We start from the raw sequence: 55735 nt of genomic DNA, 5'->3' as shown, positions 1-55735 counted from the left end.
CATGCAGACCCCGGCGAACTTCCCTCGCTCCTGACCGCCGTGCGCCGCGGCCTCCGCGACGGGGGCGGTCTGCTCCTCGGCTTCTTCGACGGTGCCGACGGCGTCGCCTTCCCGCATGCGGTCACGACCGCGTACTTCTGGTCGATCGAGGGGATGTCGGCCCTGCTGGAACGTGCGGGTTTCGCCGTCGTGGACAGCGACGCCCGGGTGCAGGAAGGGCGCCGCCCGCACGCGTCGATCAGCGCCGTCGCGGTCTGATCGACGTCTCGTGCATCTTCAGCGATAGTGGAACCGGGATGCCCCGACGGGGCAATACATAGTGTGGACAACGACAGCGAAATCATCTCCCGGTCGATCGCCGAGCCGGAGCTGTTCGCGCAGATCTTCGAGCGTCACGCGGCGGCGGTGGGCGGCTACACGCGCCGTCGTGTCGGCTTGGATGCCGTCGACGATGTGCTGAGCGAGACGTTCCTCGTGGCGTTCCGCAGGCGCGCGACGTTCGACGCCGAGGCGGACTCGGCCCGGCCCTGGCTGATGGGGATCGCGACCCGCGTGATGCACCGGCATCGGCGGACCGAGGAGCGGGCGTGGCGCGCGAGCACGTCGGAGCGGGCACGGTCGGTCGATTCGCATGAGGAGCGCTCGGACGCCCTGCTCGACGCCTCCGCCGCGGTGCACGCTCTCGGCCCGCGGATCGCCGCGCTCTCGCCGAAGGAGCGCGACGTGCTGCTGCTGTATGCCTGGGGCGATCTCACCTACGAGCAGATCGCCGACGCCTTGCGGATCCCGATCGGGACCGTCCGGTCCAAGCTCAGCAGAGTACGACGAAAGCTCGCGCCTCCGGGATCGAAAGGGGCCGCACGAGTGACATGGATGGCGAAGGAGGAGACCAATGCGGTTGCTGGATGATGTGCGCGAGATCCGCTCGGAAGAGGCGAGCGTGGAGGCCGAAGACCTGAGCGTCGCCCGGGAGGTGCTGGCGATCGAGATCGAACGCGCGAAGCCGCGCCCCGCGCGGACGAAGCGTCGTCGGAGGGTCGGGCTGGGCGTCGGCCTCGGCATCGGCGGCCTCGGGGCTGCGGCACTGGGGACCTTCGCGGTCGTCTCGATCGTCGCCGGCAGCGTCGTGGCACCCGCCGGGGTCTCGTCGGCTTCGGCCGCGGAGCTGCTGGAGAGGGCCTCGGATGCCGCGCTCGCGCAGGTCGCCGCCGTCGACGCGCAGCTCGCGCCGGGGCAGTACCTGCGGGTGGAGACGACGATGGATCAGGTCACCACGGATGGGACCGCGCAGGATCGACCGGCGGAGAGCGGAGGGTTCCGGAGGCACACCGTCGAGGTCGTGTACGTGCCGGCGGACCGGACGCAGGACTGGATCGTGGAGACCCGGGCCGACGAGGTGACCGGGGTCTACGGCCCCGAGGGGCAGGAGTTCCTGGACAGCGTCCTGGCCGAGCCGCAACTCGACGAGGCCTCGGTTCGGGCCTACCCTGCGGGCATCCGGACCTACGGCGAGGAGACGCAGCCCATCGACATGTACCGCGACCGGTACGACGAGATGCCGCGCGACCCCGACGCCCTGCTGGCCTGGTTCGATTCGCAGGCGCCGGGCGGGTACGCGGGGCTGGCGATCCTGAACGCGCTGTACCAGAACCTGCCCCCGGCCGATCTGCGTGCGGCGCTGCTCGGAGCCCTCTCCCGGCTCCCGGAGATCAGTCTCGTCGCGGAGGACGGCGACCTCGCCACGATCCAGCGGACGAACGCCGACTCGGTTCAGCAGTTCGTCGTCGACACCCGGACCGGGATGCTCGTCTCGATCATCGATCCGGCGCGTCACCCGAACGGGATCGTGCCCGACGGCATCCCGGACAACATCCAGACGTTCACGACATCGATCGTGGACTCCGCTCCCACCCCCGCGCGTTGACGTCACCCCGGTGTCCGTCGGGTCTGAGAGGATGGCGCTACCAATCATCGAGATCAGTGGGGACCGGGGATGACGGACGAACTCGTGGAACAGGCGCGCTCCGGAGACGACGAGACACCAGCAGGCGAAGACTTCCCCTCGACGGCGCTGATCGAGTTCGAAGACGGTCTCGCCGTCCTGTTCGGTGATCGCGTTCCCGAAGGCGTCGACCTCATCCCGTTCACGTTCCTCGATGCGGCCACGCGCTCCGCCGTGTCGACGGCGGCGGGGAACGCGGTCGGCCTCGGCAACATCGCGGCCCAGGGTGTGAACGCCGCGATGCAGGCGCAGGGCCTCGTGCGGCTCGCTCCCCAGACGCTCGCGGCGCTGAAGACGGCGGCACCGATCGTCAAAGACGGGTGGAACCTCGGCACCCTGGCCAGCGGAGGCAAGTTCGCCGCGCAGGTGCGCTGGCTTCCGGCGACTGCGGCGACCACGGCATCCGTCGTCGCCGCGATGGGGCCCGCCATCACGCTGATGGTCATCCAGGTGCAGCTCAACCAGATCGCGAACGTCGCGAAGCACAACCTCGAACTGACGTCGAAGGTGCTGCAGGTCGTGCGGCAGGACCAGTGGTCCAGCGTGACCGGCTATCACAACACGCTTCTCCGGGAGCTCGGTCATGCCCGGCACATCGGGGAGGTGACCGACGCCGTCTTCACCGAGGTCCGCGGCTACCAGGGCGAGCTGTCGACCCAGTGGGACATCTTCGAGAAGGCGGTCCGCCAGCACGTCGCCGAGCTGGGCGGGAAGGTCGGACACAAGGAGCGCCAGCAGTACCTGACCGACAACGGACAGGCCATCATCGCCGACGTGCAGGCGCTGCTCCTCGCCCAGACGTCGTGGTTCGTCTACCAGGCGCTGCGGGCCGGGCATCTGCTCGAGAGCGCGCGGTCGAACCCGCAGGACGCGGAGCTGTTGAAGACCCTCGTCGCGAACGCGCAGACGCTCCACGAGCAGACGCTGGCCGAGACCGACTGGCTTCTCGACCAGCTCGCCCGCGAGTTCGCGATCATCGACGAGCTGCCCGGCAAGCGCACCTTCAAGATCGGCGGCACCGCGCGTGCGGCGAAGGATGCCACGCGGATGGTCCGACAGCTGCAGGGTGCCCTCGCGGAGATCCGCGGTCACGAGGCGCCGCGTGAACCCGAGCCGCTGGTGCTGCCGGCGATCACGGTGTTCGAGAAGGACATCCCCGACGAGCTGACGCGCATCCTGCCGTTGCGGCTCGGCGTGGGGGAGCGCGTGCTCGCCCTCGCCGATGCCTCCTGCGACCGCTGGAACGTCCCGCTCCTCGGAGCCGGGTGGGTGGCGGTCACCGATCGCCGCATCCTGGTGACCAAGCAGGACTCCCTCCGCCGCGTCGGGGCGATCGACATCGAGCTCGACGTCGACGACATCCGGTATGTGCGCCGCCCCGATCGCGCAGACAAGGCGCCCGTGGTCGATGTCGTGACGAAGGACGCCGACCTGACGCTGAGGTTCCCGGCGTGGTCGAAGAGCGGCGAAGCGCGCGAAGAGGCCGATCGGATGGCTGAGCTCGTCGCGAGCTTCATGCACCTGCCTGCGTCGGAGGTGCCCGCGGCTCCGGCCCTCGAGGTCGCGACTCCCACCCCAGGACTCACCGACGGTTCAGGCTCGCACCGCGACTGAGCAGACCTTCCCGCACCGCTCCGCGCCCCGCTTCCGCTCCCGCATCAGGAGCGCCGTTCGTCAACCCCGCGGTCACATGCCGACATCGAATATCCGTTGGTTATGGCTTCTATTGACAATGAATGCACGGGCTCCGCTCGTCCTAGCATCGGCCCAACCCGAACTTTCGACATTGCCTCCGTGCAGCGTCATCGAGTTCCCGCACTGCTTTCACACCCGGTCGAAAGGATGTCGCTCATGGTTCACTCGTCAAGGTCGTCGCGTCGGATGCTGGCGCTCGGCACCGCCGTCGTCGTCGCCGGCGCGCTCGCAGGCTGCACGTCCAGCGAAGTCTCGGGCGGCGGAGGCGGAGGCGCCGAGACCGAAGAGGGCGGCACGCTGCTGTACTCGGGCTTCGGAGGCAGCTACGAGGAGTCGATCCGCGCCGCCGTCTTCGACCCGTTCTCCGAGGAGACGGGGATCGAGATCCTCTACGACACCGACGGGTCGAACGTCGCCAAGCTCGCCGAGACCATCGCGGCGGGGGCCACCACCCCCGACCTCGTCGACACCGAGTCGCGCACCCTCGCGCAGTTCATGGCGGGGGATCTGCTCCAGCCGCTCGACATGGACGAGCTCGACGTCTCGGACGTCGCGAGCCAGGACACCATCAACGAGTACAGCGTGCCCTGGTACCAGTTCTCGCGGAACCTGTTCTGGAACGCGGACGCCTTCCCCGACGGCGGCCCCGAGACCTGGGCGGAGGTCTGGGACGTCGAGAAGTACCCCGGCACCCGCTCGTTCCCGACGTACCCCACCGGGGTGCTCGAGGTCGCGCTGCTGGCCGACGGCGTCGCGGTCGACGACCTCTATCCCCTCGACATCGATCGCGCTTTCGCGAAGCTCGAGGAGATCAAGCCGAACGCCCTCTTCGGCGGGCAGGAGGATGTCGCGATCGCTCAGGGCGAGGTCGTCGCCGGGCTCTACACGCTCGGTCGGATCCGCGACATCCAGTCCGGCGGCGCGAACATCGAGTACAGCTGGAACGGCGCCGTCGTCTCGGTGCAGTCGCTGACGATCCCCAAGAACGCCGCCAACCCCGACCAGGCGTACGAGGCCATCCAGTTCGCGCTGGAGCCCGACCAGCAGCGCGCGGTGCTCGACGCGCTCAAGTACACGCCGAGCGTCACCACGGTCCTCGACGAGCTCACGGCGGAGGAGCGCGCCGACCTCCCGGGGACGCCCGAGACCAACGAGGTCTCGTTCTACATCGACGGTGACTGGTACGCCGAGAACTGGGACGAGGTGTCGGCCCGCTGGCAGGAGTTCGTCAACTCCTGAGTCGTCCCGCTCACGGAACCGGACGGGTCCGGTGCGACGCTGCACCGGACCCGTCACCGTCAGAACCGGAAGGGAAGCACCCATGTCAGACGGGGCATCGCGGCAGAGCCGCGGTTGGGGTCTGTTCGCACTGCCCGCCGCCGCATTCGTGCTCGGCGTCTACATCCTCTCGCTCGCGCTGCTGATCATCCGCAGCTTCACCGAGCGCGACGGCGAGGTCGGCATCGGCGTCTACGTCGACATGCTCGCGAGCAGCGGCTTCCAGGGCGTCCTCGTCAACACGGTCGTCCTGGCGCTGATCGCCGCCGTCCTCTCGGTGGCCATCGGCTACCCGATCGCGTACACGATCGCGAGATCACGCGGCTTCCTCCGGGGCTTCCTCTTCATCTGCGTGCTCACGCCGTACCTGACGTCGATCCTCATCCGCACCTTCTCCTGGCAGGTGGTGCTCGGACAGCAGGGCCTCATCAATTCGCTCCTGACCTCGGTCGGCCTGCCGAAGGCCGACCTGATCTACAACTCCATCGCCACGACGATCGGCCTCGTGCACTCGCAGCTGCCCCTGGTCGTCCTGATCCTGGTGCCGGTCATCCAGCGCGTCGACCCGAGCAGGATGCTCGCCGCGCGCAGCCTCGGAGCCGGGCCCGCCGAGTCGTTCTTCCGGGTGTTCCTCCCCGCCACGCGTTCCGGCATCCAGGTGACCTTCATCCTCGCGCTGGTCTACAGCGCCGGCTCCTTCGCCGTCCCCGCCCTGCTCGGCGGGAACTCGGGACGCATGCTGGGCTCGTTCATCCACGGGGCGATCGAGGAGCAGGCGAACTACTCGGTCGCCGCCGCGGCATCCGTGGTGCTGGGACTCGTCGTCTTCCTCATCCTCCTGCTGTTCACGGCGCTCTCCCGGCAGAAGATCCAGAACGTCGTGGCCCCGCAGATCGCCGCGGCGCCGGCGGCCACCGCGATCGCGGACGGGTCGGAGACCGAGGCGCTCACGGTCGTCGCGCCCCCCGCGAAGAAGGTCAGGGCCACGACCTCGCTGCCCGCCAGGGCCGTGATGGTCTTCGCCCAGGCGCTGGACCGCACCCGACTCAGCTACCTCAAGGGCGTCGGCACGGGCGTCTCGATCCTCCTCGCGGTGCTGATCCTCATCCCGCAGCTCCTGGCGATCCCGATCTCGTTCTCGGGCGCGCGCGCACTCATCTTCCCGCCGCAGACGTGGTCGACGACCTGGTACGCCCGGTTCTTCGAGCCGACGTGGCTCGACCCGACCATCATCAGCTTCCGCGTCGGCATCATCACCGCGCTCGTGGCGACCGCGCTGGGCATGCTCGCCGCGATCGGGGTCAGCCGCACGGCGTCGAAGCTCCTCCGCGGCGGGATCACCCCGTTCCTGCTGATCCCGTTGATCTTCCCGGCCGTGGTCGCCGCCGGAGCGTTCTTCATCGCGTTCCTCAAGGTCGGCCTGATCGACACCCAGACGGGCATCATCCTCGCGCACGTGGCCATCACCCTGCCGCAGGCGTTCATCATCACGCTCGCGGGGATGCAGACCCTCGACCCCGACTACGAGCGGGCCGCCGCGAGTCTCGGCGCGGGTCGGGCGCGCATCGTGCGCCGGATCCTCATCCCGCTGCTGTCGGGGCAGATCCTCGCCTCGCTGTTCCTCACCTTCATCACCTCGTTCGACGAGTCGACGATCGCCATCTTCCTGTCGGGGGTGTCGACCAAGACGCTGCCGCGACGGATCTACGAGGCGCTGGCGGTGCAGACGGATCCGACGGTCGGGGTGGTGGCCGTGCTCTTCATGGCGCTGGTCGCCGTGATCGGGATCGCGTGGGTCATCACCCAGAGGGTGAGACGAAAGATCACACAGGGAAGGAATCAGACGTGAGCCACAAGCTGTCGCTGCGCGAAGTCACGAAGGACTACCACGGTGTCCGGGTGCTCTCGGTGCCGGAGCTGGATGTGCGCGAGGGGGAGTTCTTCTCGCTCCTCGGGCCGTCGGGATCCGGCAAGACCACGACCCTCAAGCTCATCGCCGGATTCGAGGCGCTGACCACCGGATCGATCGAGATCGACGGCCGCGATGTCGCTCCCGTCCCGGTCGAGAAACGCAACATCGGCGTGGTCTTCCAGAACTACGCCCTGTTCCCGCACATGACCGTGGCCCAGAACATCGCCTTCCCGCTGGAGACCCGACGGGTGCCCCGTCCGGAGATCGCCCGTCGCGTGGCGGAGGTGCTCGAGCTGGTCGACCTGGCGCCGCACCGCGACAAGAACGCGGCGCTGCTCTCCGGCGGCCAGCAGCAGCGGGTCGCGATCGGCAGGACCCTCGTCTTCGAGCCCTCGCTGCTGCTGATGGACGAGCCTCTCGGCGCCCTCGACCGCAAGCTGCGCCAGCGCCTGCAGGAGGAGCTGAGAGCGCTGCAGCGCAAGCTCGGCATCACCGTGGTCTACGTCACGCACGATCAGGACGAGGCGATGTCGATGAGCGACCGCATCGCGATCATGAACCACGGCGTCGTCGAGCAGCTCGGCGCGCCGCGAGGCCTCTACGACCGGCCGGAGACGCTGTTCGTCTCGAACTTCCTGGGCGACAACAACACCCTGCGCGCCCAGCGGTCCTCGGCGTCGTCCCTGCGTTTCTCGGACGGCATCGAGGTGCCCGCTCCCGAGTCGGCGCACCCCGCGGGCGCGGCGCTCTCGGTCACCCTGCGTCCGGAGCGGGTGGCGCTGGCCTCCCCGGTTTCGGGTCCGCAGGGCGCGAGCCGCCTCCGCGGAACCGTGACGGATGCCGTGGCCCTCGGCGCGATCACGTCGTACAGCGTGCGCGTCGACGGCATCGGCGACCTCAAGGCGAGTGTGCAGCACAGCGGCGGCGACTACTTCATCGGCGCTCCCGGGGACGAGGTCCTCGTGGGATGGGACGTGGAGGATCTCCACCTGTTCGCGGACTCGGGCGGTGTGCTCGACGCAGGGCTCGGGGATGACTGACTCGCGCTCCCTCCTTCTCGAACGGGAGCGCTACACGCCGTCCGAGCAGTTCCGACTGCCTCTGTCCTGGAGTCAGGCGAAGGCGGCGGAGCTCCGCGCCCGCATCGATCCGGACGGTCGCACCGGGGTGCTGCTGCTGGACCCCTGGAACATCGTGGCCTTCACCGGCCTCTGGGCGCTGACGACCGAACGGCTGCTGGCCGCCTACCTCCCCGCCGACGGCTCCGCGCCCGTGTGGTTCTACCCGTGGCTCGACCACGAGCTGGTGACCACCTGGTGGTACGGCGACGGGGAGTGCTACTTCGACGTGCCGGATGCCGCGGGCCAGTTCCCGCCGCGCGGCGTCGCGGTGGCCGGGGAGCCGGTCGACCGGTGGGAGTGGCTCTTCACGCATCTCGCCGCGCGCGGCCATGGTCTCTCGGCGGGGTCGGAGCCGTTCGTCGTCGACTCGGAGCTGTCCGAGGCGGCGCGGGCGGCGGCCTCCCGTGCGCTCGGCGGCGTACCCCGGTCGGCGGCATCGGCGGCACTCGCCCTGCGCATGGTGAAGGACGACGAGGAGCTCGCGGTCTGGGCCCGCGCCTACGAATACTTCGATGACGTGCACGTGCACGCGCGGGACCGGATCCTCGAACGCGACCCGCAGCTCACCGACTCGCGGCTGCGGCTCGACCTGGCCGGCTTCGCGCTCGACCGGATCATGGCGGACTACGGACCGGACCGCTCGATGCACGGTCCGGTCGGCATCAACGTCGACCTCGGGTGGGTGCGTGCCGGCGCGGTCACCGGGTTCCCGCATCCGAACCAGGTGCGGCACGCGATCATCGCCGACCAGCGCACGGTGCAGGTCTCGGGCATCGTCCAGGTCGGCGGATGCGGTGGCGAGCTCTATCGTCCCTATCTCCTCGTGCCCCCGACCGCGCACGAGGCGTACCTGTGGAGCACCGCGCGCGACAGCTGTCTCGTGCTCAAGGATGCTCTGCGTGCCGGCCGCACCGGCGGGGAGGTGGCGCAGGACGTGCATGCGTTCCAGCGGGAGCGCGGGGTGGAGCGGTTCGCGGCGACGCGGCCGTCGCACGGGCAGGGCATGGAGGGCCATCAGCCCCCGTACATCTCGCTCGGCGAGCGCACCGAGCTCCGTCCGGGGATGTGCCTGTCGGTGGAGCCGGGCCTCTACGATCCGGAGGGCGGTTTCGGCGTGAACTTCTCGGACACGTTCGTGGTGCAGGCGGAAGGGCCGGCCGTGCAGATGTCCCGGCTGCCGTGGTCCGAGGAATGGGCCTGGCTGTGAGCGCGCAGCCCTCCGACGACCTCCTCGCCGGGCTGGCGTGGATGCGGGGCGACCCGGAGCGCGCGCCCCTCGCCGACTGGCTGCGGGATCGGGCCGACGAGCTCGCCGCGTTCCGGGAGGCCCCGGAACCCCGGGGCCACCGCGCACGAGCCGCCGCCGCGCTGCGCCGCGCGGCGGCCGTGCCGCTGCACGGGGCGCCGCACGTGGTGCGCGGAGGCGTGCTGAGCCTGGATCGGCTTCCCGGAGCGTCGACGCGCACCATCTCCTGGCGGGCGCGGCACGATCGGCTCTGCCACACCGTGCACGCGGAACCCGAGGCCGCGATCGACTGGTTCCACCCCGCGCCCAGCGGCCGTCTGCTGGTCGTCGGCACGTCTTCGAGCGGGTCGGAGCGCTCGGTGGGTGCGATCGTCGATCTCTCCCGCGGCCGGCGACTCTCCGAGCGGTTGGAGGGGGTCCGCTCGGCGAGCGTGGCCTGGCTTCCCGACGAATCGGGTTTCCTCTACACCCGCTACCCCGGCGACCGGGACTACGGCCGCGAGATCTGGCGGCATCGGCTCGGAACCGCGCAGAGCGAGGACGAGCGGGTGTGGGGACAGGATGCCGATGCGACCGCGTGGCCCGACGTCGAGCTCTCGCCCGACGGCACGCATGCGCTCGTGCACGTGTCGATCGGATGGACGCGCACGGACGTGCACCTGCTCGACCTTCAGTCCGGAAGGACGATCACGCTGGTCGAAGGACGGGATTCCCTCACCCGGTTCCACTTCTCGCCCGGCGGGGCGATCGCCGGCGTGACCGGAGTCGACGCCCCGTACGGACGGGTCGTCCGTGTCGACCTCGCCGCGCCGGCATCCGAGGACTGGATCGAGGTCCTCGCCGAATCCGACGTCGTGCTGGACGACTGCTCGGTCGGCGACCGGACCGTCTTCGTGGTGGGGGAGAAGGACATGTCCGGCGTGGTCGGCGTCGTCACCCTGGACCCCGAAGGCGCGGCTCGCGACGTCGAGTGGGCACCTCTGCCGATCGGTCAGATCGCCTCGGCCGTCCCCACGCCGGGCCAGTCGACGATGCGCACGCGCGTCGTCCGCCACCTCGATGCCGACACCGCCGTGTTCACCTGGTCGACGTTGGATGCTCCGCCGCGGCTGCTCACGTGGACCCCGGGCTCGCCGCCGTGCGACTGGGCGGGAGATCCGCTCGCCGTCACGTCGGCGGTGCGCGCGACCCAGGTCGTCGCCGGCGACGGCGAGACGCTTCCGCTGCTGCTTCTCGACCCGCAGCCGGAGGGGCCGCCGCTGCCGACGCTGCTGCACGGATACGGCGGATTCGGTCTGTCTTCGACCGCCGCGTACTCCGAGGTGGCCGCGGCCTGGCTGGCGCTGGGCGGTCGCTACGTCGTGGCCGGACTCCGGGGCGGACGAGAGCGCGGAGCGGACTGGCATGAGCAGGGTCGCCTGGACCGGCGTCAGCGCGTGTTCGACGACTTCGCCGACGTCGCGGACGCGCTGGTGGCCGACGGGGTGTGCGACCGGGGCCGGCTGGCGATCTGGGGCAGCAGCAACGGCGGGCTCCTCATCGCCGCGACGCTGGTCCAGCGCCCGGATCTGTGCGCCGCCGCGCATGCCGCCGTGCCGATGACCGACATGCTCGGATACCACCGGCTGTCGATCGCACGGCTCTGGATGGGCGACTTCGGCGACCCCGAGGACCCGGACCATCGCGACTGGATCCGCGCCTACTCCCCGCTGCACGGTCTCGGCCCCGCACCGGCCGCGTTCCCGGACGTGATCGTCACCACGGGCCGCCACGACACCCGGGTCGACCCGTTCCACTCGTATGCGTTCGTGGAGGCGCTCCGCGCCCGACGGAGCGCGGAGGCAACGGAGCTGCTGCTGCTCGGCGAGGATCTCCAGGGCGGTCACGGCGTCGGCAAGCCGGCGGATCGGCTCATCGAGGAGCGCGCCGACGTCTTCGCGGTGATGTTCACCGCATTCGCGCGGAGGGCTGCCGAGAGCGACGCCCTCGCGTCCACAGATTCGGACTCGTTATGAGTCCCATCGGCAGCGCAGGGACGCCGTCGCCCCTGACCTACAGTTGCCCCGCGGCCGCCCTTCACGGCCGCCGCGATCCAGGAGGAGCATCATGACGACGATCATCGACACCGAGCGGGCGATCGAACGCGTGCTGCACTCCGTGGCGTACATCCTCGACGCGGGGGAGTACGAACGCATGGGCGAGGTCTTCCACGAGGACGTGCACTTCTCCAATCCGGGCCGACTCGAGGCTCGCGGTCTCGGCACGCTGATCGAGGCGTTCTCGGCGATCGCGAACCCGGCGCGGAGCCACTCGAACACGAACATCGTGGTCACCGTGGTCGACGACACGCACGCGACCTCGGTATGCAAGGCGCACACCGTCCGCGCCGACGGCGAGGTCGCCCCGGCGGAGTACCGCGACGCGCACGTCCTGACCGATCACGGATGGCGGATCGCGGAGCGCCGGATCAGGCAGCTCTGACTCGCCGCAGGACATCGGACGACGTGATGGAGCAGAAGGGAAGCGATCGATGAGCGACACCTATGACGCGATCGTCGTCGGAGGCGGGCACAGCGGCCTGGTCGGCGCGTTCTACCTGGCGAGGGCCGGCTGGCGGGTCCTCGTGCTCGAGGCGCGCGGAGTCGTCGGCGGCTGCTGCGTCACCGAGGAGGTCGTGCCCGGATACCGGTGCAGCGCCGTCTCGAACTCGAGCCACAGCCTCGACCCGCGCATCATCGCCGACATGGAGCTGCAGTCGTTCGGACTGCGCTACACGACCCCGCAGCTCGGCTCGCTCACCCTGTTCGACGACGGCCAGGCGTTCGTGCCGTGGCCCGACAAGGAGAAGCGCCGGGAGCAGGTCGCACGGTTCGCGCACGGCCCCGCCGACGTCGACGGCTTCGCGGCCGTGCTCGACCGCATCCGGCGGGTGGCCCAGCGCATGCGCGTCTCGTTCCACGAAGCGCCGCCCACCCTCGCCGAGGTCGCGGCCCGCTTCACGACGCCCGAGGAGATCGACGACTTCAACGCGCTGATGTTCGGCAGCGTCGGAGACCTCCTCGACCAGCATCTGCGCTCGCCGCATCTCAAGGCGTTCTTCGCCGCGACCGCCGTCGCCACGAATCTCGTCGGACCGTACACCCCGGGTTCCGCCTACCTGCTGCTGCAGCGGCCGCTGTACGAGGAGTCCATGGCGGCGTTCGGCGTCGACGACCGCAACGACCTCATGATGAAGAACGCCGCGCCCCTCGGCGGCATCGGCTCCGTCACGCAGGCGATGGCGCGCTCGGCCGAGGCCCGCGGCGCCCGGATCGAGGTCGACGCCCCGGTGGCGGAGGTCCTCACCGAGAACGGCCGGGTCGTCGGTGTCCGCCTCGAGGACGGACGGGAGTTCTTCGCTCCGCGCGTGCTCTCCAACGTCGACCCGAAGCGCACGTTCACCGATCTGGTGCGCCCCGACGACCTTCCGCAGGACTTCCTGCAGCGGGCGCAGCGGATCAAGATGGACGGCACGAGCGCCAAGGTCCACATCGCGATGAAGGGCACTCCGCGCTTCGCGGCCGCCGTCGACGAGGAGGAGAACGCCCTCTTCCTGCCGACCAACTTCCGGGTCGCGTCGTCGATGGATGCGCTGCAGGAGGCGTACAACGAGGCGGTCATGGGGCGGTGGTCCCGCCGCGTGACGGTGACCGGTCTGATGGACTCGGCGATCGATCCCACGGTCGTCGACGTCGAGGGACACCACATCATGAGCCTCAGCGTCCGCGGCGTCCCGTACCACCTCGCCGAGGGCGACTGGGATGCGCAGCGGGAGGAACTGGGACGAGCCGTCCTCGACACGATCGCGTTCCACATGCCCAACGTCCCCGACATCGTCGACGCGGTGCACGTCTACACGCCCCTCGACCTCGAGCGGGAGTTCGGACTCGTGGAGGGCTCGGGTTCCCACGGCGACATCGTGCCGGGGCGCATCTTCGACGCCCGCCCGATCGCGGGCGCCAGCGACTACACGACCCCGCTGCCCGGGCTGTACCTGTGCGGCGTCGGCACCTGGCCGGGCAACTTCATGAGCGGTGTCACCGGGCACAACGCCAGCACGCGGATGATCGCCGACCGCGAGTCGGGCTCCGCGGCCGCATACGACGAGATGGAGCCGCAGGTCTGGTGATCCGGACCGCGGGAACAGGCAGCAGCGCCCTCGGGTGCACGGAAAGGACGAGACCATGATCATCGGACGAGGACAGCGCGAGGGACGACCCTCCGGCAAGCGGGATGAGACGACGACGGGCGGCGTCTGGTCGGACATCCTGCTGAACCAGGACGGCGTCCGCTCGGCGAACATCATGTTCCCCCCGGGTGGCCGCACGCACTGGCACACGCATCCCGGCGGCCAGTTCATCTACACGCTGCAGGGCGAGGGGTGGATCCAGGAGCGCGGCGGGGAGCGCGTCGTCGTGCGTCCGGGCGATGTGGTCTGGACGGAGCCGGGCGTCGAGCACTGGCACGGTGCGACCGACACCAACCTCGTCACCCAGGTGATCCTGCACTTCGAAGACGTGCAGTGGACGGGCGAAGTCTCCGAAGAGGACTACCGCGCATCATGACCACGCTCGATTTCCCGGTGGAGACCCGTCTCCTCGTGGCCGGGACGTGGCGGGAGTCCTCGACGGGCGAGACGTTCGCGGTGTCGGACCCGTCGACCGGGCGCGTGGTCGCCCGCGTGGCGGATGCCGCAGCGGCAGACGCCGAGGCCGCCGTGGACGCGGCGGCGGCGGCCCTGCCGGAGTGGGTCGGGCTGACCGCCACCGCGCGCCACGAGATCCTCCAGCGCGCCATCGCGGGGCTCCGTCGGCGCGAAGACGTCATCGCCCGCCTCATCGTGCACGAGACGGGCAAGCCTCTGGCGGAAGCCCGCGGCGAGATCGCGAACAGTCTCCGGTTCTTCGACTTCTTCAGCCAGGAGGCCCTGCGCCTGCCCGGCGAGTACTGGCCGCAGATCCAGTCCGACCGCGACGCCTATGTGGTCCACGAGCCCGTCGGCATCGTCGGGGCCATCACCCCGTGGAACTTCCCCGCGTTCATGGTGGCCTGCAAGGTCGGTGCCGCCCTCGCGGCCGGGTGCGCCGTGGTCCTGAAGCCCGCAGAGCAGACCCCGCTGACCGCCCTCGCCATCGCCGAGGCGTTCGTGGAGGCGGGGCTGCCGGCCGGCATCCTCTCGGTCCTCCCCACGAACGACCCCGCCGGTGTGGGGCGAGTGCTCCTCGAGCGCCCCGAGGTGGCGTGCGTGACCTTCACCGGCTCCACCGCGGTCGGGCAGCGCCTGCTCGCCGGCGCGGCCGACGGGGTCAAGCGCGTGCTGCTCGAGCTGGGCGGAAACGCCCCCGTCGTGGTGTCCGACGACGTTGACGTCGACAAGGTGGTCGGGCAGGTCGTCCGCGCGAGGTTCGCGAACGCCGGGCAGGCCTGCGTCGCCGCCAACCGCGTGTACGTGCACCGCCGTGCGGCGGCGAGGTTCATCGACGCCTTCAGCACGGCCGTGCAGGAGCTGCGGGTCGGAGACCCGTGGGAGGCGACGACGAACATCGGACCGCTCATCGACATCCGCGCGGTGGAGACCCTGGAAGACCAGATCGCTCGATCGGTCGCGCAGGGCGCGGTGCTGCGCACCGGAGGCCGACGCACGCGCGACACCGCGACCAGCGCCTTCCTCGAGCCCGGCATCCTCACCGCCGACGGAGCGCTCGACACCTTCGGCGAGGAGTTCTTCGGCCCGATCGCGAGCATCGTGGTGGCGGAGGACGACGACGAGGCCGTGCGGCTGGCCAACGACAGTCGCTACGGGCTCTCGGCCTATGTGTTCAGCGGTGACGCCGAGCGGGGCAGGCGCATCGCCGATCGCATCCGCTCGGGCAACGTCGGGGTGAACTGCGCCCTGACCAGCGACCCCGCCCTGCCGTTCGGGGGCGTGCGCATGAGCGGCATCGGCCGGGAGCGCGGGCGCGCCGGGGTGCTGGAGTTTCTGGAGAGCAAGACGATCCAGGTCGGGCGTCGCTGACGCCGACCGGAAGGGCTGGAGATGGTCAAGGAGATCTGCGTCGTGAACGCGCGCGTGCTCACGATGGATGCGGAGGACAGGGTCGTGCAGGCCTTCCGGAGCGTGGACGGGGTCCTCGTCGACGTCGGCACGGACCAGGAGGTCCTCGACGCGGCCGACCCCGACGCCGAGGTCATCGACGCCAAGGGGGCCACCGTGATCCCCGGCCTGATCGATGCGCACTCGCACATCGAGATGCTCGCGTACGCCTGGGAGCTGGCGGCCGATGTGCGGGCGTCGCGCGTCTCGTCGATCGACGAGCTCGTGCACGTGCTCCGGCTCCGTGCGGACGGCACCCCCGACGGCGAATGGGTGATGGGCCACGGCCAGCACTTCCAGGACGCGCTCTTCGCGGAGGGGCGCTTCCCCGACCGGCACGACCTCGACCGGGTCTCGACCCGGCATCCGGTGATGTACCGGTCGAGCTTCCACACGAACATCTTCAACTCCGCCGCCCTCGAGCTCATGGGCGTGACCGCCGCGACCGAGGACGCGCCGGGAGGCCGCATCGAGCGGGACGACGACGGCGAGCCCACGGGCCGCACGTTCGACATGTTCGCCGCGATCGGAGGGCCGCAGGCCCCGGTCGAGGTGCTGGCCGACGCGGTCGACCGCGTGCAGGACATGTACCTCGCCGTCGGAGTCACCGGACTCGGCGAGATCTCCCTGCTCTCGCACGGGCTCGACGCGATGCTCGCCCTGGCGAAGCGCGGCGACCTCAAGCTGCGGACCACGTCGTACGCCACGTTCCCGAACGTCGTCAGCGAAGACACCGTGACCAGCGGCGCCCTTGCCGCGAAGTTCGACGGGATCGACGAGGAGCGGCTGAAGCTCGGCGGGGTCAAGCTCTTCCTCGACGGCGGGCTCACCTCGCTCGCGGCCGCGCTCAACGAGGACTACCCGGGCAAGCCCGGCTACCGCGGCGAACTCGCGTACGACCACGACGAGCTGTGCCGATGGGTGCAGTCGGTCAGCGACCTGGGACTCCAGATCGCGATCCATGCGATCGGCGACCGTGCCCTCGACCAGGCGCTGGATGCGATCGAGGCCACGGGCGAGGTCACCCGCACCCGCCGCCATCGCATCGAGCACGCCGGCAACCTGTGGATGACGCCGGAGCGGATCTCCCGTCTGGCCGAGCTCGGGGTGGTCCCGGTGCCGCAGCCCGCGTTCATCCTCACCACCGCGCTGGGCTACCGCCGGCACCTGGGCGACCGCATCGGCGACCTGATGCCCTTCCGCAGCCTGATCGACGCGGGCCTGGCGCTGGTCGGGAACAGCGACGCGATCGGCATCACCGCCGATCAGCACGATCCGTTCCCCGCCATCCAGGCCGCGATCACTCGGCACACGCACGCCGGAGAGCCGGTGGATCCGCACCAGGCGGTGACGCTGATGGAGTCCCTCGGCATGTACACCCGCGATGCCGCGTACGCGGTGCACCGCGAGCACGAGCTGGGTTCCCTCGAGCCGGGCAAGCGTGCGGACTTCGTGGTGATCGACGAGGACCTGCTCACGATCGACCCCGAGGAGATCGGCGCGATCCGTCCGCGGGAGACCTGGATCGACGGCGACCGGGTGTTCGTGCGCGACGAGCTGCCGCGGAGCTAGGCCTCATGGAGATCGCGGATCGGTCCGACAGCGCGCGGTGGAGGTCGGAGGCGATCCGGCTCCTCGACGCGGATGCATCGCGGAGCGCCGACACGCACCTGCACGTCTTCCCGCTTCCGGCGGACTGGGGCGTGGACCTGTACCTGAAGGACGAGTCGGTGCACCCCACCGGTTCGCTCAAGCACCGTCTGGCGCGATCGCTGATCCTGTACGGGCTCGTGAACGGCGCGATCGACCGGGGGACGACCCTCATCGAGGCCTCCAGCGGGTCGACGGCCGTGTCCGAGGCGTACTTCGCCCGCATGCTCGGACTGGACTTCATCACCGTGGTGCCCCGATCGACGAGCCGGGAGAAGATCGACCTCATCGAGTTCTCCGGAGGGCGATGCCACTTCGTCGACAGTGCGAGCGAGATGTACAGCGAGGCCGAGCGTCTCGCGCGGGAATGCGGCGGACACTACCTGGATCAGTTCACCTTCGCCGAGCGCGCGACCGATTGGCGCGGCAACAACAACATCGCGGAGAGCGTGTTCTCGCAGATGGTGGCCGAACGGCATCCGATCCCCCGCTGGATCGTCGTCGGGGCCGGCACCGGGGGCACCAGTGCGACCTTCGGCAGGTACGTCCGCTACCGCCGTCACGACACCGGGGTCGCCGTCGCCGATCCGGAGGGCTCCGCCTTCTTCGACGCCTGGCGCACGGGCGACCTCACCGGCACGACGAGCACCGGTTCGCGCATCGAGGGGATCGGCCGCCCCCGTGTCGAGCCGTCGTTCATCGTCGGGGTCATCGACGAGATGATACGGGTGCCCGATGCGGCGTCGATCGCGGCGGCGCGGCTGCTGCGGGAGCGGACCCTGCACTGGGCGGGAGCGTCGACGGGGACGAACCTGTTCGCCGCGTTCGAGCTCATCGCGCGGATGCGCGACGCTGGGGAGCAGGGGAGCGTGGTCACCCTGATCTGCGATGGCGGATCGCGTTACGCCCGCACCTATTACGACGACGAGTGGGTGGCGGAGCAGGGTCTCGATCTCACGCCGCATCGGTCGCGGATGGAGAGGTTCCTCGACGGAGGCCCGTGGTCGGCGGACGCCGGGGACTGAATCAGCTCTCGACGGCTCCGGGCCGCAGGAGGTTCCACGGGGTGCCGTCGAGGTCGGCGATCAGACCGGTCGTCAGCCGCACCGCGGGGATCGCTGCCCGCTCCGGCGTCGTCGCGACGTGGATCGTCCGATACTCCTGAGGGTTGGTCGGCTTGATGACGCACCCGCGCGGGATCGCCGCCGTGGTCAGCGGGAGCCGAGGGAGCAGGGCGACGCCGAACCCGCGGGCGACGAGCCCCAGCACGGCGATGAAGTTCTCGGTGGTCATCGACACCTTCGGGGTGAAGCCCGCCTTCCGGCACACCGCCTCGGTGTGCCATCCGGAGATCCAGTCGTCGTCCTCGAGGTCGATGAGGTTGACCGTCGCCTCGTCGGCGAGGGGATGATCGCGCGGCAGCACGACGTAGAACGGGTCGATGAACAGCGGAGCCGTCTCGACGCCCAGCGCGTCGAGACTCTCGTCGACCTCCAGGTCGTAGCCGCAGACCAGTGCCACATCGCAGGATCCGACCGAGAGGGCCTCCAGCGAGTCGTGCGGCTCGGACTCGGTGTACGTGATCGAGATCCCCGGTCGCGCCCGGCGGATGTCGTTGAGCAGTGTGGGGACCAGCGTCGACGACGCCGAGGGGAAGCCGCGCATGCGCACGTGCCCGGAGCGGAGCTGGGTGAGACCGTCGAGGGTGGCGAGCACGCCGTCGACCGCGTCGAGCACCGTCGGGGCGATCGCCGCGATCGCGGCGCCGGCGTCGGTGAGCCGGATCGATCGTCCGAGCCGCGTCACCAGCGGCATCCCGATGCGGGTCTCGGCGCGCTGCAGGTGCTGGCTCACGGCCGGCTGGCTGTAGCCGAGGAGGTTGGCGGCGGCGGTGATCGACCCCTCGCTCTCGATCGCGCGCAGGATGCGGATCGTCCGCAGCTCGATCTCTCGGGTGCCCTCGTTGCCGACTGTCACCATGAGGCTACGTTAGCCCGAGAGGGCTCCACCGCATCCTTCTGTTATGGATCATGACGCTTCCGCGGACCCTCGCTCCGGCAGGGGAAGACGCGGGTGGCCCCGGTCAGGGGATCGGGACCGCGCGGTCGGCGCCGAGACGCTTCATCACCATGGTGGACGTGAGACGCTGCACCCCGGGAAGCGCCCCGAGGGTGTTGTCGTAGAGCTCCTGATAGGCGCCCATGTCGCGGGTGAGGATGCGCAGCATGTAGTCGGGGTCGCCGAACAGGCGCTGCGCCTCGGCCACCGCCGGGATCGCCACGACGGCCTCCTCGAACGCCACGATCGTGTCCTTGTCGGTGCGTCCGATCGTCACGAACACGATGGCCTCGAACGTGAGGCCGACGGCTGCGGGTGCGACGACCGCGCGGTAGCGCTCGATCGCACCGGACTGCTCGAGCTCCTTGAGCCGGCGATGGCAGGCGGACAGGCTGAGCCCCACCTGGGAGGCGAGGTTCGTCGCGCTCATCCGTCCGTCGTCCTGCAGCAAAGAGAGGATCTCCCGGTCAAGTGCGTCCATGACGACAATTCTTGCAGGAGAAGACCATGATCACCCGAAGAATCGGAGCACCTCTCGCGTGATCCTTCGTAGTCTCTTCCTCGGATTGAGGAGGACCGATGGACATCGCCCTGGTCATGCAGTTCTGGGTGGTCGCCGTGATGCTCGCGCTGACCCCGGGGGCGGACTGGGCGTACGCGATCTCCGCCGGCCTGAGGGCCCGCTCGATCGCGCCGTCGATCCTCGGGATGCTCGCGGGCTACACGGTCGTGATCGTCGCGGTGGCGCTGGGGCTCGGGGCGCTGGTCACGGCATACCCGGTCACCCTCACGACCCTGACCGTCGTGGGTGCCCTCTATCTGATCTTCCTCGGGGCGACGACCCTGGCCAGCCGCCCGGCACCGATCGCCGAGAGCGGTGAACCGATCGCGACGAGCGGATGGTCGCAGTTCCTCCGCGGCTCGGGAGTGAGCGGGATCAACCCGAAAGGGCTCCTGCTCCTCCTGGCCCTGCTGCCGCAGTTCACCAGTGCGGACGGATGGTCGTCGACGACCCAGATGCTCGCACTCGGCGGGCTGCACCTGCTCAACATCGCCGTCGTCTACACGACGGTCGGGCTGCTCGCGCGTCGACTGCTGCGCACCCGGCCCCGCGCGAGCTCGGTGGTCACCCGGCTCGCCGGCATCGCCATGACGGTCATCGGCATCGGGATCATCGTCGAGCAGGTGCTGGAGTGGGTGTGAGGAGCACCTGAGCCCGGGAGCACCTCCTGCCGCGCGGGGCCCGGGAGGGGTGACGCGGGCTGGCGGAGGAAGTACGCCGGGTGTCAGGGGCGGACGCGGACGGTGCGTCCCTCGAACGACACCAGGTCGCCGTCGTGCAGCTGGCGACCGCGACGACGATCCACCTCGCCGTTGACGGTCACGTAGCCGTCGATGATGACCTCTTTGGCGTTGCCGCCCGAGTCGAGGAGGCCGGCGAACTTGAGGAACTGTCCGAGGCGGATCACCTCACCGCCGATGGAGATGTCGTCGACCGGTCCGGAGTTCGTCATCCTTGAATGCTATCCGGCGGTGTCCGTTCCGTCCGCCCCGAGGCATGACGATGCCGCCGCCCTGGGGGAGGGCGGCGGCATCGGGGGTCGGGCGTCGCAGGACGGCCGCGAGGACGAAGACGTCGGCTCAGTCGATGTCGGTCCCGACGACGGCGAAGTCGGCGCTGAAGTCGATGTCGATGGAGCGGTTGTCGGACGTGAGGACCGACGCGTCGTAGGGGCTCACGTCGTCGCCGTCCACATCGAGGTCGGTGATCATGCCGTCGGCCTCGGCGAGCGCGGCGTCGACCAGCGAGCGGATCGTCGCGTCGTCGAGGGTGAGCGCCGGACCGGTGTCGTCGCCGTCGGCGGCATCCGTCTCGATCACGGAAGCCGCGAGGCTCTCGTCGACCCGGACGTCGGTCTCGGTGCCGTCGGCGGTCGTGAGCTGCACCTCCCAGGTGCCGTCGCGCTTCGCGTCGATCGATGTGACCTCTCCCTCGGCGGCGCCGCGCGCGGCATCCGCGATCTCGATGAGCTCGTCTGCCGATGCCGTGCCGATGCCGGTCACCGGACCGCGGTCGTTCGAGGGGGCGTTCCCGCGGTCGCCGTCGTCGTCGCGCTGGCCGTGGTCGTCCGCGTCGTCATGGCGGGGGCCGTCCGACATCGAGGACCGGTCGTCGTCGTCGCCGAACTCGTCGCCGATCGCCGCGCCGACGGCGATGCCGCCGCCCGCGAGGATCACGGCTGCGGCGATGCCGCCGCCGATGAGGAGGGCGCGCTTGCGTCCGGGCTTCGGCTCGGATGCCGCGGGGGCGGCGACCGGCTCGGCCGCGGGGATCGTCGGGTGCTGCCCGGTACCGGGCGTCGAAGCCGCGGGCGGAGCGGGGGCGACCGGGACGGTCTGCGCGTCCGGGGTGCTCGCGGGGGTCTGGTCGGGGGTCTGGTCGGGAGTCTGGTCCGGGGTGGGTGTCTTGTCGTCCATGTCCCGATGGTCTCGCGGAGGCGCTGAAGCCACCCTGAAGCGTCCTGAAGACCTCTTCAGGAACCGCCGCGCGTCTCGGTCAGACCGCGAGGGGCAGGGTGAGGACGAAGCGTGCGCCGCCCCACCGCGAGTCGTCGACCGTCAGGGTCCCGCGGGCGGAGGAGGCGATGCCTCGGGCGATCGCCAGGCCGAGTCCGCTGCCTCCGGCGTCGCGGCTGCGCGCCTCGTCGAGGCGCACGAAGCGCTCGAAGATGCGCTCGCGTTCCTCGTCGGGGATGCCGGTTCCGTCGTCCTCGACCGTGACGAACACGTGTCCGTCCGTGGGCGTCACGCCGATCGCGACCTTGCCGCGGCTGTGGCGCCCGGCGTTGTCGGCGAGGTTGCGCACCAGCTGCCCGAGCAGCCGCGGGTCGCCGTGCACGCGGGCGGCCCGGATGCCGGAGCCGTCGACCTCGAGCCCTGCCGCGCGGAGCCGGCGCACCTCGCCGAGCGCGATGTCGTCGAGGTCGACCGCTTCGTCAGGAGTGCTCGCTCCCTCGTCGAGGCGGGCGAGCAGCAGCAGCGACTCGACGATGCCCTGCAGGCGGAGCCCTTCCTCCGAGACGACCTCCGCGAGCTCGCCGATGCTCGTCACGCCGGGGTGAGCTTGTGCGAGCTCCGCGTGCTGGCGGATGGTCGCGAGGGGGGAGCGCAGTTCGTGCGAAGCGTCCGACACGAAGCGCCGCTGCGCGGTGGCCGCGGCGTCGAGCCGATCGAGCATGCGGTTCATGGTCGTCGCGAGCGCGGCGACCTCATCGGCTGTCTCCGGCACCGGCACGCGCTGGTGGAGGCGCTCGGCGGTGATGCCGTCGACCTCCTCGCGGATGCGCTCGACCGGGCGCAGCGCGCGACCGACCACGAGCCAGGTGGTCACCGCGACGAGCAGGAGGAGCAGGGGAACGGCCACGGCGAGCAGGGTCACGACCGTCGCCAGGGTCTCCGCGTCGTCGTCCATCGAGACCGCGATCACGAGCGTCTGGTCGCCGTCGACGTCATCCGACACGACGAGCATCCGCTCCTCGTCGACGGTCAGGGTCTGCGGGTCGTCGGCGACGGGGAGGGGCGTGGACCCCAGGGCCTCGCGGGCATCCTCGCTGGCGGCACGCACCGATCCGTCGGGGCCGAGGAGCTGCACGATCTCGTCGTCGATCGCGTCGATGCCGTCGCGGCCGGGTCCGCCGACGCGTTCGGCGAGCTCGTCCAGGCGCTGCTCCGCCGCACGCTCCGTGCTGCCGTGGATGCTGGCGCTGAGGACCCCGTAGAACGAGAAGGCGCCCACGAGAAGCGCGACCGCGACGACGACGGTCGCCCCGAGCGTGGTCCTTCCGCGCACCGAGCGCCAGCCGCGACTAGCCACCGTCGGCCGCCAGCCGGTACCCCGCGCCGCGGACGGTCTCGATGGCCTCGCGCCCGAACGGCTTGTCGAGCTTGCGTCGCAGGTGGCCGACGTAGACCTCGACGATGTTCGGATCGCCGTCGAAGTCGTCGTCCCAGACGCCGTCGATGAGGGCGCGCTTCGACAGCACCTGGCCGCGATGGCGCATCAGGTACTCCAGCACCGAGAACTCGCGTGCGGTCAGGGTCACGGGGGTGTCGCCGCGCCAGACGCGGTGGGCGGCGGGGTCGAGCCGCAGGTCGCCCGCTTCCAGGATCGCCGGGCGCGCGACGGCGCCGCGGCGCACGAGGGCGCGGAGACGGGCGACGAGGATCGCGAACGAGAAGGGCTTGGTGACGTAGTCGTCGGCGCCGGTCTCGAGTGCCTCGACCTGGTCCCACTCGCCGTCCTTCGCGGTGAGCATCAGCACGGGCGTCCAGTTCTCCTCGGCGCGCAGAGCCTCGCACACCTTCCATCCGCTGATGCCCGGCATCATCAGGTCGAGCACGATCGCGTCGTACCGCGTCTCGCGGGCGCGCCAGAGCCCGTCGACGCCGTTGTGCGCGACGTCGACGGCGAAGCCCTCGGCCTCGAGACCGCGGCGCACGCCCTCGGCAAGGCGCACCTCGTCGTCCACCACCAGGATCCGCATGCCTCCAGTGTGGCCGGTCGACGCTGAATCGGGGCTGAAGCGATGGCAGCGAGCCGGTCAGTCGCCGAGGTGCGCCTGGATCTCGCGGATCACCTCGCCGAGCGTGCCGGTGGCGAGCAGGCCGGGGCCGAGGGGGCCTGCGGTGTCCTCCCCGAGCGGCGGCAGGCGGCGCAGCGCCGCCCTGGCCTCGGGAGACATCGCGGCGAGCTGCCGGCGCACCTCCCCGGACCGGGCGTCGACGTCGGCGGGATGCGCGAGTGCCACGGCCTTCGCGGCGTAGGCGGCCGCGCCGAGCGCATGTGCGCCCATGTGTGCGACGCCCGCTGCCTGGGCGGCCGATCGAGCCGCGGCGACACCGGCCGGCGAGGCGGCGCTGCGGGCGGCCCGCCCCGCGACGAAGCGCCGGCGGATCTCCTCCGCGGCCGAGAGCTCGCCGCGCGCGAACGCCCGTGTCCTGGCGATCGCGTCCCGGGCGCGGTCGTCGTCGGGTGCCTCCGCCTCGAAGAGCGGCAGCACCCGTTCGGCGCAGTCGGCGGCCCACACCGCGACGACCTGCCGATCGGCCTCGGTCATACCCTGCGGGGTCGCCGTGCTCCGTCGACTCTGCGGTTCGTCCATGTATCCATGATGGGGTGCGACGGCTCGCGCCGCACCGAGGCGTGTCAGAGGCCGTCGATGCTCGTGCGCCCGAGGGTCGCGGCGAGGTCGTGCTTCTTCGCGTCGAAGTACAGCGCCGGATCCACGGTGAAGGGTTCGGTATCGATCCAGAGCCTGCTCCCGTCGACGCGGAGCACGCCCACGTACATCGCGCGGTCGGCGTCGGAGTTCCAGATGGTGAGCAGTCGGTCGTCGCCCTTGTGCGCGATCATCGCCTTCAGCGCGTCGACGATCCCCGCGCTGTCGGAGCTTCCGCGGCGTAGGGCCTCGATGGCAGGGTCGAGCGGGAATCCCGGAGCGACGCCGCGGATGACCGGGTTGGTCAGCACGCCGCCGCCGTTGACGCGCCAGCGCCGGGCGCCGACGAAGAACATCACGATGCTGGCGACGAAGATCGCCGGGGGCAGGGCGAAGGCGCCGGCGATCGCGAGGCCGCTCCGCACGCGGCCGCCCAGCACCTCGACCGTGGCGAGCGGGTTCACGTAGATGACCAGCATCAGCGCGACCATCAGCCCGGCGACCAGCATCCAGGTCGTCGACTTCCGGGGCGAGCGCTCCGATGTGAACAGGTCGGGGCGCGTCGCGAACCACGAGGAGAGGTTGCGCGACCGCGATCGGAGGGGCGTGAAGCTCATGGGATCACGGTAGTGGGCGGAGCGATCGGCAGAGACGAGGGTTGACATCTCGCCTGTAGTTAACAAAACTGTTAACTACAGGTACACGACAACGTTCATCGAGGAGCGCGTGCAATGGAAGAAGATCGCAAGGCTCTGGGACTCCGGATCCGGGCGGTGCGCCGGGCGCATCGCATCACCGTCCGGGCACTCGCCGAGACGGCCGAACTCAGCCCGGCATTCATCAGCCAGATCGAGAACGGGAAGGCCAACGCGAGCTTCGACGCGCTCCGCAAGATCTCGGCGGCCCTGGGCCTCACGTTCGCCGAGCTCTTCGACACCACCCAGCCGACCACCGGCAGGGCGCTTCGCCGCGACGAGCGGCCGCTGCTGCTCACGGAGGAGGGCGTCCGCAGCTACAGCATCACCCGGCCGCCCGTCGGCGAGGTCGACGTGGCCGTCTCGGAGTACGAGCCCGGCGCATTCAGCGGTGGCCACGACTACACCCACGGCAACTCCCGCGAGGTCGTCCTGATCCTCCGCGGTCGCTTCTCCTTCGAACTCGGTGACGAGACCTTCCTTCTCGAACAGGGGGACAGCCTGGACTTCCGCACCAACATCACGCACATGATCACGAACGTCGGCGACGAGGTCGGCGAAGCGCTCTGGGTGGTGAGCCCGCCGTCGTCACCGCGTCAGGAGTGACCGCGTAGCCACCCCTCGAGTCCGGCCTTCCCCCGGACCGATCATTCACCGGCGGACTCGGATCCGCCGAGACAGGAACCACCGATGGGTACTTCAGCCATGCCATTTTCCGGATTCGCCCACGGGCTCGAGATCACCGGTCTCGTCCCCGCGATCGATCACCACTCGCACGCCGCCTACGTGCGTCCGGGCGAGAAGCTCGACACCTTCGATGCCCTGGAGACCGAGGTCGCCGCCGGCTACGTGGAGTCGCGGATCCCCGCGGACGCGTATCAGCAGTTCGTCCGCGCGACCCGTGCCGGCGACCACGACGCGGCGGAGGCGCTCTCGACGCGCCACGAGATCCCGCAGCTGCGGGATGCCGCGCGCGACCTGTACCGCACGACCGCGTTCTCGCGGGCGCTGACCCTGGGGTGCGACGCCCTGTACGGCCCCGCGGGCCGTGAGTCGCAGCTGGCCACCGCGCGCGTCCGCCTCGACGACTACCGGGGCCTGTACGACGACGCGTTGACCGCCTCGTCGACGCGGAGCGTGCTCACGGACGTGCCCGACCTCGACGCCGACGAATGGCCGGCGGAGCGCTACCGCCAGATCGCTCGGATCGACCCCTACCTGTTCCCGTTCGGGCACGACCCCTACGGGGGGCGCGGGTTCGACGCGCAGCGGTTCGCCGCCATCCTCGCCGACAAGCTGTCGGTCGAACTCGCCGCGGCGGGGCGGGCGACCCCGCACGACGACCTCGACGCGTACATCGAGTTCGTGGAGTGGTCGCTGCGACGGCGTGTGGCGGAAGGAGTGGTCGGCTTCAAGATCGTCGCCGCATACCTCCGTTCGCTCCACTTCGAGCACGTGGATGCCGTCGAGGCGCGGGACGCATACCGCACGCTGCGCGTCGCGGCGGAGGGAGAGGCGCATCCGGCCGCCCGCAAGGCGCTCAGCGACCACCTCGCAGGTGTCATCGCCCACCTCGCCGTGACGCTCGACGTGCCTGTGCAGATCCACTCCGGGATCGGCCACAGCGAGCCGGGGCTCCGCATCGCGAACGCGAACCCGCTGCTGCTCGAGGACTTCCTCAACACGCCCACGCTGAATCGGCTGCGCGTGGTCCTCATCCACGGCGGATACCCCTATGCCTCGCAGCTCGGCGCCCTCGCGCACTCGCTCGGGAACGTCTACCTCGACTTCTCGTGGATGCCGTACCTGCACTCGCACCTGACGGCGAGGGTGCTGCAGGAATGGCTGGAGTTCCTGCCCGCGCACAAGGTCGCCTACGGCACGGACACCGCGCATCCGGAGATCCACGTCGGTGCCACCTTCCTCGCCCGCGAGGCGCTCGAGACCGTGCTGCAGCAGGGCCTGGCCGACCGGGTCTGGACGACCGACCAGGTCGCGATGCTCGCCGAGCGGGTCCTGGGGCGCAACGTGGCCGAGCTGTACGGCCTGCCGTACTGAGCCCTCACCTCCCGCTTCCCGATCGCAACATCCGAAAACACCCGAACACCCGAAAACACCCGAAACACCCGAAATCACCCGAAGATCGTTCACCCCGGCGTCGAAGGAGACACCAGAATGAGCACCATCGCACCCCAGAGCACATCGTCGAGGCCGAAGGTCACCGCCGTCACGGCGGCGCTCCTCGGCAACGTCATGGAGTATTTCGACTTCGTCGCCTACGGCCTGGTCGCCGTCGTCATCGGAACACTCTTCTTCCCCAATGAGAGCGCGGGGGTGTCGCTGCTGGCATCACTGGCCACCTTCGGCGTCGCGTTCCTCTTCCGTCCGATCGGCGCGGCGTTCTTCGGCTCGCTGGGCGATCGTCGGGGTCGGCGCATCGCGCTCTCGCTGAGCATCATCGTCATGGGCGTCTCGACGACCGCGATCGGACTGCTGCCGACGTACACCGCCATCGGCATCGCCGCACCGATCCTGCTCGTCGTCGCCCGCTGCATCCAGGGCTTCTCCGTCGGCGGCGAGTTCGCGGGCGCCGCCACCTTCATCGTCGAGAACGCCCCCGAGCATCGCCGCGGGTTCTGGTCGAGCTGGCTGTCGCTGTCCTCCTCGGTGGGCACGATCCTGGCGAGCATCGTGGTCCTGACCCTTCGGGCGACCCTTCCGGTGGAGGAGTTCGAGGCCTGGGGCTGGCGCGTGCCGTTCCTGATGGCGCTGCCGCTCGCGATGATCGGCCTCTACCTGCGTCGGCGCACCGAGGAGACCGCGGCCTTCAAGGCACTGGTGAAGGAGGAGAAGGTCGTCAAATCGCCGCTGCTGACGCTGTTCCGCGAGAACCCGCGGGCGATCATCCTCGCCATCGCCCTCGCGTCCATGACGGGCATCACGTTCTATTACTTCAACACGTACTTCATCAATCACCTGGTGTCGACGGTGGGTCTCGACGCGACGCAGGCCACCTTCATCGCGATGTCCGCGCAGCTCGTCTACGCGCCCCTGTGCCTGGTGGTCGGCGTGGTGAGCGACCGCATCGGGCGACGGTGGATCATCCTCGGCGCGGTGATCGGACTCGCCGTGCTCGCGGTACCGATCTTCCTGCTGCTGAGTTCGCAGAGCCTGCTGCTGGCGTTCTTCGGCCTCGTGATCTTCGCCTGCCTCGCCGCCTCGCTGAGCGTCAGCGTGACCGTCACGCAGACCGAGCTGTTCCCGTCCGAGATCCGGATGACCGGGGTGGCGCTGGGCAACAACATCGGCACCGCCCTGGTGGGTGGGACGAGCCCGTTCGTCGCCGCCGCGCTCGTCGCCTCGACCGGCACGGCGATCGCGCCGAGCTTCTATCTGATCGGCGTCTCCGTGGTGATGTTCATCGTCATCGTGATCATGCTGCCGGAGACGCTGCGGCGCCCGCTCACCGCGCGTTGAGTCCACTGTCCGGATGCTCTCGGGGGAGGGCATCCGGACAGTGCCGTGCGCGGCCGTTTCGGCGCGCATCCAGCCCGCAGTCCCTAGGCTGGGGGCATGACCAAGAACATCTGGACCATCCTCGGCGTCATCCTCGCCGTCGTGATCGCGTGGTGGATCGTGAGCGCGCTGTTCTCGGTCCTCGCGTTCATCTTCAAGCTCGCGATCGTCGCCGTCGTCGCCGTGGTGGTGTTCCTCGTGCTCCGCGGGATCTTCAGCCGCAGCGACGACTGACCCGCCCGGCTCACGCCCTGGCGAACGCCCCGACGCGGTACTTCGCGGCGCGGTGGGTGTCCTGCACCCGGTCACCGCGGCCGTGGAGCTTGTTGCGGAGCGTGCCCGGCGCGTACTCCTCGGGGTAGACGCCGCGCTCCCGCAGCACCGGGATCACGTGCTCGATGACGTCCTCCCATGTGCCGGGGGTGACCGCGTAGGCGAGGTTGAAGCCGTCGATGTCGGTCTCCTCCACCCACGACTGCAGTTCGTCGGCGATCTCGACGCCGGATCCGACGATCGTGGGGCCGAGGCCGCCGATCGCGTTGTGGCGGCCGAAGTCGCCGACGGTCCACTCGCGCCCGAGATCCGCTTCCTCCTTCAGATGCTGGAGCACCGACTGGATCGCGTTCGACTCGACGTTCCCGACCGGCTCGTCCTCGGCGTACTGCGAGAGGTCGACGCCCATCCATCCCGACATGAACGTGAGCGCGCCCTCGGGGCTCGCGTAGGAGAGGTACTCGGCGTGCTTCGCGGTCGCCTCCTCGCCCGTCGCCGCGGTGATCACGGTGAGCAGGGTGTAGATGCGGGCGTCGTACCGGTCCCGACCGGCGGCCTCGAGGGCATCGCGGATGCGCTTCACCGTGCCGGCGAGCACCTCCTTCGACGGGGCGGCGACGAAGATGGCCTCGGCGTTCTCGGCCGCGAACTTCACACCGCGCGGGCTCGCGCCGGCCTGGTAGATCACCGGCGTGCGCTGCGGGGACGGCTCGGAGATGTGGATGCCGGGCACGCTGAAGTGCGTGCCCTCATGACCGATCGGGTGCACCTTGGCCGGGTCGGTGAAGATGCCGCGCTCGCGGTCCTCGACCACGGCGTCGTCCTCCCACGAGCCCTCCCAGAGCTTGTAGAGCACCTCGACGTACTCGTCGGCGTGGTCGTAGCGGTCGTCGTGCGCGAGCTGGTCCTCCTGACCCATGTTGCGCGCGGCGCTGGGCAGGTAGCCCGTCACGACGTTCCAGCCGATGCGGCCCTGCGTGAGGTGGTCGAGGGTGCTCAGCCGTCGGGCGAACGGATAGGGGTGCTCGAAGGCGGTGCCCGCGGTGATGCCGAAGCCCAGGTGCTCGGTGACCGCGGCCATCGCGCTCACGAGCAGGATCGGGTCGTTCACCGGCACCTGGGCGCCGTTGCGGATCGCGGCCTCGTTCGTGCCGCCGTAGACGTCGTAGGTGCCGAGCACATCGGCGATGAAGACGCCGTCGAAGGTCGCGCTCTCCAGCAGCTTCGCGAGATCCGTCCAGTACGAGATGGTGTTGTACTGCCGCGACCGGTCGTCGGGGTGCCGCCACAGACCGGACGACTGGTGGGCGACGCAGTTCATGTCGAAGGCGTTGAAGCGGATCTGACGGGTCATGGACCCATGAAAGGCGATGGGCGGAGGCGAATCCAGGGGCGCCGAAATGCGCGGACACAAACCGCCGGTCGGGCGGATCGGTCGGCTCAGGCGAGCTCGCCGTCCTCGGGCCGGCGCGGGCTCGGGTCGGGCGGCAGGATCTCGATCGGATGCTCCGCACGACGCTGCGCCCGCCACCAGATCACGAAGCCGATCGCGGTGAAGACGCCGTAGAAGACGTACATGAAGCCCGTGGCGTAGTAGCCGGAGCTGAACAGCAGGGGCACCCCGACGACGTCGACGGCGATCCAGATCAGCCAGAACTCTGTCCAGCCCTTGGCCATGCCGTAGGTCGCGAGCAGCGAGCCGACGAACGTCCAGGCGTCGGCCCACACCGGCTCCCACGATCCGAGCAGGCGGAACAGCGGCGTCAGGGCCACGGTGCCGACGATCATCACCAGCACCATCCCGATACGCGCGCTCGTCGGGGCCCACCGCGGCACCACGCGCCCCCCGTCGAGGTTGCGCCAGCGCACCCAGCCGTAGATCGCGACCGCGATGAACATGATCTGCCGCCCGGCCTGACCCAGCAGGTGCGGCAGCGACGGATCAGGGCTGAGCGCGGAACCCAGGAACACCGTGAGCAGCAGCAGGTTGCCGATGATGCCGACCGGCCACGCCCAGACCTTGCGGCGCATGCCGCCGAGCGCACTCGCGAGTCCGAACGCGTTGCCCACGACCTCGCGGACGAGCAGCGTCTGCCCGCCCGGCAGCATCCAGGACGAGTTGAAGGCGTCGACGAACCACTGCAGCGGATCCATCGTCAGGACCCGGCGTCGGGTTCGGCGCGGTCGTCGAGCACGAGCTGCAGCATGCTCAGGTCGAGCCAGCGCCCGAACTTCGCCCCGACCTGCGGCATCCGTCCGACCTCGGCGAAGCCCAGGCGCTCGTGCAGGGCGATGGACGCGGTGTTGCCGCTCTCGATGCCCGCGATCATGACGTGCATCCCGGCGGCGCGGGCCCGTTCGACGAGCGCGGCCATCAGCGCGGTGCCGATGCCGCGACCGTGCTGCCCGCCGAGGACGTAGACGGAGTGCTCGACGGTGAGCCGGTAGCCGCTGTGCGGTCGCCACTGCGCATAGGACGCGTAGCCGAGCACGCCCGAGTCGTCGACGGCGACGATGACCGGGTAGCCGCGCGCGGTGCGGTCGGCGAGCCAGGATGCGCGATCCGCGAGGTCGACCGCCTCCTCGTTCCAGATCGCGGTGGTGTGCACCACGGCGTGATTGTGGATCGCGGTGATCGTGTCGAGATCGGCGGTCTCGGCGTCTCGGATTCGCACGGCTGTCATCGGCGGGCGGTCTCTCTTCTTCTGCGCTTCGGGGGCGCATCCTTCATCGGCGCTCGGGTGCGCATCGCCGACGCTAGCAGGATGCCGGGGGCTCGGGAGCGCCGCAACCGAACAGTTACGGGGTGCGGCCCGCCGGCGCCACGCCGACCGCTTCGCGAACCAGGATCGCCCGACGCATGTCGGCCATGATCGGGTCGAAGAAACGCTCCCGATAACGCGCCTCGCTGACGGCGGAGAACACGAACGGGAGGGTGGCGATCACCGCGAGCAGCGTGGCGGCCTTGAGCAGGTTCACGGTGATCGGCAGGGCGGCCCCGAAGAACTCGAGCGGCTGCACCACGAGCTGCTGCGTCTCGCTGCCGGGCCCGAGCCAGATGCCGATGACGCCGGTCGGGATCGCGATGCCGCCGATCACGATCAGCAGCGCGGCGAGCAGTGCGGCGAAGAACAGCGCCTGCACGAGCTGGGCGACGGTCATGGCGAGCAGGATGTTGATGCGCTGCGGAGCGCGCAGACGTCGGCGGGCGCCGGGCGCGGCCGGGCGATCCTCTGCCGGGGTCCCGACGAGCAGGGCGGCCCGCTGCTCCTCGGTCGGGGCCTGGGCGTCGTCGTCGATCTCCGAGGCGCTGACCCGGAGGACGACGATGCCGGCGAGCACGGCGACCACGAGCCCGACCAGCGCGATCGATCCCCAGTGGAGGGCGGTCGCCATCTGCCAGACCTCGGCCGAGAAGAAGGCGAACACGACGAGCATCAGGATCACCGGGAGGGCGATGGACGCCATATGTCCGATCGCCGAGGCGTTGCGCACGGCGAGGCGCGAGGCCCACGAGATCAGAGCCCCGCCGCCCATGCCGGTCACGAGCACGCAGACGGCGATCACGAGAAGGCCGCGGAAGACGGGGCCGACGGTCGCGCCGGGTTGCGTCTCGTATCCGTCGACGACCACCAGTGCGACGGAGCCGGCGATCACGGCCAGCGCGACGACGGTGCCGATGCCGACCGGGAGGCGGCGCAGGACGGTGCGCACGAGGAGGTAGCAGCCCCACGGGATCCCCACGGCGGCCGCGAGGACCAGGAGGACGAGGAGGATGATGAGCGTCTCCTCCCCGGAAGAGGCGTCCACCGCCACGTCGACGGCGAACTCGATGCCGTCCAGCAGGGGGAATCCGAGGAGCGCCACCGCAGCGATCAGCGGGGCCACGCGGCGCGGGAGGTCGGTGAACCAGCGGCGCAGCGGCACGAAGGTCGGGAGGCCCTGCTCGCGGAACCAGCGATCGGCATCGCGCTTCGCGCTCCGGAGCTTCGGTGAGGGCGCTGAGGCGGACATGGCGATGAGACTACGGCAACGCCGCCATCCGACTTATCCACAGCCCCTCGATTTATCGAATATATGTTCTAAACTGGAGGCATGGCGACCCCGCATCTGAACCCGCTCCTCGAGGCCGTGGAGCGCCTCGACGAGGTCTGGGCCGGCGCCGGTAATGCGACCGAGCTGACGCGGTCCCAACTGCTCGACGCGCACCGCGTGATGGGGCTGGTGCAGCGCCGGCTCGACGGCATCCACGCCGAGATCGCCGCGAGCATCGCCAGGGAGTCGCGACCCGAACTGGGCGCGGCCGGCCTGGCGAAGCAGCAGGGCTTCCGCAGTCCGGCCACCATGATCGCCGCGACCACGGGCGGATCGACGGGCGATGCGGCGCGGCTGGTGAAGGTGGGGGAGGCGACGGCCCCTCGCGCGAACCTGATCGGCGAGGCACTGCCGCCGCGGTTCCCCGAGGTGCAGCGCGCGATCGGCGACGGCACGATCAGCGCGGCGGCCGCGGCGCTGATCGTGACCCTGCTCGACCGCGCACGGTTGAAGACGGGTCTGGAGCGGATCATCGAGGCCGAGCGTCTGCTGGTCGAGCGCGCGGCAGAGCTGTCGCTCGACGACGTGCGCAAGCTCGTCGTGCACGCCGAGGCGTGGCTCGACCCCGACGGTGTGGCTCCGCGTGAAGACGAGGCCCGGTCGCGGCGCTCGCTGACGATGTTCGAGCGCGACGGGTCGCTGCACCTGACGCTGCAGACCGACGTCGCCTCCGGCGCTCCCGTGAAGGCGGCGATCCAGGCGTACGTCACGGCGACGTTCCAGGCGCGGGCGCACGTGCTCGATCCCGAGGCGCCCGATGCCGACCGCCGCACGGTCGCGATGCTGCAGGCCGACGCTCTCGCGGAAATCTGCGCACACGCGAGCGGGTGCGACAGCGGCGGCCTCCCCGTCTCGGGGGCGACGGTCATCGTGCGCGTCGGGCTCGACGAGCTGAACGCCGGAACCGGCTTCGCCACCGTCGACGGCCTCGACCAGCCGGTCAGCATCGCCGCGTGTCGCCGGATGGCGGCCGGAGGAGGGGTCATCCCGGCGGTGCTGGGCGGCGGAGGAGAGATCCTCGACTGGGGGCGCGAGAAGCGGCTGTTCACCCGCGCCCAGAGACTCGCACTCGTGGAACGCGACGGCGGTTGCGTGATGTGCGGGCTGCCACCGCAGATGACCAGAGCGCATCACCTGCGCTGGTGGCAGCGGGATGCCGGACCGACCGATCTCGACAACGGCGTGCTGCTCTGCGAGAGCTGCCATCATCGCATTCACGACAACGACTGGGAGATCAGGATCGAGGGACGCGGGTTCGCCGCGCGGGTGTGGCTCATCCCGCCGCCGAATGTCGATCCGCACCGCAGGCCCAGGCTCGGGGGCAGGGCGCGTTACGACATCGCGGCGTGAGCGCGCCGTTCCGTCGCGCACGCTCGTCCGTCGCGGACGCTCGTCCGGTGGACTCAGCCCGCCGAGGTCGGGGCGGGTTCGATGGATTTCAGCCGGGACGTGATGGCGGCGAACCCCGCCGACCAGGCGGCGCCCAGCCCTGCGGCCGTGGCGCTGGCGGCGGTGAGCTGGCCACCGGATTCGCCGACGGCCGCGAAGACGAACCAGACCAAGGCCGCACCGATTCCCACGATGGCGGCGGCGGAGATCAGGCGCCGGGTCCGGCGCAGCTGTGTGGCGTGATCAGTGCTCATGCTCCGATCAAACCGGAGTGGACCGCAGGCCGCATCCCCCGTGCGGCGGACAGCGACGGCGGATAACTGCGAGAGGCCGACTCAGGCTCGGACTCAGGCTCAGACTCAGACTCAGACGTGCACGTCGGCGGGGGATTCCTCGCCCTCGTGGAAGCTCGGCTCCTTGCCGAACAGCTTCGCGATGCCCAGCACGATGCCGACGATGAGCAGTCCCAGGAGGAGACCGGCGATCGCAGAGATGATCGTGTCGACCACCCAGACGACGACCGGGCCGAGGTCGTGGAGGGCGTGCTCCACACCGTGCAGCACGTCGACCGGGAAGTGCCAGCCGACCTCGCCGAGGTTCACGAGTACGAGGTGGCCGCCCACCCAGAGCATCGCGACCGTGCCCAGGACGCTGATGAAGCGGAACACCCCGGGCATGGAACGCACGATCCTGGTGCCGGTGTGACGCACGCGTCGCACCGGGTTCTTCGCCATCTTCAGCCCGATGTCGTCGATCTTGACCAGCAGCGCGACGGCACCGTAGACGACCCCGGTCATCAGGAGCGCGATCACGGCGAGGATCGCGAGTGTCGCCCAGATGTCGAGCCCCTTCTCGAGGCTCGCCAGCGAGATCAGCATGATCTCGGTCGAGAGGATCAGGTCGGTGCGCACGGCGCCGAGCACCAGCTTCTTCTCGTCGCGGGCGCCCTCGTCGGCGTGGCCGTGCTGGACGCCGAACCACTCCAGCACCTTCTCCGCACCCTCGAAGCACAGGTACGCGCCACCCAGGATCAGGAGGTACGGCAGCACCCAGGGCGCGAAGGCGGTCAGCAGCAGCGCCGCCGGGATGATGATGAGGAACTTGTTCGCGAGCGAGCCGAGGGCGATCTTGCCGACGACGGGCAGCTCCCGCGCCGGCGTGATGCCCTGCACATACTGCGGGGTCACCGCGGCGTCGTCGATCACGACGCCGGCCGCCTTCGCGGAGGCCTTCATCGCGGCGCTCAGGATGTCGTCGACGACGGCGAGCAGTCCAACGGACATGGGTGTTTCCCCTCGGAAGGTGTGCAATGCGGAGGCAACTCTATCGAGTCCGCCGAAACTCACAGCGCGCTCCCAGCCCCGCGGGACCAAAACGGCCCCGCCGACGGTTCTTCTCAGGGACGGCGCAGCCAGCGACGTCGGAGAAGGAGTCAGATCATGTCGAACGACTACGGCAAGACCCCCGAGGCCGTCAGCGGCCTCACGCACCTGCAGTACGAGGTGACTCAGCAGGACGCGACGGAGCCGCCGTTCCGCAACGCGTACTGGAACAACCACGACGACGGCATCTACGTCGACGTCGTCTCGGGCGAGCCGCTGTTCTCGTCGACCGACAAGTTCGACAGCGGCACCGGATGGCCCAGCTTCACCAAGCCCATCGACGCGGATGCCGTGACCACGCGCACGGATCGCTCGCTGTTCATGAAGCGCACCGAAGCGCGCTCCGCGGTCGCCGACAGCCACCTCGGCCACGTCTTCGACGACGGTCCCCGCGACGAAGGCGGGCTGCGCTACTGCATGAACTCGGCCGCCCTGCGCTTCATCCCTGCGGAAAGTCTCGAGGAGGAGGGGTACGGTCGCTACAGCCCCCTCTTCGCCAAGACGGCAGACACCCCCACCACCGATACTTCTGAGGAGCAGTCATGACCGACGCCGGAACCATCACACGCACCCCCGGGACCGAGACCGCCGTGCTCGCGGGCGGCTGTTTCTGGGGCATGGAAGACCTGATCCGCCGCCAGCCCGGCGTGCTCGAGACCCGCGTCGGCTACACCGGCGGCTCGAACGACCACGCGACCTACCGCAACCACCCCGGCCACGCCGAGGCCGTGGAGATCGTGTTCGACCCGACGAAGACGACGTACCGCGACATCCTCGCGTTCTTCTTCCAGATCCACGACCCGTCCACGAAGGACCGTCAGGGCAACGACATCGGTTCGAGCTACCGCTCCGCGATCTTCCCGCTCTCGCCCGAGCAGGAGACGGTCGCGCGGGACACGATCGCCGACGTCGACGCCTCGGGACTCTGGCCGGGCAAGGCCGTCACCACGATCGAGCCCGAGGGTCCGTTCTGGCAGGCCGAGGAGGAGCACCAGGACTACCTGATCAAGTACCCGAACGGCTACACGTGCCACTTCCCGCGCGCGGGATGGGTGCTGCCCCAGCGCGACGAAGCCGCCGCGGTCTGACGCGGATCCCGAGCGTGGCCCGGTCGCCTCTCGGTCGGGCCACGTCGCTGCGCCGGGCTACGCGTCGGCGAGGAACGCCAGCGCCGCCTCCTTGAAGTCGCGGGAGCCGGGGGCGTTGAAGTGATTCCGGTTCGGGATCTCGAAGAACCGCCCGTCGGGGGCGGCGGACGCGAGCGCCCGCGAGCCCTCGATGATCGCATCCTTCGAACCGGTGGCGAACAGGATCGGGCGGGTCGGCGCATCCGCCGGGTCCGGGTCGATCGTCCCGGACGAGCGCATCCCCTCCGCGAGCGCGACCAGCGCCTGCAGGTCGTTGCCCGGAACCCGCTCGGTCAACGCGATGTAGTTCTGCGTCGTCTGATCGGCGACCGGCGTGCCGTCGGCGATGTACCGCCGCACCTGGTCGAGATCGAGGCGGGCCAGCGGGATGCCGTCCGGCACGCCGCCGAGCACCGCGCGTCCGATGCGGTGCGGCAGCTCACGCACGACCTCCCAGCCCACGCGAGCCCCCAGGGAGTAGCCGATGTAGAGCGCGTCGTCCACGAGATAGGTGTCCATGACGGTCTCCACATCCGTCACGAGGGTGCGGATGCGGTAGCCGTCGGGGTCGTGCGGTTTCTCGCTGAGTCCGTGTCCGCGCTGATCCAGTGCCAGCACGCGGTATCCGGCGCGCGTGAGCTCGCGCACCCAGCCCGTCAGGACCCAGTTGTCCTTGGCGCTCGAGGCGAAGCCGTGCACGGTCACCACGACCGGGGCATCGAGTTCGCCCCACGTGTAGGTCGCCAGGCGCGTGCCGTCGGCGGCGTACACCTGTTGAGGGTCGGGCATGCTGGTCAGGTCGGAGAGGGGGACGGCCACCCCTCCATCTTGGCCCGGTTCCTGCGCGGATGGCTCGGCCGTCGCGCACGCCGACGCCCGCCGTGACGCCGCGACCCCCTCCTGCCGACGTGGGCAGGAGGGGGTCTCGGCGCGAAGACGGGGTCTCAGCGGAGGGCGCGGATCAGACCCGATCCCGCAGGGCGGCGCCGAGCTCGGCATCCACGTTGGTCCAGTACTGGAAGAACCGCTCGCGGATGTCGTCGATCGTGAGGGAGCGGCCCTGACCGGTGAGGGTCTCGAGGAAGCGCGCCCGCTGCTCCCCGTCGAACACCTCGCGGTAGAGCGTGCCCGCCTGCCCGAAGTCGTCGTCCTCGGCGTGCAGCGTGGCTGCCGAGCGCACGAGCTCGCCGTCGGCCTCCCAGTTCGCCTCGATCCCCTTCGCGGGGTCGGCCTCCGGGCCGCCGGCCGCACCGAACGAGTTCGGCTGGTACGTGCGGTGCGCGGCGCTGTTGTGCTGGTAGCGCATCGCGCCTTCGTGCATGTAGTTGCGCACCTCGGCGGCGTGGGGCTGGTTCACCGGCAGCTGGTTGTAGTTCGCTCCGATGCGGTGACGCTGGGCGTCGGGGTACGCGAAGATGCGCCCCATCAGCATCTTGTCGGGCGAGATGCCGGTGCCCGGCACCTGGTTGCCCGGAGAGAACGCGGCCTGCTCGATGTCGCCGAAGAAGTTCTCCGGGTTCCGGTTCAGGGTCAGCGTGCCGACCTTGATGCGCGGGTAGTCCTTGAGGGAGATGGTCTTGGTCAGATCGAACGGGTTGAACCGGTACGTCTTCGCCTCGCTGTAGGGCATGATCTGCACGTACAGGTCCCACGAAGGATGCTCGCCGCGGGCGATCGCGTCGAACAGGTCGCGGCGGTAGTGGTCGGCGTCGGATCCCGCGAGCTGCTGCGCCTCATCGGCACCCATCGCCTCTACGCCCTGGTGGGAGACGAAGTGATACCGCATCCAGAACAGCTCACCCTCCGCGTTCACCCAGGAGTAGGTGTGCGATCCGTAGCCGTTCATGTGCCGCCAGCTGCGCGGGAGGCCGCGGTCGCCCATGAGGTAGGTGACCTGGTGAGAGGTCTCCGGCGAGAGCGTCCAGAAGTCCCACTGCATGTCGGGGTCGCGCAGACCGGAGTCGCCGAGGCGCTTCTGCGAGTGGATGAAGTCCGGGAACTTGATCGCATCGCGCAGGAAGAAGGTCGGGGTGTTGTTGCCGACGATGTCGAGGTTGCCCTCCTCCGAGTACAGGCGCAGCGAGAACCCGCGCACGTCGCGCCAGGTGTCGGGCGAGCCCTGCTCACCGGCGACCGACGAGAAGCGGATCAGCGCCTCGCTCCTCGCGCCCTGCTGGAAGACGGCGGCGCGGGTGTAGGCGGACACGTCTTCGGTGACGACGAACTCGCCGAACGCTCCGCCGCCCTTGGCGTGCGGGTTGCGCTCCGGCACGCGCTCCCGGTTGAACGCTGCGATCTTCTCGACCAGGTGGTGGTCGTGCAGGACCGTGGGGCCGTCGGCTCCCACGGTGAGGGAATGCTCGTCGCTCGCGATCGGGGTTCCGGTCTGGGTCGTGGTGGCAGGTCTCGTCATGGTGTTCTCCTTCTGCGCGCAGGCGCGACGAATACCCCCATCCGTGGATGGGCGATCGGCGGATGCCTACGCGGCGTTCTGGCAACTGGGGCACAGGCCCCAGAAGGTGACTTCGGCTGTCTGGACGGTGAATCCCCCCGTCGAGGACGGGGTGAGACACGGAGCCTCGCCGACGACGCAGTCCACATCGCCGACCGCACCGCAGGAGGTGCAGACGACGTGGTGGTGATTGTCGTCGATACGTCGCTCGTAGAGCGCCGCGGAGCCTGCCGGTTCGATCCGGCGGATGAGGCCCGCCGTCGTCAGGTCCGCGAGGATGTTGTGCACCGACTGGATCGACGTGGTCGGGAGCACTTCGGATACGGCGCGGAAGATCCGCTCCGCATCCGTGTGGGCCATGGAGTCCAGTGCCTCGAGAACGGCGACGCGGCCCGCGGTCGCCCTCAGTCCGGCGTCGCGAAGCGCCGAGTCGAGTTCTGTCTCCATGGCTCGAGCCTACCCTTTTCTTTTGAGTTGTTCAAAAGAACGACATGCCGGGATGCCACGGCGGTCCACCCTGACGGTCACTCGCCCGAGGACTCCTCGACGTCGACGAGCCAACCGACCCGTGATCGCCGCGGGGCGCCCTGCCTCGCCGGGGCGAGCCCCACGCCGCGAACGGGCGCGAGCAGAGCGGTGCCGGGGACCGGCTCGATCATGACGGTCTCCCGCGGGAGCCGCATGCGCTCGGGAGCGCTGCCGTCTGACCGGGCGACGAGCGACGGCTCGAGGGTGACCGCGCGTTCGATGACCTCCTGCGTGACCTCCTGCACCGCGACGACCCGGCCTCTCACGCGGGACGCGTACGCCTCTTCGTGGTGGGACTCGTAGGCATCCACGCCGGCGAGCAGGTCCGCCCCGAGCGCATCCGTCAGGACGGGGTCCGGGTCGCGCGCGACCACGCCGAAGTCGACATCATCGCCGATCTCGAAGGCATCCCCGCAGCACGCCCATTCCCACGGGGTGAGCCACACGCGCGTCATGTCACCAGGCTAACCCTCGCCGGCACCGGGAGGCGGAGCAGGGGAGTGTCGGAACTCAGACGAAGCGGACGGTCTGCTGCAGGCGCGTCCGCACGTCGAACAGCTCGTTGCCGCCGATCGCCCGCGCCTGGGGCACGCCCTGTCGCAGCACCATCGCGAGGGCGCTGCGCCGCACGACGACCACCGGCACGCCGCGACTGGTGCCGAGAGGGGTGACCGCCTGGGCGAGGTCGTCGTCCGGGAGCACGATGATCGCGCCGCCGAACTTGACGCGGGCGGCCTTGGCGACGGTGCGCATCCGGCGGAGGGCGGCGGTGACGGGTGCGCGTGTCCCCAGACTCGGACCGGTGATCTCGCCGCGGCGGAACCCGACGACGCCGCCGAAGTCCTCCGACATCACGCCGTAGAGACCCGACGGGCCCAGCACCACATGGTCGAGCTTGTCATCGGCCTCGGGTCCGGCGACGACGTCGTGCCACACGGTGAAGCCCATGCCGAGATCGGAGACGGTGCGCGCCGTGGCCTCCTCCGCGAGCGCGTCGGCGAGGAGACGGCGCAGATCCCGGGGCGCAGACCGCACGAGCGCGGGGTCGTACGGGTCGGGGACCTCGACGCCGCGGCCCGCCCACTCCCGGATGAGTACGAGGTAGCGTTCGCGACGCCAGCCCCCGGGGTGGCCGTAGGAGCGGGCGCGAGGACGGGTGTCGGTGCGGGCGGCGGGCGGACGCCATCCGCTCCACTCGGCGCCGGTCTCGTGGGTCACACCCGTCCGGCGATCGTAGGCGGCGCGACCCTCCGCGGTTCCGATCAGCTCCCATGCGCGCTGCACCTGGATGAAGAGCGCCGCATCGCCGCCGGTGTCCGGGTGGGTCTGACGCAGACGCAACCGGTAGGCGCGGCGCAGCTCGACGTCGTCGACGCCGGGGTCGACCTCGAGGATCTCGTAGGCCGAAGCCGAGAGCGGACTGTCGAACATCGCTCTCCCTCCGCGACCGCGGCATCCAGGATATCCGCCGATGCGTGTGCGTTCGCCGATATCGCCGGAGTCAGGCGGGCACGTCGACGATGCGCTCCACACCGAGGACCGGGACGACCGAACCGGCGGATGCCGCGGCGAGATCGTCCGCGAGACGAGGGAGCTCCGCGTCCGGCACCCAGAGCTCCAACGTCGCGCTCGCCGCATAGGTCGGCTCGCCGAGCGTCGCCCCGTGATGCGTCGACCACTCGCGCAGGAGATTGTCGTAGCGCCCCGCCTCGGCATGCGGCACGTCGAGGGTCACCTGGCGGAGAGCCGCCCGTCGTACGAGTGCGGCCAGGTCGAGCGCTTCGGAGACCGCCGAGGAGTACGCGCGCACGAGGCCGCCGGCCCCGAGCTTCACCCCGCCGAAGTAGCGGGTGACGACGGCGACGACGTCGGTCAGCTCGCGCCGTCGCAGCACCTCGAGCATCGGGACCCCCGCGGTCCCCGACGGCTCGCCGTCATCCGACGACCGCGCCTGGTCGCCGAGCAGCCCGGTGATCATCGCGGTGCAGTTGTGGTTGGCATCCCAGGCCCGCTTGCGGATGCCGGCGATCACCGACTCGGCCTGCTCGATCGAGGAGACGGGCTCGATGCGGGTGACGAAGCGCGACTTGCGGATGATCGTCTCGTGCTCCGCCGCCGCCGCGATGGTCGCGGGGTAGCGGCGGGCGGAGGTCACCCGCCTCACGATACCGAGGCCGCCGGGTGCTCAACGGTCGACGAACGCCATCTGCTGCGGGTTGTAGCGGTCGCCGCTCACGCCGATCCGCGTGGCCAGCGCCGACAGGTCGGCGACCTCGTCCGCCGAGAGGGCGACCGTCGTGCTCCCGGCGTTCTCGGCGATGCGCGCCGTGCGCCGCGTGCCCGGGATCGGCACGATCCACGGTTGCCGGGCGAGCAGCCAGGCGAGGGCGATCTGTCCCGGCGTGGCCTCCTTCGCACCGGCCAGCTCGGCGACGTGCGCGACGAGCGCCTGATTCGCCGCCCGGTTCTCGGCCGTGAAGCGCGGGATCGTGGCGCGGATGTCGCCGGCGGCGAAGTCCGCCGCCGTGTCGACGGTGCCGGTCAGGAACCCCTTGCCGAGCGGGCTGAAGGGGACGAACCCGATGCCGAGCTCGGCGAGCACGGGGAGGATCTCCGCCTCGGGCTCGCGGGTCCACAGGGAGTACTCGCTCTGCAGCGCCGTGACCGGATGCACGGCGTGGGCGCGCCGGATGGTGTCGGCCGACGCCTCGGAGAGACCGAAGTGGCGCACCTTCCCCTCGGCGATCAACTCGCCCACGGTGCCGGCGACGTCTTCGATCGGCACATCCGGGTCGACGCGGTGCTGGTAGAAGAGGTCGATCGCGTCGGTGCGCAGACTCCGCAGTGAGGCCTCGGCCACCCGGCGGATCTGCTCGGGACGGCTGTCCAACCCGACGCTCTTGCCGTCCTGGATGTCCCACCCGAACTTGGTCGCGATGACGACCTCGTCGCGGATCGGCTCGAGCGCCTCGCCCACGAGCTCCTCGTTCACATACGGCCCGTACACCTCGGCGGTGTCGAAGAAGTCCACGCCGTGATCGACCGCCGACCGCAGCACCGCGATCATGTCGTCGCGGCTCCCGGGGTTCGGCCCGTAGCTCTGTGACATGCCCATGCAGCCGAGTCCGACCGCCGAGACCTGCAGGCCCTGTCCGAGAGTGCGTGTGTGCATGAGCTGTCCTTTCGTCTTCGCCGCGGAGGCGATCCGCGGCTGTGGAACCGACGCTACGCGCGGCGCGCGCAGTGGGGGAGGGCCTGGTGGAACCCCTCTGGTCGCGACCCTCGGCGGCGGGGCATCCATCGGCGCCGGATCGACCGAATGATGGAGGCGCCCTCGGAAGACCCGCGGAAGAATGGGAGGATGCCGTCCACCGACTCACCGTCCACCGCGTCACCGGCACGCGGCCCTGCCCGCACCTGGGCGAGCCTGGTCGGATCGATCCGGATCGGACAGGCCGTCATCACGGTCGTGCTGCTCGTCATCGGCGCCTGGCGTGCCGCGGCAGACGGGGTCCCGCTGCCGTGGGTCCTCGCCCTCTCGCTCGTGTTCCTCGGCTGGTACGGCGGCGGACTGCTGCTCAGCGAGCGCACCTCCGATCGGCGGCTGGCGACCTGGTGGCTGCTCGGACTGACGCTCATCTGGCTCGGCGCCGTCGTCGTCTCGCCGGAGTTCGTGTGGCTCGCCTTCCCGCTGTGGCTGCTCGCCGGCTTCGTGATGCGGATGCGGTGGGCGCTGCTGCTCAGCGTCGCGATCCTCGCGGTCGTGGTGACCGCTCCGCTGCTGCACACCGGCACCACGACTTACGCGAACGTGATCGGACCGCTCGTGGGCGGGGTCTTCGCGTTCGGGATATCCCGCGGCTACCTCGAGCTCGTCCGCGACGGCCGGGAACGGCGGCGGCTGATCGCCTCGCTCGTCGCGACGCAGGAGGAGATGTCCGCGCTCCAGGACGAGCTCGCCCGCACCCAGCGCGAGTCCGGGGCGAGCGAGGAGCGCACCAGGGTGTCGCGCGACATCCACGACACGGTCGCGCAGAGCGTGTCGTCGATCGGGATGCTGGCGCGCTCCGCCCTGGAATCCGGTGACCCCGCGCAGAGCACCCGTGCACTCGGGCAGATCGACGCGCTCGCCGCCGAGGGGCTGGCGGATGCGCGACGTATCGTGAACGCGCTGATGCCGGCCGAGCTCGAGTCCACGGCCCTCGGCGACGCCCTGGCGCGGATGCTCGAGCGCCTCGCCGACGAGAGCGGGATCGAGGCGACGCTGCACGCCGACGACGACCTGCCGGCGCTGGGCCTCGACGCCGAGGTCGCCCTGCTGCGGACCGCGCAGTCGGCTCTCGCGAACGTCCGCTCCCACGCCGGCGCCTCTCGGGTCGTGGTCACCCTGGCCGACGCCGGAGACGCGGTGCGGCTCGACATCGTCGATGACGGGATCGGCTTCGACGCGACCCGGTGGGATGCTCAGGGCGGGGTGTCCGGGCAGGGCGGTGGCTACGGGCTGCGCTCGATGCGCGCGCGGCTGCGCGAACTCGGTGGCGGACTCGACGTGGAGAGCGCCCCGGGCGACGGCACCGCTCTCTCGGCGCACGTCCCGCTCGGCGGTGCGGCGTCGGTGAGGCGTGGAGCGGAGGGCGAAGGATGACCGCGGTGCGCGTGCTGCTCGTCGACGATCATCCCATCGTCCGCGCCGGCGTGCGCTCGCTGTTCGACCGCCGGGACGACGTGGAGGTGGTCGGCGAGGCGGCCTCCGGCGAAGAGGCGGTGGCGCTCGCGCGGCATCTGCATCCCGACGTCGTGCTCTGCGACCTGCGACTCGGCGAGGGGATGGACGGCGTGCAGACGACCGCCGCGCTGCGCGCGCAGCATCCGGCACCGGCCGTGCTCATCCTGACGACGTTCGACCGCGATGCCGAGATCCTCGCCGCGATCGAGGCGGGAGCAGCCGGCTACCTGCTCAAGGACATCGCGCCCGACGACATCGTGCGCGCGATCCGGCAGGCCGCGGCCGGAGGACTCGTGCTCACACCGGAGCTCAGCGAGCGGGTCGTGCAGGTCATGCGGGCTCCGCGGGTGCGGCTCACCGACCGGGAGCTCGACGTGCTCCGGCTGCTCGACACCGGGGCGTCGAACCGCGAGATCGCGAAGACCCTGTTCGTCACCGAGGCCACGGTGAAGACGCACCTCGTGCACGTGTTCGAGAAGCTCGGCGCCGACAGCCGTGCCCGCGCCATCGCGATCGCCCGCGACACCGGTCTGCTCTGAACGGGCTCGCTCAGCCCCAGAACCGCTGCACTCGCCCGCTGAGGTCGCGCATCGCGGTGCCGTCGAGCACCACTCTCCGCTCGCCCACCCCGAACGCGGGCCACTGCGTCACGAACTCGATGGGCCCCTCCGGAGGGAGCGGCCACAGCCACAGGTGGTCCGACGACGTGTAGCTGTGGCTTCCGCCGCCGGCGCGGCTGCCGTTGCGCGACAGGGTGTGGCCCTCCGGCTCGGACGAGGGATCGCGGCCGCCGAACGGGAAGCCCTCGCCGAGCACCTTCTCGCCGTCGCCGAGCACGAGGCCGAACCGGAGTCGGCCGGCAGGGTCCGGTGCAGCGCCCATCGTGCCGTGGCCGACGAAGTCTCCGCACAGATCGTTCCACTCGCGGGCCGGCATCCCGTTCCGGCGGAGCCGTCCCTCCAGACGGAACTCCACGCCGTCGCTGTACACGGCGACGCCGAACAGCCCCAGTGCGAGGTGGTCGGTCACAGCCAGGGTCTCCGAGACGGGCAGCAGCATGGGCAGCTCGTCCTCCGGGGCCTGCCACGAGGGATGCCGCTCCGGCTCGCTCTCCTGGGGATCGGGCATCTCGGGATCGGGCGGGAAGAACGTCATGCCGACAGGTCATCACACCCCGCGAGGATCGCACAAGAGCCGCGCGCGCGGCATCTCAACCGTTCGATGGATCCCGGCAGGGGCCGCTGAGCGGAGGCTGGAATCAGACCGAAAGGAACCCGATGCGCAGGCTCTTCACCGCCGCGTTCGCCTCCATGCTCGCAGGCGTCGCCTCCGGACTCTTCTACCGAGAGTTCACCAAGATCAACGACTTCCCCGAGGGGGCGGCGACGCAGCTCGGGCTCGTGCACACGCACCTGCTCGTGCTGGGCTTCGTGGTCTTCCTCATCGTCCTGCTTCTCGAGAAGTCGTTCGCCCTCTCCGAGAGCCGCCTGTTCGGCTGGTTCTTCTGGACCTACAGCGCCGGACTCGTGCTGACCTCGGCGATGCTCGTCTGGCACGGATGCCTCACCGTCCTCGGCCAGGAGTCGTCGAAGATGATCGCCGGCATCGCAGGCCTGGGCCACATCCTGCTCAGTGCCGGCATGGTGCTGCTCTTCCTTGCCCTGCGCAAGCGCCTGTTCGGGGTGAAGGCCTCCGCTCCGGCAGCCGCCGTCTAGAGGTCAGGTCGTGTCCGCCTCGACCGAGTCATCGCGCAGGTGGGCGATGTGCGCCTCGTGCCGGGCCAGATGGTTCGGGGAGCGCCGTACGAACAGCCACGCCACCAACAGCACCACGAACCAGATCGGCGTGACGAGCAGTGCGGTCAGCGTGTCGGGCTGCGTCGTGAGTGCCCACAGGATGAACACGAAGAACGCGAGCACCACGTAGACCATGAACACGCCTCCCGGGAGCCGGAACGTGGAGGCGGCGACCTTGTCCTTGCGCGTGCGCCGATACACGAGATAGCTGCAGAGGAAGATCGTCCAGACGAACATGAAGCACAGGGCCGAGACCGTGGTCACCATGTCGAAGGCGGTGCCGATGTCCTTGCCGGCGTAGAGCAGGACGACGCCGGACAGCAGCAGGATGCACGACAGGAACAGCGCGTTCTGCGGCACGCGGCGGCGGGAGAGGCGGCCGAAGATCCGTGGGGCATCGCCGTCCTGCGCGAGCCCGAACACCATCCGCGAGGTCGAGTAGATGCCGGAGTTCGCGCTCGACATGGCCGAGGTGAGCACGACGAGGTTCACCACCGTCGCGGCGATGCCGAGCCCGGCGAGGGCGAACATCGCGATGAACGGGCTCTCGCCCGCGACGTACTCGGTCCACGGGGTGACCGCCATCAGGACGATGAGTGCGCCCACATAGAACAGCAGCACGCGGATCGGGATCGCATTGATGGCCTTGGGCAGGTTGCGCTTCGGGTCCTTGGTCTCGGCCGCGGCCGTGCCGACCAGCTCGATCCCCACGAACGCGAACACCGCGATCTGGAAACCGGCGACGAAGCCCATGAAGCCGTGCGGGAACATGCCGCCCTTGTCCCAGAGGTTCGAGAAGCTCGCGGTGCCGGCGTCGTGCTGGAAGCCGGTGAAGATCATCACGAGTCCGGTCACGATGAGGGCCACGATCGCGACGATCTTGATCAGCGCGAACCAGAACTCCATCTCGCCGAACGCGGCGACGGTGGGGAGGTTCAGGGCGAGCAGGATGACGATCACGAGGACGCCCGGTATCCACAGCGGGACGCCCGGGATCAGCGCATCCGTGTACCCGGCGATCGCGATCACGTCGGCGACGCCCGTCACCACCCAGCAGAACCAGTAGGTCCACCCCGTGAAGAACCCGGCCCACGGGCCGAGCAGGTCGCTCGCGAAGTCGCTGAACGACTTGTACTTCAGATTCGACAGCAGCAGCTCGCCCATCGCCCGCATGACGAAGAACAGCATGAAGCCGATGATCATGTAGACGAAGATCACCGACGGCCCCGCGACCGAGATCGTCTTGCCGCTGCCCATGAACAGACCGGTGCCGATCGCCCCGCCGATCGCGAGCAGCTGGATGTGGCGGTTGCTCAGCGCTCGCCGCAGGTGCTGTTCCTCGCCGGCTCCGATGTCGGACCGTGTCCGCTCGTCCGCCCCCGTGTGTTCCTTCGTCACGCTTCTCTTTCCTCCGGTCGTCTTCGACACGTGCTGTCTGCGCTCAGGAGCGACGGGCACGCTGATGCAGAGTAGTTCACGCGGGGCCCTCTGCTGCGCATCGCACGGCGGTGCTCGGAATCAGGAATGGGCGTCCCCTTCGCCGAATCGATTCGATAGGCTTGTCCGAGCCCCGATCCATCCCCCAGTCCTGCGAGCCGCTCCTTCATGGCCACCTCCCTCACCACGGGCCGCCCGTGGCGCGTCATCCTTGCCTTCTCCATCCCTCTCCTCCTCGGCAACGTGGTGCAGCAGCTGTACCAGTTCGCCGACGCGATCGTCGTCGGCCGGCACCTGGGCGTCACCTCGCTCGCCGCGGTCGGTGCGACCGGCAGCCTGCTCTTCCTGCTGCTCGGGTTCGCCTGGGGCCTGACGAGCGGATTCGCGATCCCGATCGCGCAGGCGTTCGGCGCGCGGGACGACGCCGCGGTACGTCGATCGGTCGCGACCGGCGTGCTCCTCAGCGCGATCACGAGCGTGATCCTGACCGTCGGAGCGCCCCTGCTCGCCGGCCCCGTCCTCGCTCTGCTCCGTACCCCGCCCGAGCTGATGGCAGAGGCCACGATCTTCACGCAGATCAGCTTCCTCGGGGCGAGCGCGACGATGTTCTTCAACTACCTCTCGGCGATCATCCGCGCGATCGGCGACTCCAAGACGCCGCTGGTGTTCCTCACCGTGTCGTGCGCCCTGAACGTCGGGCTCGTCGTGCTGATGGTCGGTCCCCTCGAATGGGGCGTCGGCGGAGCCGCGCTCGCCACGGTCGTCGCGCAGGCCGTCTCGGTGGCACTGTGCCTCGAGTTCGTGCGGCGCCGCCTGCCGATGCTGCACCTGCGCGGTGCCGACTGGCGGATCACCCGCGCCGACATCTCGGAGCACCTGCGCCTCGGCCTGCCCATGGGGTTCCAGGCGTCGATCATCGCGATCGGCACCCTCACCGTGCAGGTGGCGCTGAACACCCTCGGCGCCGACGCGGTCGCCGCCTACACGACCGGCTCCCGCGTCGACAGCCTCGCGGTCGCACTGCTCTCGTCGCTCGGCCTCGCCGTCTCGATGTACGCGGCGCAGAACCACGGCGGTCGTCGACCCGATCGCATCCGTCGTGGTGTCGTCGAGGCGACCTGGATGGCCGTCGGGGCCGGAGTGGTCCTCGGCGGCCTGCTGATCGCCTTCGGTGCCCCGATGGTGCGCCTGTTCATCGGCGAGGGGTCGGACGACGTCGTCGACCTCGCCCATCGGATGCTCATCATCAACGGCTGCGGATATTGGGCGCTGGGCATGCTGTTCGTGCTCCGCGGCGCCCTGCAGGGGCTCGGGCACACGCTCGTGCCCACCGTCACCGGGGTGATCGAGCTGGTCATGCGCGTCGGTGCGGCCATCGTGCTCGGCGCCTGGATCGGCTTCGACGGCGTCGCACTCAGCAACCCGCTCGCCTGGATCGGTGCGATCGTGCTGCTCGTGCCCGCCTACGTACGCGCACACCGCGCGCTCGGGCGACTGCCCATCGATCCTGCGGAGGCGACCGAGACCTCCGCGATCGCGATCGTCGGCCCGACCGACGGCTCCATGGTCGTCGACGCGGTGGTGACCCAGTCCGTGCCGGTCGTGCGCACCCGCCGCCTGCGGTGGCTGACCCGGCGCTGACCTGACACCGACCTCTTCGAGGCCCTTCCCGTCCGCGAGATATCCGTCTGCAGGATGATGCAGGTCGGACTTGAGACGGATGGCCTTTCGGGGAGACACTTCTAGTGTCGAGATAGCGGAGTTTCCGCTGACGGGGGGTCGTCATGACGACAATGAGAGTGGCCAGCGATCTGGCCGCGGTGATGGTGCCGATCGGCTACGTGGGAGCGGCACTCGCCGTGATCTGCGCGGTCGTCGCGGCGGTCGCGATCATCCGAGGATCCGGAGGGCTCAGCGGAGGCGCGGTCGGGGTGTGGATCGTGTTCGCGCTGATGAGCTTCACGGCGTCGTTCGCGAACCAGTGGATGCCGTTGATCCTGGCGTGCGCCGCACTCGCGGCGATGCTGGTGATCGGAGGCGTCGTGCGTGCGATCGTGAGCGCGGCGGGCGTCGGGCGACCGGAGCGCGCTGCTGCCGACGACCTGCCGAAGGCGGTGCCCGCCTCCAAGGCGGTGCCCGCCCCGAAGGCGACGGTCGCCTCGGCGGTGCGGTCGGCGCGCGCGACGAAGGCCGCGGCGACGGCGTCGATCGCGATCGTTCCCTGAGCGCTCAGCGGTAGTCGCGGTCGCGGTGCTGTCCGGCCTCGTCGCCGGACTCCACCCGCGCGGCTTCGCGAGCCCGCAGCTCGACGCGCCGGATCTTGCCGGAGATCGTCTTCGGCAGCTCCGGCACGAACTCGATGATCCGCACCCACAGGTGTGCGGAGAGGCGATCGTGGGCGTACGCGAAGATCGCGCGTGCGGCGTCGGCCTCCGCGGCCGTCGTCTCCGGCGTCAGGCAGACGTACGCCTTCGGCACGGCGAGTCGGGTCGGATCGGGGCTCGGGATCACGGCGGCCTCGACCACCAGGTCGTGCTCCAGCAGCACCGATTCGAGCTCGAACGGCGAGATCTTGTAGTCGGACGCCTTGAAGACGTCATCGGAGCGCCCGACGTACGTGAGGTAGCCGTCGGCATCGCGCACGGCGATGTCCCCCGTGTGGTGGTACCCGCCCGCGCGTGACTCCGCGGTCTTCTCCGGATCGTCGTAGTACCCGGCCATGAGTCCGAGCGGCGGATGCTCCAGGTCGAGCGCGATCTCGCCCTCCCCGTCGACGACCTCGCCGGTGACGGGGTCGAGCAGCACCACCGGATACCCGGGGAGCGGGCGTCCCATCGATCCGACCTTGACCGTCTGGCCGGGGGAGTTGCCGATGCAGGCGGTCATCTCGGTCTGGCCGAAGCCGTCGCGGATCGTGCCTCCCCAGGCGTCGCGCACGCGGTCGATCACCTCGGGGTTCAACGGCTCGCCGGCGCCGACCAGCTCGCGCGGCGGATGGGTGAGACGGGCGAGGTCGGCCTGGATCAGCATCCGCCACACCGTCGGCGGCGCGCAGAACGTCGACACGTGATGGGTGTCCATGACCTGCATGAGCGTGTTCGCGTCGAACCGGTCGTAGTTGTAGACGAACACCGTCGCCTCGGCGAGGAACGGCGAGTAGAAGCTCGACCACGCGTGCTTGGCCCAGCCGGGCGAGGAGATGTTGAGGTGCACGTCGTCGGGTCGCACGCCGAGCCACCACATGGTCGAGAGGTGCCCGATCGGGTACGACACGTGCGTGTGCTGCACGAGCTTCGGGCGGTTGGTGGTGCCGGAGGTGAAATAGAGCAGCGCGGTGTCGGATGCCGCGGTCCGGCCGTCGGGCTCGAAGGTCGGGGGAGCACCCGCCGAGTCCTCGAAGCGCGCCCAGCCGCTCGGGATGCCGGCGCCCACGCCGATGCGCAGGATGCCGTCGTCGACGCCGTCGAGGCGGTCGGAGAGTGCGCCGAGGGTGATGACCGCGCGTGCCCTCCCGTGGTCGATCCGGTAGGCGAGATCCGACGCCGAGAGCAGGGTCGACGTGGGGATCGACACCGCGCCGATCTTGGTGATCGCCAGCATCACCTCCCACAGCTCGATCGTGTTGTTGAGCATCACGATCACGTGGTCGCCGCGGCGGATGCCGAGACCGGAGAGCCATGCCGCGACCTGGTCGGACCGCGACGACAGCTCGCCGTAGGTCCAGGACCGCAGGCTCAGGTCGGCCTCGACGATCTGCACCGCCGGGCGATCGGGCCTCTCCCCGGCGACGACGTCGAACCACTCGAGTGCGAAGTTGAACTCCGAGACCTCCGGCCAGGCGAACCCGGCGCGGGCCGCCGCATAGTCGGTGGCGTTCGCGAACAGGAAGTCCCGCATCTCGCGGATCGTGTGCGTGGCGGCGGTGGCGCTGCGGCTCATGGTGCTCCCTTGCTCCCTGTGCGGACGTGCATCCATCCTGGCCCACCTCGCCGCCTGCCGTGGTCAGCGGGTGAGCACGCCGGGGCCGTCGCGCAGCTCGAACACGAGCTGGGTCTCGGTGCCGCGCACGACCGGGTGGACCGTGATGTGCTCGAGCACGATGTCGCGGAGCGCCGTGGCGTCCTGCACGGCGACGTGCACGAGGAAGTCGTCCACCCCCGCCACATGGAACACCTGCAGCACCCGCGGGATGGCCGCGAGAGCATCGAACAGCGCGGTGACCTTGTCTCCGGTGTGGTTGGCGAGGCGCACCTTGATGATCGCCTGCAGCGGGAAGCCGAGTGCGGCTCCGTCGACGCGGATCCGGGTGTCGCGGATCACCCCGCACTCGCGGAGCGCACGCACCCGATGCGCGCAGGTCGATTCGGCGAGGCCCAGTCGATGCGCCAGCGCCTTGTTCGTGGTCTCGGCATCACGGGTGAGGACCGCGAGCAGCTCGAGATCCGTCTCGTCGAGTTGTGCTTTCGCCAACGTGGTGCCCTTTCGGATGCCGGATGTTGCACAGAATAGCGCTCCACCCCGATGCAGCAGCGGATCCTGTCGAGTTCCTGCGGAATCTTCGCGATTCCGGCAACGTGGAGACATGACTGCACCGCTGCATCCTGACACCGTCGCCGTCCACAGCGGGCGCTCCGATCTCGAGGGTCTCGGGGTCCATGCGCTGCCGATCGACCTGTCGACGACCAACCCGCTCCCCGACATCGAGCGCGGCGGCGACTCGTACGAGGCGATGGCCACCGGGGGGCGGCCGCCCGTCGACGGCAGCATGGTCTACGCGCGGTTGTGGAACCCCACGGTCGCGCGCTTCGAGGAGGCACTCGCCGAGCTCGAGCACGCCGAGGCCTCCGTCGCCTTCGCCTCGGGCATGGCGGCGATGACCGCGGTGATTCTCGCGCACACCGGCGCGACGGGTGCGCGGCACGTGGTCGCGGTGCGTCCGCTCTACGGCGGCACCGACCACCTCCTCGGCTCGGGGCTGCTCGGAGTCGAGACCACCTACTGTCACCCGGACGAGGTGGCCGCGGCCGTGCGCCCCGACACCGGACTGGTCGTCGTGGAGACGCCGGCGAACCCGACGCTCGACATCGCTGACATCGCCGACGTCGTGCGTCAGGCAGGGTCGGTGCCGGTCGTGGTCGACAACACGTTCGCGACCCCGGTGCTGCAGAACCCCATCGACCTGGGCGCGGCGATGTCGCTGCACAGCGCCACCAAGTACCTCGGCGGCCACGGCGATGTGATCGCCGGTGTCGTCGCATGCAGCGAAGAGACCGCGGAGGCGCTGCGCCGCGTGCGGGCGGTGACCGGCGGGCTGCTGCATCCCCTCGGGGCCTATCTGCTGCACCGCGGTCTCACGACCCTGCCGGTGCGCGTGCGGCACCAGCAGGAGAGCGCGCGGCGGGTGGTGCAGTGGCTGATCGACCGGCCCGAGGTCGCCGAGGTGTTCTATCCGGGGCTCGACGGGGATCCGCGCGGCATCCTGGAGCGGCAGATGCGCGGCACGGGAGCGATGATCGCGATGCGGATGCGGGGCGGTTTCGCCGCGGCATCCGCGGTCACCACCGCGACGACGCTGTTCACGCACGCCGTCTCGCTCGGCGGAGTCGACTCACTGATCCAGCATCCGGCGGCGCTCACCCACCGCCCGGTGCCGCCCGAGGCGAGGCCGGCCGCCGACGTGCTCCGCCTCTCGATCGGTCTGGAGGATGTCGACGACCTGATCGCCGACCTCGCCCGGGCCTTCGCGGCTGCGAGCGCGTCTTCGTCCGCCGAGCCACCCTTCTCCGTCCGGGCCACCCCCTCGAGTGACGCGCGCAGGGGGGTCGTTCGCACGTAGAGGGGTGGTTCGGGCGGTTCGCGTTCGCGCCGGTCAGAGCGAGGGAAGCCGGATCGTCCCGGTCGCGCTGTGCTCGGTCGGCATCCGGTCACGGTCGTAGGTGATCTCGCGATAGCCGTGCGGGGTCGGCACGCCGTCGTCGTCAAGGCTGACGAACACGATCTTGTCGATCGTGAGGATGCGCTTGCGCGTGATCATGTTGCGAGCCACCGCGCGCATCGTCAGAGACGTCGTGCCGAAGTGCGTGGCCTGCAGGCCGATCTCGATCAGATCGCCCTGCACCGCCGACGCCTCGAAGTTGATCTCCGAGATGTGCTTGGTGACCGCGCGGTAGTTGCCCAGCTGCACGATCGCGTAGATCGCCGCCTCCTCGTCGATCCACTTCAGCAGGCTCCCGCCGAACAGTGAGCCGTTCGCGTTGAGGTCCTCCGGCCGCACCCATTTGCGCGTGCGGAAGTTGAGTCCGTCTTCCGACCACGCCGGTGCCTTCTGCTTCGCCATGGTCCGAGGCTAGGCGGATCGTGAGTCCGCGATGTTACGGCTGGTTTTCCGGGGAGCGACAGGGACCGCGGGGGCTCCTTTGTGGACTCACCACAAGAAACTGAGTCCCACCTGTGCTGAGACTTGGTTTCGAACGGCAAATCCACCGGTCGCGTACCGGCGCGCCCATACAGTCGCCCGTGGCAACGACGCCACTGACCCCCGGGAGTCCTCAATGACGAGTGCAAAGCCCCACGCGCACGGAATCGGCATGCGCATCGCCGTGATCGTGCTCAGCCTGCTGCTGGCAGCGACGGTGATCCTGTTCTTCGCGGTGACCAGCAAGATCGCCGCCGGCGCATCCGAACTCGCCGAAGGGACCACGGCCGCGGAGACCGGTTCCGCCGACCTCGCCGCCGGGGCCACGGATCTCTCGGACGGCGCCGACCGGCTCGCCGAGGGCAGCGGCGACCTCTCCGACGGTGCGGCGAACGCGCACGCGGGCTCCCAGAAGCTGAGCGACGGCGCCACGACCGCCGCGACCGGAGCGACGACTCTCGCCGAGGGAGCACGCGACCTCGCCGACGGCGCCTCCACCGCCGTCGCGGGTGCAGGCAGGCTCAGCGGCGGCGCGCAGACCGCTCTCACCGGTGCGCAGTCCCTCGCCTCGAACCTGGTGACCGCGGATGCCGGAGCCGCGAAGCTCCTGGCCGGAGCCACCCAGCTCGCCGCCGGCGTCAACGGCGCGCACCAGTACTCGACCGCCGTGCTCGCCGGTGCGACGGAGCTCACCGACGCGCTCGCGGCGGGCGTGACGCCGAACGTGCTGACCCTCGCCCACCCGAACTCGAAGGCCGCTCTGGAGGGCCTGGCTGCCACGGCCCCCGGTCATTCCCAGCAGCTCGCCGACGGCCTCGCCGGCCTGCTCGCCACCGACCCGACGAACCCGCAGCTGCAGGCGCTCGCCGCGCTCGCGGCGGGGGTCGACAAGGAGGTGGACGCGATGGCGGCTCCGGCGGCTGCCGCACCTGCTCTCGCGCAGGGACTGGTGGGCGCCGCCGACGGAGCGGCGCAGGTGTCCGCGGGTGTCGGCGCCATCGTCAACGGAGATCCGGCCAACAAGTGGCCGGGCACCGTGGCGCTCGTCGCCCCCGCGGCCGCGCCTTCGCTGGTCGCCGGCGCGCAGGCACTGAAATCCGGGACCACGGAGCTCTCTGCGGGCGCGGCGCGGCTGGCTTCGGGACTGCAGGTGCTCTCCTCCGGAGCATCCGCCCTGCACTCCGGTACGACGAAGCTCGATGCGGGGGCGAGCCGCCTGAACGACGGCGCGAGCACCCTCGCCGCGGGGGTGGGCACGCTGCAGTCGGGCGCGGGCGACCTCAACGACGGGATCGGACAGCTCTCCGAGGGCGCGGATGCGGTGGCGGAAGGCTCCGGCGACCTCGCGGCGGGCGGGGACAAGCTCGAGACGGGTGCGGCCGACCTCGCCGCGGGCAACGGTCTGATCGCGGAAGGATCCGGAACGCTCGCCACCGCGACGGCGGGAGCTGCGCCGTCGATGCTGCCCTGGATCCTCGGCATCGCGTTGGCCGGGCTCATCGCGATCGGCTTCTGGGTCGGGCACCGCGTCGCCCACCGCCGCGCTCTCGCCCTCGCCGCCTGACCCCACTCCACCCTCCACCCCCACCG

Annotated in this window: 56 protein-coding genes (1 of these 56 cut by a window edge); 30 read left to right on the top strand and 26 right to left on the bottom strand. The window is 70.2% G+C overall.

Annotated elements, in window-relative coordinates; translation table 11 throughout:
• The 15 genes from CQ045_RS07580 to CQ045_RS07510 all read left to right on the top strand — a co-directional run.
• On the top strand, positions 1-258 hold the final stretch of the coding sequence (locus CQ045_RS07580; RefSeq protein WP_105722340.1) for a bifunctional 2-polyprenyl-6-hydroxyphenol methylase/3-demethylubiquinol 3-O-methyltransferase UbiG. 357 nt of this gene lie to the left of the window's left edge; the window shows 258 of its 615 coding nt (coding positions 358-615); its start codon lies beyond the left edge, outside the window; its stop codon occupies positions 256-258.
• A gap of 63 nt (positions 259-321) precedes the next feature.
• Positions 322-909 carry an RNA polymerase sigma factor gene (locus CQ045_RS07575; protein WP_105722338.1) on the top strand — a complete coding sequence of 196 codons (588 nt, stop codon included), beginning with the start codon at positions 322-324 and terminating at the stop codon, positions 907-909.
• A complete protein-coding gene (locus CQ045_RS07570; protein WP_105722336.1) occupies positions 893-1924 on the top strand; it encodes a hypothetical protein in 1032 nt (343 codons plus the stop codon). The genes CQ045_RS07575 and CQ045_RS07570 overlap by 17 nt, the downstream gene beginning before the upstream one ends.
• A 69-nt stretch (positions 1925-1993) precedes the next feature.
• The gene (locus tag CQ045_RS07565; RefSeq protein ID WP_105722334.1) at positions 1994-3616 is read left to right on the top strand and encodes a hypothetical protein; all 1623 of its coding nucleotides are present in this window, start codon (positions 1994-1996) and stop codon (positions 3614-3616) included.
• 237 nt (positions 3617-3853) lie between these two features.
• Entirely contained in the window at positions 3854-4936 is a 1083-nt protein-coding gene (locus CQ045_RS07560) for an ABC transporter substrate-binding protein (RefSeq protein ID WP_146115203.1), read from the top strand.
• An 82-nt stretch (positions 4937-5018) separates the two neighbouring features.
• On the top strand, positions 5019-6824 hold the full coding sequence (locus tag CQ045_RS07555) for an ABC transporter permease subunit (protein ID WP_105722330.1): 1806 nt from the start codon (positions 5019-5021) through the stop codon (positions 6822-6824).
• Positions 6821-7927, top strand: a complete 1107-nt coding sequence (locus CQ045_RS07550) for an ABC transporter ATP-binding protein (protein ID WP_181156485.1) — start codon at positions 6821-6823, stop codon at positions 7925-7927. Before CQ045_RS07555 ends, CQ045_RS07550 begins: the two co-directional genes overlap by 4 nt.
• Entirely contained in the window at positions 7920-9215 is a 1296-nt protein-coding gene (locus CQ045_RS07545) for a Xaa-Pro peptidase family protein (protein ID WP_146115202.1), read from the top strand. The genes CQ045_RS07550 and CQ045_RS07545 overlap by 8 nt, the downstream gene beginning before the upstream one ends.
• Entirely contained in the window at positions 9212-11269 is a 2058-nt protein-coding gene (locus tag CQ045_RS07540; RefSeq protein ID WP_181156484.1) for a prolyl oligopeptidase family serine peptidase, read from the top strand. The genes CQ045_RS07545 and CQ045_RS07540 overlap by 4 nt, the downstream gene beginning before the upstream one ends.
• A gap of 91 nt (positions 11270-11360) precedes the next feature.
• Positions 11361-11735, top strand: a complete 375-nt coding sequence (locus CQ045_RS07535) for a nuclear transport factor 2 family protein (RefSeq protein ID WP_105722322.1) — start codon at positions 11361-11363, stop codon at positions 11733-11735.
• 49 nt (positions 11736-11784) lie between these two features.
• Positions 11785-13422: an NAD(P)/FAD-dependent oxidoreductase gene (locus tag CQ045_RS07530; RefSeq protein ID WP_105722320.1), complete on the top strand. Its 1638-nt coding sequence runs from the start codon at positions 11785-11787 to the stop codon at positions 13420-13422.
• Between the two features lie 55 nt (positions 13423-13477).
• Positions 13478-13858, top strand: a complete 381-nt coding sequence (locus tag CQ045_RS07525) for a cupin domain-containing protein (protein ID WP_105722318.1) — start codon at positions 13478-13480, stop codon at positions 13856-13858.
• The gene (locus CQ045_RS07520) at positions 13855-15309 is read left to right on the top strand and encodes an aldehyde dehydrogenase (protein WP_105722316.1); all 1455 of its coding nucleotides are present in this window, start codon (positions 13855-13857) and stop codon (positions 15307-15309) included. Before CQ045_RS07525 ends, CQ045_RS07520 begins: the two co-directional genes overlap by 4 nt.
• 21 nt (positions 15310-15330) lie before the next feature.
• Positions 15331-16959, top strand: a complete 1629-nt coding sequence (locus CQ045_RS07515) for an amidohydrolase (RefSeq protein WP_105722314.1) — start codon at positions 15331-15333, stop codon at positions 16957-16959.
• Positions 16960-16964: 5 nt separating this feature from the next.
• Entirely contained in the window at positions 16965-18062 is a 1098-nt protein-coding gene (locus tag CQ045_RS07510) for a PLP-dependent cysteine synthase family protein (RefSeq protein WP_105722312.1), read from the top strand.
• A 1-nt stretch (position 18063) separates the two neighbouring features.
• On the opposite strand, the gene CQ045_RS07505 is transcribed toward CQ045_RS07510, so the two are convergent.
• Both CQ045_RS07505 and CQ045_RS07500 read right to left on the bottom strand, forming a co-directional pair.
• Positions 18064-19017 carry a LysR family transcriptional regulator gene (locus tag CQ045_RS07505; RefSeq protein WP_105722310.1) on the bottom strand — a complete coding sequence of 318 codons (954 nt, stop codon included), beginning with the start codon at positions 19015-19017 and terminating at the stop codon, positions 18064-18066.
• 103 nt (positions 19018-19120) lie between these two features.
• Positions 19121-19576, bottom strand: a complete 456-nt coding sequence (locus tag CQ045_RS07500; protein WP_105722308.1) for an Lrp/AsnC family transcriptional regulator — start codon at positions 19574-19576, stop codon at positions 19121-19123.
• Positions 19577-19674: 98 nt separating this feature from the next.
• On the opposite strand from CQ045_RS07500, the gene CQ045_RS07495 reads away from it, so the two are divergent.
• Positions 19675-20298, top strand: coding sequence for a LysE family translocator (locus CQ045_RS07495; protein ID WP_105722306.1), 624 nt, complete (start codon positions 19675-19677; stop codon positions 20296-20298).
• 83 nt (positions 20299-20381) lie between these two features.
• Here the strand turns inward: CQ045_RS07495 and CQ045_RS07490 are convergent, their stop codons facing one another.
• The 6 genes from CQ045_RS07490 to CQ045_RS07465 all read right to left on the bottom strand — a co-directional run bounded on the left by CQ045_RS07490 (position 20382) and on the right by CQ045_RS07465 (position 24931).
• Positions 20382-20609 (bottom strand): RNA-binding S4 domain-containing protein, encoded by a 228-nt coding sequence (locus tag CQ045_RS07490; protein WP_105722304.1) that lies wholly within the window; start codon positions 20607-20609, stop codon positions 20382-20384.
• 127 nt (positions 20610-20736) lie between these two features.
• The gene (locus tag CQ045_RS18625; protein ID WP_146115201.1) at positions 20737-21573 is read right to left on the bottom strand and encodes a PepSY domain-containing protein; all 837 of its coding nucleotides are present in this window, start codon (positions 21571-21573) and stop codon (positions 20737-20739) included.
• A 79-nt stretch (positions 21574-21652) separates the two neighbouring features.
• Positions 21653-22945, bottom strand: coding sequence for a cell wall metabolism sensor histidine kinase WalK (locus tag CQ045_RS07480; RefSeq protein ID WP_105722300.1), 1293 nt, complete (start codon positions 22943-22945; stop codon positions 21653-21655).
• Between the two features lie 16 nt (positions 22946-22961).
• Positions 22962-23639: a response regulator transcription factor gene (locus CQ045_RS07475; RefSeq protein WP_105722298.1), complete on the bottom strand. Its 678-nt coding sequence runs from the start codon at positions 23637-23639 to the stop codon at positions 22962-22964.
• Positions 23640-23696: 57 nt separating this feature from the next.
• A complete protein-coding gene (locus CQ045_RS07470; protein ID WP_258130991.1) occupies positions 23697-24257 on the bottom strand; it encodes a putative immunity protein in 561 nt (186 codons plus the stop codon).
• Positions 24258-24301: 44 nt separating this feature from the next.
• Positions 24302-24931: a hypothetical protein gene (locus CQ045_RS07465; protein WP_105722296.1), complete on the bottom strand. Its 630-nt coding sequence runs from the start codon at positions 24929-24931 to the stop codon at positions 24302-24304.
• A gap of 114 nt (positions 24932-25045) precedes the next feature.
• Here CQ045_RS07465 and CQ045_RS07460 point away from each other — a divergent pair, with 114 nt between their 5' ends.
• The 4 genes from CQ045_RS07460 to CQ045_RS18800 all read left to right on the top strand — a co-directional run bounded on the left by CQ045_RS07460 (position 25046) and on the right by CQ045_RS18800 (position 28759).
• Positions 25046-25615, top strand: coding sequence for a helix-turn-helix domain-containing protein (locus CQ045_RS07460; protein WP_105722294.1), 570 nt, complete (start codon positions 25046-25048; stop codon positions 25613-25615).
• Between the two features lie 99 nt (positions 25616-25714).
• On the top strand, positions 25715-27067 hold the full coding sequence (locus CQ045_RS07455) for an amidohydrolase family protein (RefSeq protein WP_181156483.1): 1353 nt from the start codon (positions 25715-25717) through the stop codon (positions 27065-27067).
• Positions 27068-27184: 117 nt separating this feature from the next.
• A complete protein-coding gene (locus tag CQ045_RS07450; RefSeq protein ID WP_105722290.1) occupies positions 27185-28486 on the top strand; it encodes an MFS transporter in 1302 nt (433 codons plus the stop codon).
• A 96-nt stretch (positions 28487-28582) separates the two neighbouring features.
• Entirely contained in the window at positions 28583-28759 is a 177-nt protein-coding gene (locus tag CQ045_RS18800; RefSeq protein ID WP_047522894.1) for a hypothetical protein, read from the top strand.
• 10 nt (positions 28760-28769) lie between these two features.
• Here the strand turns inward: CQ045_RS18800 and CQ045_RS07445 are convergent, their stop codons facing one another.
• From CQ045_RS07445 to CQ045_RS07430, 4 genes are all read right to left on the bottom strand, one after another.
• Positions 28770-30152: an LLM class flavin-dependent oxidoreductase gene (locus CQ045_RS07445; RefSeq protein WP_105722288.1), complete on the bottom strand. Its 1383-nt coding sequence runs from the start codon at positions 30150-30152 to the stop codon at positions 28770-28772.
• 86 nt (positions 30153-30238) lie between these two features.
• A complete protein-coding gene (pnuC, locus tag CQ045_RS07440) occupies positions 30239-30952 on the bottom strand; it encodes a nicotinamide riboside transporter PnuC (RefSeq protein WP_105722286.1) in 714 nt (237 codons plus the stop codon).
• Between the two features lie 2 nt (positions 30953-30954).
• The gene (locus CQ045_RS07435) at positions 30955-31482 is read right to left on the bottom strand and encodes a GNAT family N-acetyltransferase (RefSeq protein WP_105722284.1); all 528 of its coding nucleotides are present in this window, start codon (positions 31480-31482) and stop codon (positions 30955-30957) included.
• A gap of 115 nt (positions 31483-31597) precedes the next feature.
• On the bottom strand, positions 31598-32812 hold the full coding sequence (locus CQ045_RS07430) for a hypothetical protein (RefSeq protein ID WP_105722282.1): 1215 nt from the start codon (positions 32810-32812) through the stop codon (positions 31598-31600).
• Between the two features lie 81 nt (positions 32813-32893).
• Between CQ045_RS07430 and CQ045_RS07425 the strand changes: the two genes are divergently transcribed.
• Positions 32894-34243, top strand: coding sequence for a DUF222 domain-containing protein (locus tag CQ045_RS07425; protein WP_105722280.1), 1350 nt, complete (start codon positions 32894-32896; stop codon positions 34241-34243).
• A gap of 53 nt (positions 34244-34296) precedes the next feature.
• Here CQ045_RS07425 and CQ045_RS07420 read toward each other — a convergent pair whose 3' ends face one another.
• Both CQ045_RS07420 and CQ045_RS07415 read right to left on the bottom strand, forming a co-directional pair.
• On the bottom strand, positions 34297-34536 hold the full coding sequence (locus CQ045_RS07420) for a hypothetical protein (RefSeq protein WP_105722278.1): 240 nt from the start codon (positions 34534-34536) through the stop codon (positions 34297-34299).
• A 111-nt stretch (positions 34537-34647) separates the two neighbouring features.
• Positions 34648-35565 (bottom strand): DUF808 domain-containing protein, encoded by a 918-nt coding sequence (locus tag CQ045_RS07415; protein ID WP_105722276.1) that lies wholly within the window; start codon positions 35563-35565, stop codon positions 34648-34650.
• Positions 35566-35721: 156 nt separating this feature from the next.
• Between CQ045_RS07415 and msrB the strand changes: the two genes are divergently transcribed.
• Positions 35722-36210, top strand: a complete 489-nt coding sequence (msrB, locus tag CQ045_RS07410) for a peptide-methionine (R)-S-oxide reductase MsrB (RefSeq protein WP_105722274.1) — start codon at positions 35722-35724, stop codon at positions 36208-36210.
• Positions 36207-36752 (top strand): peptide-methionine (S)-S-oxide reductase MsrA, encoded by a 546-nt coding sequence (gene msrA, locus CQ045_RS07405; protein ID WP_105722272.1) that lies wholly within the window; start codon positions 36207-36209, stop codon positions 36750-36752. Before msrB ends, msrA begins: the two co-directional genes overlap by 4 nt.
• 57 nt (positions 36753-36809) lie before the next feature.
• Here the strand turns inward: msrA and CQ045_RS07400 are convergent, their stop codons facing one another.
• The 7 genes from CQ045_RS07400 to CQ045_RS07370 all read right to left on the bottom strand — a co-directional run bounded on the left by CQ045_RS07400 (position 36810) and on the right by CQ045_RS07370 (position 42943).
• On the bottom strand, positions 36810-37610 hold the full coding sequence (locus CQ045_RS07400; RefSeq protein WP_105722270.1) for an alpha/beta fold hydrolase: 801 nt from the start codon (positions 37608-37610) through the stop codon (positions 36810-36812).
• Positions 37611-37752: 142 nt separating this feature from the next.
• Entirely contained in the window at positions 37753-39204 is a 1452-nt protein-coding gene (locus CQ045_RS07395) for a catalase (RefSeq protein WP_105722268.1), read from the bottom strand.
• A 66-nt stretch (positions 39205-39270) separates the two neighbouring features.
• Positions 39271-39690, bottom strand: a complete 420-nt coding sequence (locus CQ045_RS07390) for a Fur family transcriptional regulator (RefSeq protein WP_105722266.1) — start codon at positions 39688-39690, stop codon at positions 39271-39273.
• A 77-nt stretch (positions 39691-39767) separates the two neighbouring features.
• Positions 39768-40226: a DUF6578 domain-containing protein gene (locus CQ045_RS07385; RefSeq protein WP_105722264.1), complete on the bottom strand. Its 459-nt coding sequence runs from the start codon at positions 40224-40226 to the stop codon at positions 39768-39770.
• A gap of 55 nt (positions 40227-40281) precedes the next feature.
• On the bottom strand, positions 40282-41202 hold the full coding sequence (locus tag CQ045_RS07380) for a J domain-containing protein (RefSeq protein WP_105722262.1): 921 nt from the start codon (positions 41200-41202) through the stop codon (positions 40282-40284).
• A 70-nt stretch (positions 41203-41272) separates the two neighbouring features.
• Positions 41273-41926: a YigZ family protein gene (locus tag CQ045_RS07375; RefSeq protein ID WP_105722260.1), complete on the bottom strand. Its 654-nt coding sequence runs from the start codon at positions 41924-41926 to the stop codon at positions 41273-41275.
• 30 nt (positions 41927-41956) lie between these two features.
• The gene (locus CQ045_RS07370; RefSeq protein ID WP_105722258.1) at positions 41957-42943 is read right to left on the bottom strand and encodes an aldo/keto reductase; all 987 of its coding nucleotides are present in this window, start codon (positions 42941-42943) and stop codon (positions 41957-41959) included.
• Positions 42944-43132: 189 nt separating this feature from the next.
• Between CQ045_RS07370 and CQ045_RS07365 the strand changes: the two genes are divergently transcribed.
• Entirely contained in the window at positions 43133-44416 is a 1284-nt protein-coding gene (locus tag CQ045_RS07365; protein WP_105722256.1) for a histidine kinase, read from the top strand.
• A complete protein-coding gene (locus CQ045_RS07360) occupies positions 44413-45036 on the top strand; it encodes a response regulator transcription factor (protein ID WP_105722254.1) in 624 nt (207 codons plus the stop codon). Before CQ045_RS07365 ends, CQ045_RS07360 begins: the two co-directional genes overlap by 4 nt.
• A gap of 10 nt (positions 45037-45046) precedes the next feature.
• Here the strand turns inward: CQ045_RS07360 and CQ045_RS07355 are convergent, their stop codons facing one another.
• A complete protein-coding gene (locus CQ045_RS07355; RefSeq protein ID WP_105722252.1) occupies positions 45047-45652 on the bottom strand; it encodes a hypothetical protein in 606 nt (201 codons plus the stop codon).
• A gap of 122 nt (positions 45653-45774) precedes the next feature.
• On the opposite strand from CQ045_RS07355, the gene CQ045_RS07350 reads away from it, so the two are divergent.
• Positions 45775-46212 (top strand): DUF2871 domain-containing protein, encoded by a 438-nt coding sequence (locus tag CQ045_RS07350; RefSeq protein ID WP_105722250.1) that lies wholly within the window; start codon positions 45775-45777, stop codon positions 46210-46212.
• A 3-nt stretch (positions 46213-46215) separates the two neighbouring features.
• Here CQ045_RS07350 and cycA read toward each other — a convergent pair whose 3' ends face one another.
• The gene (gene cycA / locus CQ045_RS07345) at positions 46216-47691 is read right to left on the bottom strand and encodes a D-serine/D-alanine/glycine transporter (RefSeq protein ID WP_374955017.1); all 1476 of its coding nucleotides are present in this window, start codon (positions 47689-47691) and stop codon (positions 46216-46218) included.
• A gap of 207 nt (positions 47692-47898) precedes the next feature.
• Between cycA and CQ045_RS07340 the strand changes: the two genes are divergently transcribed.
• The gene (locus tag CQ045_RS07340) at positions 47899-49371 is read left to right on the top strand and encodes an MATE family efflux transporter (protein ID WP_105722248.1); all 1473 of its coding nucleotides are present in this window, start codon (positions 47899-47901) and stop codon (positions 49369-49371) included.
• A 143-nt stretch (positions 49372-49514) separates the two neighbouring features.
• Positions 49515-49955 carry a hypothetical protein gene (locus CQ045_RS07335; protein ID WP_146115200.1) on the top strand — a complete coding sequence of 147 codons (441 nt, stop codon included), beginning with the start codon at positions 49515-49517 and terminating at the stop codon, positions 49953-49955.
• Positions 49956-49959: 4 nt separating this feature from the next.
• Here the strand turns inward: CQ045_RS07335 and CQ045_RS07330 are convergent, their stop codons facing one another.
• Together CQ045_RS07330 and CQ045_RS07325 are read right to left on the bottom strand one after the other, a co-directional pair.
• Entirely contained in the window at positions 49960-51669 is a 1710-nt protein-coding gene (locus CQ045_RS07330) for an AMP-binding protein (protein WP_105722244.1), read from the bottom strand.
• Positions 51670-51732: 63 nt separating this feature from the next.
• Positions 51733-52200, bottom strand: coding sequence for an Lrp/AsnC family transcriptional regulator (locus CQ045_RS07325; protein ID WP_105722242.1), 468 nt, complete (start codon positions 52198-52200; stop codon positions 51733-51735).
• 112 nt (positions 52201-52312) lie between these two features.
• Here CQ045_RS07325 and CQ045_RS07320 point away from each other — a divergent pair, with 112 nt between their 5' ends.
• Complete coding sequence (locus tag CQ045_RS07320; protein WP_105722240.1) at positions 52313-53566, top strand: PLP-dependent aspartate aminotransferase family protein; 1254 nt, start codon at positions 52313-52315, stop codon at positions 53564-53566.
• A gap of 33 nt (positions 53567-53599) precedes the next feature.
• Here the strand turns inward: CQ045_RS07320 and CQ045_RS07315 are convergent, their stop codons facing one another.
• Positions 53600-54067, bottom strand: coding sequence for an acyl-CoA thioesterase (locus CQ045_RS07315; protein WP_105722238.1), 468 nt, complete (start codon positions 54065-54067; stop codon positions 53600-53602).
• A 214-nt stretch (positions 54068-54281) separates the two neighbouring features.
• Here CQ045_RS07315 and CQ045_RS07310 point away from each other — a divergent pair, with 214 nt between their 5' ends.
• Positions 54282-55709, top strand: a complete 1428-nt coding sequence (locus CQ045_RS07310) for a hypothetical protein (protein WP_181156482.1) — start codon at positions 54282-54284, stop codon at positions 55707-55709.
• Positions 55710-55735: the final 26 nt, after the last annotated feature.

The sequence above is a fragment of the Microbacterium sp. MYb66 genome, from assembly GCF_002979435.1.
Taxonomy (GTDB): Bacteria; Actinomycetota; Actinomycetes; order Actinomycetales; family Microbacteriaceae; genus Microbacterium.
Note: the sequence above shows the minus strand (reverse complement) of the source record. Positions and strands in the feature narration are given on the sequence as shown.

What these genes read in the sequence shown, in the direction of transcription:
- CQ045_RS07355 (WP_105722252.1), bottom strand. Translation starts at nt 45,652, where the DNA reads ATGACGTTCTTCCCGCCCGATCCCGAGATGCCCGATCCCCAGGAGAGC.
- CQ045_RS07570 (WP_105722336.1), top strand. Translation starts at nt 893, where the DNA reads ATGCGGTTGCTGGATGATGTGCGCGAGATCCGCTCGGAAGAGGCGAGC.
- CQ045_RS07395 (WP_105722268.1), bottom strand. Translation starts at nt 39,204, where the DNA reads ATGACGAGACCTGCCACCACGACCCAGACCGGAACCCCGATCGCGAGC.
- CQ045_RS07545 (WP_146115202.1), top strand. Translation starts at nt 7,920, where the DNA reads ATGACTGACTCGCGCTCCCTCCTTCTCGAACGGGAGCGCTACACGCCG.
- CQ045_RS07380 (WP_105722262.1), bottom strand. Translation starts at nt 41,202, where the DNA reads ATGTTCGACAGTCCGCTCTCGGCTTCGGCCTACGAGATCCTCGAGGTC.
- CQ045_RS07560 (WP_146115203.1), top strand. Translation starts at nt 3,854, where the DNA reads ATGGTTCACTCGTCAAGGTCGTCGCGTCGGATGCTGGCGCTCGGCACC.
- CQ045_RS07430 (WP_105722282.1), bottom strand. Translation starts at nt 32,812, where the DNA reads ATGTCCGCCTCAGCGCCCTCACCGAAGCTCCGGAGCGCGAAGCGCGAT.
- CQ045_RS07330 (WP_105722244.1), bottom strand. Translation starts at nt 51,669, where the DNA reads ATGAGCCGCAGCGCCACCGCCGCCACGCACACGATCCGCGAGATGCGG.
- CQ045_RS07475 (WP_105722298.1), bottom strand. Translation starts at nt 23,639, where the DNA reads ATGCGGATCCTGGTGGTGGACGACGAGGTGCGCCTTGCCGAGGGCGTG.
- msrA (WP_105722272.1), top strand. Translation starts at nt 36,207, where the DNA reads ATGACCGACGCCGGAACCATCACACGCACCCCCGGGACCGAGACCGCC.
- CQ045_RS07340 (WP_105722248.1), top strand. Translation starts at nt 47,899, where the DNA reads ATGGCCACCTCCCTCACCACGGGCCGCCCGTGGCGCGTCATCCTTGCC.
- CQ045_RS07535 (WP_105722322.1), top strand. Translation starts at nt 11,361, where the DNA reads ATGACGACGATCATCGACACCGAGCGGGCGATCGAACGCGTGCTGCAC.
- CQ045_RS07370 (WP_105722258.1), bottom strand. Translation starts at nt 42,943, where the DNA reads ATGCACACACGCACTCTCGGACAGGGCCTGCAGGTCTCGGCGGTCGGA.
- CQ045_RS07425 (WP_105722280.1), top strand. Translation starts at nt 32,894, where the DNA reads ATGGCGACCCCGCATCTGAACCCGCTCCTCGAGGCCGTGGAGCGCCTC.
- CQ045_RS07470 (WP_258130991.1), bottom strand. Translation starts at nt 24,257, where the DNA reads ATGGACGAACCGCAGAGTCGACGGAGCACGGCGACCCCGCAGGGTATG.
- CQ045_RS07350 (WP_105722250.1), top strand. Translation starts at nt 45,775, where the DNA reads ATGCGCAGGCTCTTCACCGCCGCGTTCGCCTCCATGCTCGCAGGCGTC.
- CQ045_RS07520 (WP_105722316.1), top strand. Translation starts at nt 13,855, where the DNA reads ATGACCACGCTCGATTTCCCGGTGGAGACCCGTCTCCTCGTGGCCGGG.
- msrB (WP_105722274.1), top strand. Translation starts at nt 35,722, where the DNA reads ATGTCGAACGACTACGGCAAGACCCCCGAGGCCGTCAGCGGCCTCACG.
- CQ045_RS18800 (WP_047522894.1), top strand. Translation starts at nt 28,583, where the DNA reads ATGACCAAGAACATCTGGACCATCCTCGGCGTCATCCTCGCCGTCGTG.
- CQ045_RS07310 (WP_181156482.1), top strand. Translation starts at nt 54,282, where the DNA reads ATGACGAGTGCAAAGCCCCACGCGCACGGAATCGGCATGCGCATCGCC.
- CQ045_RS07495 (WP_105722306.1), top strand. Translation starts at nt 19,675, where the DNA reads ATGGACATCGCCCTGGTCATGCAGTTCTGGGTGGTCGCCGTGATGCTC.
- CQ045_RS07365 (WP_105722256.1), top strand. Translation starts at nt 43,133, where the DNA reads ATGCCGTCCACCGACTCACCGTCCACCGCGTCACCGGCACGCGGCCCT.
- CQ045_RS07415 (WP_105722276.1), bottom strand. Translation starts at nt 35,565, where the DNA reads ATGTCCGTTGGACTGCTCGCCGTCGTCGACGACATCCTGAGCGCCGCG.
- CQ045_RS07455 (WP_181156483.1), top strand. Translation starts at nt 25,715, where the DNA reads ATGCCATTTTCCGGATTCGCCCACGGGCTCGAGATCACCGGTCTCGTC.
- CQ045_RS18625 (WP_146115201.1), bottom strand. Translation starts at nt 21,573, where the DNA reads ATGGACGACAAGACACCCACCCCGGACCAGACTCCCGACCAGACCCCC.
- CQ045_RS07460 (WP_105722294.1), top strand. Translation starts at nt 25,046, where the DNA reads ATGGAAGAAGATCGCAAGGCTCTGGGACTCCGGATCCGGGCGGTGCGC.
- CQ045_RS07500 (WP_105722308.1), bottom strand. Translation starts at nt 19,576, where the DNA reads ATGGACGCACTTGACCGGGAGATCCTCTCTTTGCTGCAGGACGACGGA.
- CQ045_RS07445 (WP_105722288.1), bottom strand. Translation starts at nt 30,152, where the DNA reads ATGACCCGTCAGATCCGCTTCAACGCCTTCGACATGAACTGCGTCGCC.
- CQ045_RS07515 (WP_105722314.1), top strand. Translation starts at nt 15,331, where the DNA reads ATGGTCAAGGAGATCTGCGTCGTGAACGCGCGCGTGCTCACGATGGAT.
- CQ045_RS07525 (WP_105722318.1), top strand. Translation starts at nt 13,478, where the DNA reads ATGATCATCGGACGAGGACAGCGCGAGGGACGACCCTCCGGCAAGCGG.
- CQ045_RS07420 (WP_105722278.1), bottom strand. Translation starts at nt 34,536, where the DNA reads ATGAGCACTGATCACGCCACACAGCTGCGCCGGACCCGGCGCCTGATC.
- CQ045_RS07390 (WP_105722266.1), bottom strand. Translation starts at nt 39,690, where the DNA reads ATGGAGACAGAACTCGACTCGGCGCTTCGCGACGCCGGACTGAGGGCG.
- CQ045_RS07465 (WP_105722296.1), bottom strand. Translation starts at nt 24,931, where the DNA reads ATGAGCTTCACGCCCCTCCGATCGCGGTCGCGCAACCTCTCCTCGTGG.
- CQ045_RS07530 (WP_105722320.1), top strand. Translation starts at nt 11,785, where the DNA reads ATGAGCGACACCTATGACGCGATCGTCGTCGGAGGCGGGCACAGCGGC.
- CQ045_RS07565 (WP_105722334.1), top strand. Translation starts at nt 1,994, where the DNA reads ATGACGGACGAACTCGTGGAACAGGCGCGCTCCGGAGACGACGAGACA.
- CQ045_RS07450 (WP_105722290.1), top strand. Translation starts at nt 27,185, where the DNA reads ATGAGCACCATCGCACCCCAGAGCACATCGTCGAGGCCGAAGGTCACC.
- CQ045_RS07555 (WP_105722330.1), top strand. Translation starts at nt 5,019, where the DNA reads ATGTCAGACGGGGCATCGCGGCAGAGCCGCGGTTGGGGTCTGTTCGCA.
- CQ045_RS07360 (WP_105722254.1), top strand. Translation starts at nt 44,413, where the DNA reads ATGACCGCGGTGCGCGTGCTGCTCGTCGACGATCATCCCATCGTCCGC.
- pnuC (WP_105722286.1), bottom strand. Translation starts at nt 30,952, where the DNA reads ATGGATCCGCTGCAGTGGTTCGTCGACGCCTTCAACTCGTCCTGGATG.
- CQ045_RS07490 (WP_105722304.1), bottom strand. Translation starts at nt 20,609, where the DNA reads ATGACGAACTCCGGACCGGTCGACGACATCTCCATCGGCGGTGAGGTG.
- CQ045_RS07315 (WP_105722238.1), bottom strand. Translation starts at nt 54,067, where the DNA reads ATGGCGAAGCAGAAGGCACCGGCGTGGTCGGAAGACGGACTCAACTTC.
- CQ045_RS07335 (WP_146115200.1), top strand. Translation starts at nt 49,515, where the DNA reads ATGACGACAATGAGAGTGGCCAGCGATCTGGCCGCGGTGATGGTGCCG.
- CQ045_RS07505 (WP_105722310.1), bottom strand. Translation starts at nt 19,017, where the DNA reads ATGGTGACAGTCGGCAACGAGGGCACCCGAGAGATCGAGCTGCGGACG.
- CQ045_RS07320 (WP_105722240.1), top strand. Translation starts at nt 52,313, where the DNA reads ATGACTGCACCGCTGCATCCTGACACCGTCGCCGTCCACAGCGGGCGC.
- CQ045_RS07435 (WP_105722284.1), bottom strand. Translation starts at nt 31,482, where the DNA reads ATGACAGCCGTGCGAATCCGAGACGCCGAGACCGCCGATCTCGACACG.
- CQ045_RS07385 (WP_105722264.1), bottom strand. Translation starts at nt 40,226, where the DNA reads ATGACGCGCGTGTGGCTCACCCCGTGGGAATGGGCGTGCTGCGGGGAT.
- CQ045_RS07510 (WP_105722312.1), top strand. Translation starts at nt 16,965, where the DNA reads ATGGAGATCGCGGATCGGTCCGACAGCGCGCGGTGGAGGTCGGAGGCG.